59 protein-coding genes (2 of these 59 only partly in view) are annotated in these 54,201 nt (G+C 63.8%); 27 read left to right on the top strand and 32 right to left on the bottom strand.

Translation table 11 applies throughout. The features are described 5' to 3' along the window. The 5 genes from BM059_RS10045 to BM059_RS10025 form a co-directional block, all read right to left on the bottom strand. Nucleotides 1-200: the beginning of a DUF1569 domain-containing protein gene (locus tag BM059_RS10045; protein WP_037003262.1), read on the bottom strand. The gene continues 331 nt to the left of window position 1, outside the view; 200 of the gene's 531 nt are visible here — the first part of the coding sequence; its start codon is at nt 198-200; its stop codon lies off the left edge, out of view. Continuing rightward, on the bottom strand, nt 193-1,086 hold the full coding sequence (locus BM059_RS10040) for an alpha/beta fold hydrolase (RefSeq protein WP_074938351.1): 894 nt from the start codon (nt 1,084-1,086) through the stop codon (nt 193-195). The genes BM059_RS10045 and BM059_RS10040 overlap by 8 nt, the downstream gene beginning before the upstream one ends. Further along, entirely contained in the window at nt 1,083-1,859 is a 777-nt protein-coding gene (locus tag BM059_RS10035; RefSeq protein WP_394327998.1) for a class II aldolase/adducin family protein, read from the bottom strand. The genes BM059_RS10040 and BM059_RS10035 overlap by 4 nt, the downstream gene beginning before the upstream one ends. Before the next feature lie 160 nt (nt 1,860-2,019). Further along, on the bottom strand, nt 2,020-2,487 hold the full coding sequence (locus BM059_RS10030; RefSeq protein ID WP_037003259.1) for a cupin domain-containing protein: 468 nt from the start codon (nt 2,485-2,487) through the stop codon (nt 2,020-2,022). Between the two features lies 1 nt (nt 2,488). Further along, a complete protein-coding gene (locus tag BM059_RS10025) occupies nt 2,489-2,938 on the bottom strand; it encodes a flavodoxin (protein WP_037003257.1) in 450 nt (149 codons plus the stop codon). Between the two features lie 102 nt (nt 2,939-3,040). On the opposite strand from BM059_RS10025, the gene BM059_RS10020 reads away from it, so the two are divergent. Then, complete coding sequence (locus BM059_RS10020) at nt 3,041-3,487, top strand: PAS domain-containing protein (protein WP_074938350.1); 447 nt, start codon at nt 3,041-3,043, stop codon at nt 3,485-3,487. A gap of 65 nt (nt 3,488-3,552) precedes the next feature. Then, nucleotides 3,553-4,161 (top strand): PilZ domain-containing protein, encoded by a 609-nt coding sequence (locus BM059_RS10015; protein WP_074938348.1) that lies wholly within the window; start codon nt 3,553-3,555, stop codon nt 4,159-4,161. A 19-nt stretch (nt 4,162-4,180) separates the two neighbouring features. On the opposite strand, the gene BM059_RS10010 is transcribed toward BM059_RS10015, so the two are convergent. Then, nucleotides 4,181-5,134, bottom strand: coding sequence for a MerR family transcriptional regulator (locus BM059_RS10010; protein WP_037003370.1), 954 nt, complete (start codon nt 5,132-5,134; stop codon nt 4,181-4,183). An 89-nt stretch (nt 5,135-5,223) separates the two neighbouring features. On the opposite strand from BM059_RS10010, the gene BM059_RS10005 reads away from it, so the two are divergent. From BM059_RS10005 to BM059_RS09970, 8 genes are all read left to right on the top strand, one after another. Then, nucleotides 5,224-5,661 (top strand): thiol-disulfide oxidoreductase DCC family protein, encoded by a 438-nt coding sequence (locus tag BM059_RS10005; protein WP_074938346.1) that lies wholly within the window; start codon nt 5,224-5,226, stop codon nt 5,659-5,661. A 113-nt stretch (nt 5,662-5,774) separates the two neighbouring features. Continuing rightward, nucleotides 5,775-6,341: an antibiotic biosynthesis monooxygenase gene (locus BM059_RS10000; protein WP_074938344.1), complete on the top strand. Its 567-nt coding sequence runs from the start codon at nt 5,775-5,777 to the stop codon at nt 6,339-6,341. A gap of 315 nt (nt 6,342-6,656) precedes the next feature. Further along, nucleotides 6,657-7,367: a dihydromonapterin reductase gene (gene folM / locus BM059_RS09995; RefSeq protein ID WP_074938342.1), complete on the top strand. Its 711-nt coding sequence runs from the start codon at nt 6,657-6,659 to the stop codon at nt 7,365-7,367. A gap of 22 nt (nt 7,368-7,389) precedes the next feature. Next, nucleotides 7,390-7,950 (top strand): GTP cyclohydrolase I FolE, encoded by a 561-nt coding sequence (gene folE / locus BM059_RS09990; protein WP_037003251.1) that lies wholly within the window; start codon nt 7,390-7,392, stop codon nt 7,948-7,950. Further along, nucleotides 7,950-8,321 carry a dihydroneopterin triphosphate 2'-epimerase gene (gene folX / locus BM059_RS09985; protein ID WP_037003250.1) on the top strand — a complete coding sequence of 124 codons (372 nt, stop codon included), beginning with the start codon at nt 7,950-7,952 and terminating at the stop codon, nt 8,319-8,321. Before folE ends, folX begins: the two co-directional genes overlap by 1 nt. A gap of 73 nt (nt 8,322-8,394) precedes the next feature. Continuing rightward, complete coding sequence (locus BM059_RS09980) at nt 8,395-8,688, top strand: DUF1244 domain-containing protein (protein ID WP_074938340.1); 294 nt, start codon at nt 8,395-8,397, stop codon at nt 8,686-8,688. Then, the gene (locus BM059_RS09975; protein WP_074938338.1) at nt 8,685-9,026 is read left to right on the top strand and encodes a HopJ type III effector protein; all 342 of its coding nucleotides are present in this window, start codon (nt 8,685-8,687) and stop codon (nt 9,024-9,026) included. The genes BM059_RS09980 and BM059_RS09975 overlap by 4 nt, the downstream gene beginning before the upstream one ends. A gap of 161 nt (nt 9,027-9,187) precedes the next feature. Further along, nucleotides 9,188-9,775 carry a putative glycolipid-binding domain-containing protein gene (locus tag BM059_RS09970; RefSeq protein ID WP_037003247.1) on the top strand — a complete coding sequence of 196 codons (588 nt, stop codon included), beginning with the start codon at nt 9,188-9,190 and terminating at the stop codon, nt 9,773-9,775. A 109-nt stretch (nt 9,776-9,884) separates the two neighbouring features. On the opposite strand, the gene BM059_RS09965 is transcribed toward BM059_RS09970, so the two are convergent. From BM059_RS09965 to BM059_RS09945, 5 genes are all read right to left on the bottom strand, one after another. After that, nucleotides 9,885-10,214 carry an AzlD domain-containing protein gene (locus BM059_RS09965; RefSeq protein WP_074938336.1) on the bottom strand — a complete coding sequence of 110 codons (330 nt, stop codon included), beginning with the start codon at nt 10,212-10,214 and terminating at the stop codon, nt 9,885-9,887. After that, nucleotides 10,214-10,924, bottom strand: a complete 711-nt coding sequence (locus BM059_RS09960) for an AzlC family ABC transporter permease (RefSeq protein ID WP_074938335.1) — start codon at nt 10,922-10,924, stop codon at nt 10,214-10,216. The genes BM059_RS09965 and BM059_RS09960 overlap by 1 nt, the downstream gene beginning before the upstream one ends. A gap of 148 nt (nt 10,925-11,072) precedes the next feature. Next, nucleotides 11,073-11,867, bottom strand: a complete 795-nt coding sequence (locus BM059_RS09955; protein WP_074938332.1) for a PAS domain-containing protein — start codon at nt 11,865-11,867, stop codon at nt 11,073-11,075. Then, the gene (locus tag BM059_RS09950) at nt 11,864-12,529 is read right to left on the bottom strand and encodes a response regulator (RefSeq protein WP_074938331.1); all 666 of its coding nucleotides are present in this window, start codon (nt 12,527-12,529) and stop codon (nt 11,864-11,866) included. Before BM059_RS09950 ends, BM059_RS09955 begins: the two co-directional genes overlap by 4 nt. Continuing rightward, nucleotides 12,526-13,623 carry an ATP-binding protein gene (locus tag BM059_RS09945; protein ID WP_074938329.1) on the bottom strand — a complete coding sequence of 366 codons (1,098 nt, stop codon included), beginning with the start codon at nt 13,621-13,623 and terminating at the stop codon, nt 12,526-12,528. The genes BM059_RS09950 and BM059_RS09945 overlap by 4 nt, the downstream gene beginning before the upstream one ends. Nucleotides 13,624-13,922: 299 nt before the next feature. On the opposite strand from BM059_RS09945, the gene BM059_RS09940 reads away from it, so the two are divergent. The 7 genes from BM059_RS09940 to BM059_RS09910 all read left to right on the top strand — a co-directional run bounded on the left by BM059_RS09940 (nt 13,923) and on the right by BM059_RS09910 (nt 24,351). Continuing rightward, entirely contained in the window at nt 13,923-15,293 is a 1,371-nt protein-coding gene (locus tag BM059_RS09940; RefSeq protein ID WP_074938328.1) for an NAD(P)-binding domain-containing protein, read from the top strand. A 101-nt stretch (nt 15,294-15,394) separates the two neighbouring features. Beyond that, nucleotides 15,395-17,740 carry a trimethylamine N-oxide demethylase gene (locus BM059_RS09935; RefSeq protein WP_074938326.1) on the top strand — a complete coding sequence of 782 codons (2,346 nt, stop codon included), beginning with the start codon at nt 15,395-15,397 and terminating at the stop codon, nt 17,738-17,740. A gap of 194 nt (nt 17,741-17,934) precedes the next feature. After that, nucleotides 17,935-18,921, top strand: a complete 987-nt coding sequence (locus BM059_RS25790; protein WP_074938325.1) for a methyl-accepting chemotaxis protein — start codon at nt 17,935-17,937, stop codon at nt 18,919-18,921. A gap of 243 nt (nt 18,922-19,164) precedes the next feature. Beyond that, nucleotides 19,165-20,532: an ammonium transporter gene (locus BM059_RS09925; protein WP_074938323.1), complete on the top strand. Its 1,368-nt coding sequence runs from the start codon at nt 19,165-19,167 to the stop codon at nt 20,530-20,532. A gap of 54 nt (nt 20,533-20,586) precedes the next feature. Beyond that, entirely contained in the window at nt 20,587-20,766 is a 180-nt protein-coding gene (locus BM059_RS09920; RefSeq protein WP_024309124.1) for a hypothetical protein, read from the top strand. Nucleotides 20,767-20,870: 104 nt separating this feature from the next. Beyond that, nucleotides 20,871-22,352 (top strand): aldehyde dehydrogenase family protein, encoded by a 1,482-nt coding sequence (locus BM059_RS09915; protein WP_074938322.1) that lies wholly within the window; start codon nt 20,871-20,873, stop codon nt 22,350-22,352. Nucleotides 22,353-22,695: 343 nt separating this feature from the next. Beyond that, nucleotides 22,696-24,351: a methyl-accepting chemotaxis protein gene (locus BM059_RS09910; RefSeq protein ID WP_074938320.1), complete on the top strand. Its 1,656-nt coding sequence runs from the start codon at nt 22,696-22,698 to the stop codon at nt 24,349-24,351. Nucleotides 24,352-24,393: 42 nt separating this feature from the next. On the opposite strand, the gene BM059_RS09905 is transcribed toward BM059_RS09910, so the two are convergent. The 10 genes from BM059_RS09905 to BM059_RS09865 form a co-directional block, all read right to left on the bottom strand. Next, nucleotides 24,394-25,080 carry a type 1 glutamine amidotransferase gene (locus BM059_RS09905; RefSeq protein ID WP_074938319.1) on the bottom strand — a complete coding sequence of 229 codons (687 nt, stop codon included), beginning with the start codon at nt 25,078-25,080 and terminating at the stop codon, nt 24,394-24,396. A 21-nt stretch (nt 25,081-25,101) separates the two neighbouring features. Beyond that, a complete protein-coding gene (locus tag BM059_RS09900) occupies nt 25,102-25,440 on the bottom strand; it encodes a DMT family transporter (protein ID WP_037003235.1) in 339 nt (112 codons plus the stop codon). 106 nt (nt 25,441-25,546) lie between these two features. Continuing rightward, nucleotides 25,547-26,677: an aminomethyl transferase family protein gene (locus BM059_RS09895; RefSeq protein WP_074938317.1), complete on the bottom strand. Its 1,131-nt coding sequence runs from the start codon at nt 26,675-26,677 to the stop codon at nt 25,547-25,549. A 93-nt stretch (nt 26,678-26,770) separates the two neighbouring features. Continuing rightward, entirely contained in the window at nt 26,771-27,799 is a 1,029-nt protein-coding gene (locus BM059_RS09890; protein WP_074938315.1) for a heme-dependent oxidative N-demethylase family protein, read from the bottom strand. A gap of 10 nt (nt 27,800-27,809) precedes the next feature. Continuing rightward, nucleotides 27,810-28,754, bottom strand: coding sequence for a PDR/VanB family oxidoreductase (locus BM059_RS09885; RefSeq protein ID WP_074938314.1), 945 nt, complete (start codon nt 28,752-28,754; stop codon nt 27,810-27,812). Further along, nucleotides 28,751-29,296, bottom strand: coding sequence for a dimethylamine monooxygenase subunit DmmA family protein (locus tag BM059_RS09880; protein ID WP_074938312.1), 546 nt, complete (start codon nt 29,294-29,296; stop codon nt 28,751-28,753). Before BM059_RS09880 ends, BM059_RS09885 begins: the two co-directional genes overlap by 4 nt. A gap of 33 nt (nt 29,297-29,329) precedes the next feature. After that, nucleotides 29,330-29,611 carry a hypothetical protein gene (locus BM059_RS25200; RefSeq protein ID WP_131658084.1) on the bottom strand — a complete coding sequence of 94 codons (282 nt, stop codon included), beginning with the start codon at nt 29,609-29,611 and terminating at the stop codon, nt 29,330-29,332. Between the two features lie 166 nt (nt 29,612-29,777). After that, nucleotides 29,778-30,584 carry a shikimate dehydrogenase family protein gene (locus BM059_RS09875; RefSeq protein ID WP_037003229.1) on the bottom strand — a complete coding sequence of 269 codons (807 nt, stop codon included), beginning with the start codon at nt 30,582-30,584 and terminating at the stop codon, nt 29,778-29,780. A gap of 9 nt (nt 30,585-30,593) precedes the next feature. After that, the gene (locus BM059_RS09870; RefSeq protein WP_074938311.1) at nt 30,594-31,466 is read right to left on the bottom strand and encodes a sugar phosphate isomerase/epimerase family protein; all 873 of its coding nucleotides are present in this window, start codon (nt 31,464-31,466) and stop codon (nt 30,594-30,596) included. A gap of 63 nt (nt 31,467-31,529) precedes the next feature. After that, a complete protein-coding gene (locus BM059_RS09865; protein WP_074938309.1) occupies nt 31,530-32,891 on the bottom strand; it encodes an MFS transporter in 1,362 nt (453 codons plus the stop codon). Between the two features lie 246 nt (nt 32,892-33,137). Between BM059_RS09865 and BM059_RS09860 the strand changes: the two genes are divergently transcribed. Next, complete coding sequence (locus BM059_RS09860; RefSeq protein WP_074938308.1) at nt 33,138-33,923, top strand: IclR family transcriptional regulator; 786 nt, start codon at nt 33,138-33,140, stop codon at nt 33,921-33,923. Between the two features lie 60 nt (nt 33,924-33,983). Here the strand turns inward: BM059_RS09860 and BM059_RS09855 are convergent, their stop codons facing one another. From BM059_RS09855 to glnT, 4 genes are all read right to left on the bottom strand, one after another. Continuing rightward, nucleotides 33,984-35,309, bottom strand: coding sequence for an FMN-binding glutamate synthase family protein (locus tag BM059_RS09855; RefSeq protein ID WP_074938306.1), 1,326 nt, complete (start codon nt 35,307-35,309; stop codon nt 33,984-33,986). 30 nt (nt 35,310-35,339) lie between these two features. Beyond that, nucleotides 35,340-36,023, bottom strand: a complete 684-nt coding sequence (locus tag BM059_RS09850) for a GltB/FmdC/FwdC-like GXGXG domain-containing protein (RefSeq protein WP_074938305.1) — start codon at nt 36,021-36,023, stop codon at nt 35,340-35,342. Nucleotides 36,024-36,183: 160 nt separating this feature from the next. Next, entirely contained in the window at nt 36,184-37,086 is a 903-nt protein-coding gene (locus BM059_RS09845) for a class II glutamine amidotransferase (protein ID WP_074938303.1), read from the bottom strand. 74 nt (nt 37,087-37,160) lie between these two features. After that, entirely contained in the window at nt 37,161-38,495 is a 1,335-nt protein-coding gene (gene glnT, locus BM059_RS09840; RefSeq protein WP_074938302.1) for a type III glutamate--ammonia ligase, read from the bottom strand. A 245-nt stretch (nt 38,496-38,740) separates the two neighbouring features. Here glnT and BM059_RS09835 point away from each other — a divergent pair, with 245 nt between their 5' ends. Continuing rightward, complete coding sequence (locus BM059_RS09835) at nt 38,741-39,340, top strand: helix-turn-helix domain-containing protein (protein ID WP_037003219.1); 600 nt, start codon at nt 38,741-38,743, stop codon at nt 39,338-39,340. Between the two features lie 17 nt (nt 39,341-39,357). Here BM059_RS09835 and BM059_RS09830 read toward each other — a convergent pair whose 3' ends face one another. Next, nucleotides 39,358-39,900, bottom strand: coding sequence for a thioesterase family protein (locus tag BM059_RS09830; protein ID WP_074938300.1), 543 nt, complete (start codon nt 39,898-39,900; stop codon nt 39,358-39,360). Nucleotides 39,901-40,008: 108 nt separating this feature from the next. Here BM059_RS09830 and BM059_RS09825 point away from each other — a divergent pair, with 108 nt between their 5' ends. Then, the gene (locus tag BM059_RS09825) at nt 40,009-40,980 is read left to right on the top strand and encodes a GlxA family transcriptional regulator (protein WP_074938299.1); all 972 of its coding nucleotides are present in this window, start codon (nt 40,009-40,011) and stop codon (nt 40,978-40,980) included. Here BM059_RS09825 and BM059_RS09820 read toward each other — a convergent pair. Genes BM059_RS09820 through BM059_RS09800 form a run of 5 tightly spaced genes read right to left on the bottom strand, consistent with a single transcriptional unit; the run spans nt 40,964 to nt 47,427 of the window. Continuing rightward, nucleotides 40,964-42,091, bottom strand: a complete 1,128-nt coding sequence (locus tag BM059_RS09820) for a YheT family hydrolase (RefSeq protein ID WP_074938297.1) — start codon at nt 42,089-42,091, stop codon at nt 40,964-40,966. The genes BM059_RS09825 and BM059_RS09820 overlap by 17 nt on opposite strands. A 55-nt stretch (nt 42,092-42,146) precedes the next feature. Continuing rightward, nucleotides 42,147-43,817 (bottom strand): AMP-binding protein, encoded by a 1,671-nt coding sequence (locus BM059_RS09815; protein WP_074938296.1) that lies wholly within the window; start codon nt 43,815-43,817, stop codon nt 42,147-42,149. 49 nt (nt 43,818-43,866) lie between these two features. Continuing rightward, nucleotides 43,867-45,030 (bottom strand): FAD-binding oxidoreductase, encoded by a 1,164-nt coding sequence (locus BM059_RS09810; RefSeq protein WP_074938294.1) that lies wholly within the window; start codon nt 45,028-45,030, stop codon nt 43,867-43,869. Continuing rightward, nucleotides 45,023-46,543 carry a phytoene desaturase family protein gene (locus BM059_RS09805; RefSeq protein WP_074938293.1) on the bottom strand — a complete coding sequence of 507 codons (1,521 nt, stop codon included), beginning with the start codon at nt 46,541-46,543 and terminating at the stop codon, nt 45,023-45,025. The genes BM059_RS09810 and BM059_RS09805 overlap by 8 nt, the downstream gene beginning before the upstream one ends. Before the next feature lie 47 nt (nt 46,544-46,590). After that, nucleotides 46,591-47,427: an enoyl-CoA hydratase-related protein gene (locus BM059_RS09800; protein ID WP_074938291.1), complete on the bottom strand. Its 837-nt coding sequence runs from the start codon at nt 47,425-47,427 to the stop codon at nt 46,591-46,593. Nucleotides 47,428-47,546: 119 nt separating this feature from the next. On the opposite strand from BM059_RS09800, the gene BM059_RS09795 reads away from it, so the two are divergent. After that, nucleotides 47,547-48,179: a TetR/AcrR family transcriptional regulator gene (locus BM059_RS09795; protein ID WP_074938290.1), complete on the top strand. Its 633-nt coding sequence runs from the start codon at nt 47,547-47,549 to the stop codon at nt 48,177-48,179. Nucleotides 48,180-48,191: 12 nt separating this feature from the next. Here BM059_RS09795 and BM059_RS25195 read toward each other — a convergent pair whose 3' ends face one another. Further along, nucleotides 48,192-48,956, bottom strand: a complete 765-nt coding sequence (locus BM059_RS25195; protein ID WP_074938288.1) for an IclR family transcriptional regulator — start codon at nt 48,954-48,956, stop codon at nt 48,192-48,194. Nucleotides 48,957-49,083: 127 nt separating this feature from the next. Here BM059_RS25195 and BM059_RS09785 point away from each other — a divergent pair, with 127 nt between their 5' ends. The 6 genes from BM059_RS09785 to BM059_RS09760 all read left to right on the top strand — a co-directional run. Then, a complete protein-coding gene (locus BM059_RS09785; RefSeq protein ID WP_074938287.1) occupies nt 49,084-50,376 on the top strand; it encodes an NAD(P)/FAD-dependent oxidoreductase in 1,293 nt (430 codons plus the stop codon). A gap of 335 nt (nt 50,377-50,711) precedes the next feature. Next, on the top strand, nt 50,712-51,578 hold the full coding sequence (gene purU / locus BM059_RS09780; protein ID WP_074938285.1) for a formyltetrahydrofolate deformylase: 867 nt from the start codon (nt 50,712-50,714) through the stop codon (nt 51,576-51,578). Continuing rightward, nucleotides 51,575-52,450, top strand: coding sequence for a bifunctional methylenetetrahydrofolate dehydrogenase/methenyltetrahydrofolate cyclohydrolase FolD (gene folD, locus BM059_RS09775; RefSeq protein ID WP_074938283.1), 876 nt, complete (start codon nt 51,575-51,577; stop codon nt 52,448-52,450). The genes purU and folD overlap by 4 nt, the downstream gene beginning before the upstream one ends. Before the next feature lie 5 nt (nt 52,451-52,455). Beyond that, nucleotides 52,456-53,694 carry an FAD-dependent oxidoreductase gene (locus BM059_RS09770; RefSeq protein ID WP_074938282.1) on the top strand — a complete coding sequence of 413 codons (1,239 nt, stop codon included), beginning with the start codon at nt 52,456-52,458 and terminating at the stop codon, nt 53,692-53,694. 118 nt (nt 53,695-53,812) lie between these two features. Further along, entirely contained in the window at nt 53,813-54,121 is a 309-nt protein-coding gene (locus tag BM059_RS09765; RefSeq protein ID WP_074938280.1) for a sarcosine oxidase subunit delta, read from the top strand. Beyond that, nucleotides 54,118-54,201, top strand: the start of a protein-coding gene (locus tag BM059_RS09760; RefSeq protein ID WP_074938279.1) for a 2Fe-2S iron-sulfur cluster-binding protein. Its footprint extends 2,814 nt past the window's final position; only the first 84 of its 2,898 coding nucleotides appear in the window; it begins with the start codon at nt 54,118-54,120; its stop codon lies beyond the right edge, outside the window. Before BM059_RS09765 ends, BM059_RS09760 begins: the two co-directional genes overlap by 4 nt.

Raw genomic sequence — 54,201 nt, 5'->3', positions numbered from 1 at the left:
GCGCAGTGATTGAACACCTCGCTCGGGCTCCAGCCACGCATGCTCTGCAGCGTCTTGCCGTGCAGGTCCGCCAACACCTGACGCGCCCCCGCCAGGCTGACAGCCGCCGGGCGCGGCCCGGCAGGCAAGGCCCAGTAGCCGACGCCGAGCGCGGCGACTCCGCCAAGCACCGCGCCTTTCAACAGGGTACGTCTACGCATGCGAGCTCCTTGCGTCGCGAAATTGCAGGTAATGATCGAGCACCGCAGCCGGTGCCTCCAGCTGCGGATAGTGGCCAATGCCGTCGAGTAGCACCGTGTCGGCGTGCGCGATCAGCTCACGATAACGCGCCACCATGTGTGCACCTGAAATCGGATCGAAAGCGCCATCGATCACCCGCATCGGCAGCGTCGTCGCCTGCATCGCGGTGACCCAGCGTTGCCGCTGCTGACGGCGCTCGGGCATGTAGCGAATCAGACGGTGCATCACTGCCGGGCCATTGTTGTAGGCCACCAGTTGCCACAGGGCATCCAGCTCGGCTTCGCTGGCCTGGGTGTGCGGACCGAAGATACGAGCAAAACTCTGCGCCAGCTTGCGCCGCGAAAACAGGCGCCCGATCAGCGGACCCAGCGGCCCGAGCAATAGCTTCTGCACTCGCACCGGATGATGCGTCTCGGGGAACAGACCGCCATTGAGGAACACGCAGCTCGCCAACTGCAGCTGCCCGTCCTGATGCCGCGCGATCAGCTCCTGCGCGACGCTGTCACCGTAATCGTGGGCCAGCACATGCAACGGGCGGCGCTCACCGACATGGGCCAGCAGCGCCTGCTGCAGGTCGGCCTGTTCCAGCAGGCTGTAGGCATGCCCGCGCGGCTTGGCCGAATAACCGAAGCCGAGCATGTCGCAGGCGATCAGTCGGTAACGGTTGGCCAGCGGCGCCCACAGCCGGTGCCAATCCCAACTGGCACTGGGAAAGCCGTGAATGAGCAGCAACGGCTCGGCGTCAGCATCACCGGCTAGCCAGTAGCGAATCTGCTGACCCGCGAAGTTCAGCGTCAGCGCCCTGGCCTTCCAGTCCTCCAGTTCGATCCCTGGCAAATCAGTCACTTGTCATAACCCGGCATCTGCTGATCCAGCTTGCGCAGTAGCGCCGGCCAGGGCAGCGCGCCGCCCATGCCCTGCTGCGTCTTCATCACGCCCGCAATCATTGCCCGTGCGCCGTCGAGAATCTGCTGCGGAATATGGATCAGCTCGGCACCGCCACTCTGCGCCATGACCTGGATCTCGCAGGCACGCTGCAGGATGAACATGCCGAGGAAGGCGTCGGCGATGCCACCGAAGGCGGTGAGCAAGCCGTGGTTGGGCAGGATCATGAAGTTCTTGTCGCCGAGGTCCGCTTGCAGCCGCGCCTTCTCGTCATGATTCAGCGCCACCCCTTCATAGCCGTGGTAGGCCAGGCTGGCGAGGACGAACAACGACTGCTGCGACAGCGGCAGCAAGCCCTGCTTCTGCGCTGACACGGCAATACCGGCAGAGGTATGGATGTGCAGCACGCAGCCGACGTCGTGTCGCACCTCGTGCACGGCGCTGTGGATGGTGTAACCGGCCGGATTGATGTCGAACGGGCTGTCCATCAGCTTGTTGCCCGCCAGGTCGACCTTGACCAGGCTCGACGCGGTGATTTCATGGAACATCAGGCCATAGGGATTGATGAGGAAGTCCTCGGTGCCCGGAATCTTGGCGGAGATGTGAGTGAAGATCAGGTCGTCCCAGCCATAGAGGGCGATCAGCCGGTAGCAGGCGGCAAGATCGACGCGCGCGCGCCATTCGGCCTCGGACACCTGATTTTTCACGGCAGGGAATTTCAGTGGAGCATTCACGGCGGTCACCTCGATATTCTTGTTGATCGGTGGTGTCCGCAGTCTAGCCAGACGCATCGCTGGCGATAGTTGCTCTGGCAGCCATCTTGATGGCTTTGCGGGTCACGGCGCTGGCACGCCGCGGTGCGATAGACAGGTATTCGCCGCCTTTATCGAGCTCTCAAACCAGCTCAGGGTATTCGCTCAACAGCAGCGGCCACTGCCTCTGGGCCTCGACGTCATCGGCCAGCAGGCAAAAACCCTCGAACTGAAACTCCGGTGCCACGCTGCAGCCCACGAGCGTATAGGCGCCAGTCGAGCGCGCCGCCTGCCAGGCATGGGCCGCGACCGCACGTTGCGGCAACTGCCCCTCGCCTGCCGGCCCGAGCCGCTCGCAACGCACTGCGTCAGACGTGTCAGCCACCAACAGTTGCAGCGGGTCGCCTTCGTGAAAGTGCCACAGCTCATCGGCGTCGACCCGGTGCCAGCGGCTGATCGTACCGCCTGGCAACAGGAACAGAATGGCGCTGGAGGCTGCTCGGCCCTCGGCATCGCGCTGCGCCGAAACGAACAGCCGTCGGTAGTAGCCGCCCTCGGGATGGGCGACCAAGCCGAGACTGTCGATCAACTGGCGAACGCGAGGGTGCATGTCAGGCTTTCAGCGCGGCAGCCAAGGCTTGCAGCCATGGCTCGGCGTCGGTTTCCGGAGTCACCGTCTCACTGGAGTCCAGGCGCAGCATCTCCACCACCTCACGCAGCCCCAGCTCGGCATACAGCTCACGGATCAGTTCACCGCCACCGCAGAAGGTGTCGTAACTGGAGTCGCCCAGCGCCAGCACCGCAGCCGGGCGGCCGCTCCAGGCCGGCAGGCGATCGCGGATTTCGCTGTACAGCGGCAGCAGGTTGTCCGGCAGTTCGCCCATGCCAGTGGTGGACGTCACGGTGAGGAAGGCGTCCGGCGCAAAGGCCAGCAGCTCCTCGAGGCTCATGTTCGACTTGTGCCAGGCCTCCAGCCCGGCGGTCTTGAGCTGGCGCTCGGCATGGCGAGCGACTTCCTCGGCCGTACCGTAGACCGAGCCCGAGAGAATGGCGACTTTCATGACAACTCCGGAAACAGGAAAAACGCCGCGCATTATGCCGCAAGTGGACAGCCCGACCCGATGTTTTAGAATGCAGCGCACAGCCATCGCGGAACCGGACCCATGATCAATGCCAAACTGCTGCAACTGGTAGTCGACGCCTCCAACGATGGGATCGTGGTGGCCGAGCAGGAGGGCGAAGACAATATTCTGATCTACGCCAACGCGGCGTTCGAACGCCTGACGGGTTATTCCTGCGATGACATCCTCTATCAGGACTGCCGCTTTCTGCAGGGCGACGATCGCGCTCAGTTCGGCCTGCAGGCCATTCGCGAGGCGGTCAAGACCGGCAAGCCCTGCCGGCAGGTAATCCGAAACTACCGCAAGGATGGCAGCGCCTTCTGGAACGAGCTTTCGATCACTCCGGTACTCAACGAAAGCGATCAGTTGACCTATTACATCGGCATCCAGAAGGACGTCACCGAGCAGGTCGAGGCCAAACAGCGCGTGCGTGAGCTGGAAGCCGAATTGGCCGAACTGAAGGCCGAGATGGCACGCCTGAAAAGCTGACGAACGGGCAAAACTATCCCTCGGCGGCACAGTCTGATGGGTTTGATCCCACGCAGTCTCATGCCATGCAAAGCGACCCGCTGCTGACTCAGGACGAGCTGGATTTCATCCAGAAGATCCTCTTCAAACCTCCGCAAACGCGGCAGCCCAATGCTGCGCCACAGCTGGCCCTGGGCGAACAGCTTCGTGAGCTGCTGGGCCGCCTGGGCAACGAAGAACATCTGAGCCTCGACACCCACAGCGACAATCAGCACCTTAGCTTTCCCCTGCGCCTGGTTCAGGATGACCACAGCCAGTCGCGCCTGGAGCTGGGCGCACCGCTGATATTCGAACAGGGGGTGAGCGAGCGCCCCTGGCGCCTGGTTCTGCCCACAACACTGCATTTGCTCGACAGCAATGATCGCCCCAGTGGTTTCCAGGCGCTGGAGCTATCGAACAGCGGCATGCTGGTGAAATACGGCAAGAGCGGTACGCCGGCCAAGGATCAGTTGCTACAGCTGCTTCTGCCGCAGGAACGCCGCGTTCAACTGCGCGCCCAATTGGTCAGACGCGTCAGCCAGACGCGCTATGCCTACAGCCTGCAGACGCTACATGCAGAGGACGAACAGACCCTGCGTCAGTACCTGTTCGAACAGCACAGCGAACAACAGCCGCAAGCGGCGGCTGTCGGCTGATTTATCGTGACTGGCAGCCTCAAGTGTCGAGGTGGCCAGCCAGGAACTGCTGCAGACGACGCTGCATCAGACGCCCCTCGTTACCCAGACACGCGATGGCTGTGCCAGCCAGACTCTCCTCAGCCAGATCGGCACTGTCACCCGCCAACAACACCGGGCATTCCAGGCCAAGCGCCAGGCGCGTCAGTTGCCGAGCAAATTCCTCGCCCGGCGGCTGATTGCTGAAGACCACCAGCGCCTGCGGTTGCATGCGTTCGCAAACCAGGGCCAGATCAGTCAAAGGCACGCCTGGCCCCATCACTGCCACCTCGATGTCCTGATTGCCCAACAGCAATGCCGCGACCAGCAGTTCCAGTTCACGGCAATGGTTGGGTAAAGCCACCAGCAGGATGCGCTCGCGCGAACCATCGCGCCCCAGTTGCAGACGCTGCCAGCAGCGCCCACGCAGGAAGCCATCGAGCATCAGCCATTCACCGCGCTGGCCCACGTCGTCCTGACGCAGCAGCAGCTCCTGCCAAACCGGCATGAAGATGTCCTGAAATACCACTGGCAGCGGATAGCAGGAGAAAATCTGCCCGTAGAGGCGCTCGAGGCGAGGCTCGTCGAAGTTCTGCAGCGCGCTGCGCAGTTGATCCTGCCACTGACTCCAGTCGTCACTGCTGACTTCGTTGTAGGCAGGTGTAGCGACACTGCGACTGTTGGCACTCTTGGCCAGGATCGAGCCGACCTTGCTGACCGCGACACCGCGCTCGATCCAGGCGAGGATGCTACGCACCGCCTCGATATCGGCCTGCGAATAGAGGCGATGGCCACTGTCAGTGCGCGTCGGCTGGATCAGGCCGTAACGCCGTTCCCAGGCACGCAGGGTGACCGGGTTGACGCCGGTAAGGCGGGAAACCTCACGGATGGGGAACAGCTCTTCCTGCTTCAAAGCGCTGGACGTAAGCGATGTGACGGAGGCGAGTTCGGGCATGGCTTCGGGCATCATGGCAACGAATGTAGAAGGATTGTAACCCAGCTTCACCAGGCTTACATTGTGCAAGAATTATACAAGGCAACGTCATGCACAACCTCGCCTGGCCATTGACCCTTTACTACGACGGAGACTGCCCGCTCTGCGCGCGTGAAATCCGCATGCTCAGCCGGCATGCGTCGCCCCAGCGGCTGCTTCTCGTGGACATTTCTGCCCCAGACTTCGATCCACTGCCATTGGGACTATCCCTGACGACGATGCAGAATTGTCTGCACGCACGCTGGGCCGACGGCACGTGGTTGCTGGGCCTTGATGCCAGCCTCTGGAGCTGGGAAGCCGCAGGCCTGGGAAGTTGGGTGGCGCCGTTGCGCTGGCGACCGCTGCGCCCATTGCTGGAATGGGGCTATCGACTGTTCTGCCGCCTGCGCCCTCATCTGGCGCGGCTACCGCACCCTGACGGTGCGGCGCGCTGCCGAAAAGGCGACAGTTGCTCGGCCCAGCGCCCACCATCAGCTGGCGCTGGCTAATTTTTACAAACCGGGAATAATCCTTGCTGCATTGTTCGTCGAGCACACCACCCCGTGTTCGACCATGCCCAACGCCATACCCCGGCTGAAGGCAACACTCGAGGAGATACACAATGTCCCCCGTAACCCTGATGGTGGCGCGCCGCGTCGCCAATGGCCGTTATCACGACTTCATTGCCTGGCTGCGTGAAGGCGAACACCTGGCCACCGACTTTCCCGGCTATCTCGGCTCCGGCGTACTGGCACCACCAGCCGGTGACGATGAGTTCCAGATCGTTTTCCGTTTCAGCGACGAACAGACCATGGCCTCCTGGGAGCATTCCGCCTCACGCCAGGCCTGGCTGCAGCGTGGCGCAGGTCTTTTTGCGCAACCACAGGAAAAGCGCGCAGTCGGCCTCGACGCCTGGTTCGGCAGTGCCCATCGCCAAGCGCCGCGCTGGAAGCAGAGCGTGGCGATATGGCTGGCGTTCTTTCCGGTGTCGCTGGCCTTCAATCTGCTGCTCGGTCCCTGGCTCGCCGACCTGTCGCTGGTGACCCGTGTGCTGTTGTCGACGCTGGCCCTGACGCCCCTGATGACCTACTTGTTCATCCCGCTGTCCACCCGTCTGCTGGAACCCTGGTTGCAGGGCAACTACCCGCAGCGCCTGAACCGGCGAGCTGCCAGCGTCGGCAAATCCTGATCGCCCCTACCTCCGCCATCGGCCAGCCTCGTGCTGGCCGATTTCGTTGTACAAGCCGCTAACACCTGTACAAAAATGACAATACGTACAGGTAAAGTACAAAAAAACCCTCTCCAGACACCCGGCAAAAAGCCTTGAAACTCAATAAAATAGGCCTAATCGCCGACCGCAACACCAAAGCCACATGGCGCGCATGGTTGTACAACTTGCAGCTCTGGTATAGCTTTATCCAAGGTCTGGTGAGTACCGCCTGCCGCGGGTCCACTAAACCGAGGCGTAGACGCCTGGCCCCTCCACCTCTTACACGAGTTGCACATGAGCGCTGCCAGCTTCCCCATCCTGATCACCGGCGCCGGCCAGCGGGTCGGCCTCTACTGCGCCGAGCGCCTGCTCGACGCGGGCCAGCCGGTGATCATCAGCTATCGCCAGGAGCGCGATAGCATCGCGCGGCTGCGTGAGCACGGCGCCATCGCCTTGCAGGCCGATTTCAGTGACGAGGCTGGCATTCTGGCATTTATCGAACAGGTCAAGGCGCAATGCAGCGGCCTGCGCGCGATCGTGCACAATGCCTCGCAGTGGCTGGCCGAAACACCCGGCGAAGAAGCCGATGTCTTTCGCCAGCTGTTCAGCGTGCACATGCTCGCGCCCTACCTGATCAACCTGCATTGCAGCGACCTGCTGCTGCAATCGGAACAGGCCGATATCGTTCACGTCAGCGATGACGTGGTACGCAAGGGCAGTGCCAATCGTCCGGCCTACTGCGCCAGCAAGGCAGGCCTGGAAAGCCTGACGCTGTCGTTCGCGGCACGCCTGGCGCCACACATCAAGGTCAACACCATCGCTCCGGCATTGCTGATGTTCAACGCTGGCGACGACGACGCCTACCGCACCAAGACACTGGCCAAATCGGCACTGGGCATAGAACCCGGCCCGCCGGCCTTCTATCAGACTTTGCGCTACCTGCTGGACAACGCCTACGTAACCGGAACCACCATTACCCTCAACGGCGGCCGCCACCTCAAGTGAAGCGACTGCTCAGGACACTGCCATGAGCCAACCCCTTTCCCAGCAATACCTCGAGATTATCAAAGGCCTCGGTGAAAACCCGGAGCGCGAAGGTCTGCTCGATACACCCAAACGTGCCGCCAAGGCCATGCAGTATCTGTGTCATGGCTACCAGCAGTCGCTGGACGAGATCGTCAACGGTGCGCTGTTCGAGTCCGACAATGACGAGATGGTGATCGTCAAGGACATCGAGCTGTACTCGCTGTGCGAACACCACCTGCTGCCCTTCATTGGCAAGGCGCATGTCGCCTACATCCCCACCGGCAAGGTGCTCGGGCTGTCCAAGGTGGCGCGCATCGTCGACATGTACGCGCGGCGCCTGCAGATTCAGGAGAACCTCACCAAGCAGATCGCCGACGCCATTGCGCGCGTGACCAACGCTGCCGGCGTCGCGGTGGTGATCGAAGCCAAGCACATGTGCATGATGATGCGTGGCGTGGAGAAGCAGAACTCGGTGATGAGCAGCTCGGTGATGCTTGGCGCCTTCCGCGAGTCCTGCAACACTCGCCACGAATTTCTGCAATTGATCGGACGGAACAACTAATGCCGCGACTGGAACCTGGAATGGCGCGCATCCGCGTCAAAGACCTGCGCCTGCGCACCTACATCGGCATCAAGGAAGAAGAGATCAACAACAAGCAGGACGTGTTGATCAACCTGACCATCCTCTACCCCGCCGTCGATGCCGTGCAGGTCAACGACATCGAGCATGCGCTCAACTACCGCACCATCACCAAGGCGATCATCGCCCACGTCGAGGGCAATCGTTTCGCCCTGCTCGAGCGCCTGACCCAGGAAATTCTCGATCTGGTGATGACCCATCAGGCCGTGCGTTACGCCGAAGTGGAAGTGGACAAACCCCACGCCCTGCGTTTCGCCGAGTCGGTATCCATTACCCTGGCCGGCCATCGCTGACAGCCTCCCTTGGCGGCTTGTCGCTCCCTGGCGAGGCTCTTATCATCGCGCCCCCATTCCCGGAGAGCCCACCATGACCGAGCAAGAACGTCTCGAACTGGAAGCTGCAGCCTTTCGCGCACTAGTGCAGCACCTGCGCAGTCGTCCTGACGTGCAGAACATCGACCTGATGAACCTGTCCGGTTTCTGCCGCAACTGCCTGTCCAAGTGGTACAAGGCCGCTGCCGACGATCTCGGTGTCGACGTCAGCGCCGACCAGGCCCGTGAGACCGTGTATGGCATGCCCTATGCCGACTGGAAGGCCAAGTATCAGAAAGAAGCTTCGGCCGAGCAGAAAGTCGCCTTTGCCAAAGGAAAACACGAATGACCGCTCTCAACGCGCTGCGTAGCCGTCTGCAGCAGGATGACTACACCTTCAGTGAAACCCTGGCCTTCGTCGCCGCGCACTACGACTATCAGCCCAGTGCCTTCCGCAACGGTGACGTGGAGAACGCGGCCGGACAGAACGAAGGCTCCTGCAAGACCCTGGGCCTGGCCCTGCTGGAAGGGTTCAGCAAGGACGAAGCGCTGCGTGCCTTCGGCGAACACTACCGCAGCGTGCTGGCCACGCCGCAGGGCAGCGACCACGGCAACATCCGTGCGTTGATGGCTCACGGCCTGGACGGCGTGACGTTCGAGCAGCAACCGCTCAAGTCTAAGTTTTGAAGCTGTAGCGCAAAAACTTGCGCAACTGTCGGCAAAGGCTGACAGACATCACATTGCTATCGCTTTATGCTGCGCGCCATAACAAACATGGAACACGAGGGAACGTGTTCTGCGCAGTGGCGCCCTTCCCTCCTGTTTCGCGCTCGGCATGGAGTCGACCGATGCAGCAAACCCTGGTATGGAAACCCTGGTACACCCCTGGCGTGGAAACCCTGCGCCTGAGCCAGGATGCCAATGGCATCCACGCGACCAGCCACCTCATGCAAGTCATCAAGGGCAACAGCATCGTTGCCAACTACCTGATCGATTGCGACCCACGCTGGCGTTTCCGCCGTCTCTGGCTGAAGGTCGACAACCATGGCCAGCGCCACCTGTGCTTGCAGCGCGACCTGCGCGGCAACTGGCTGCTCAATGGCGTACCGCGTCCCGATCTGCAGCAATGCCAGCACGTCATGCTCTCGGCCTCGCCCTTCACCCACACCCCAGCCCTGCAGCGCAGCGCCCTGGAGACCGGGCAGAGCGACGACATGCAGGTCGCCTACATCGACATGCTCAGCCTCAAGGTGGAACCGCGCCAGCAGCGCTATCACTGCCTGCGGCGGCGCCCAGGTGAAAGCCTCTACCGCAGCCAGGCCGAAGGACGCGCGCACGAAGAACTGAGCGTCGACGACCAGGCGCTACTGCTCAAGGCAGACGAACAGTACCTGCGCCTGAGCCAGCGTGATCTGAAGGTCAGCGCGCTGGTGTGATGGGTTTCCAGCGATCCGCCTTGGGAGGGTGCGCCACGCGCACCACGAATACCCTAGAGCTGGCCTGGTGCGCACGGCGCACCCTACGCAAAGCCAACGCATGCGCCACTCAGATCGGCAACTGCCCGAACGCCCAGCGCAGCACAAAGAACACCAGAAAACCACCACCGATGGTCGCCAGCAGATGCCGCGTGAACGCCGCGATGGCGATGGCAGCCAGCCCCGCCAGCAGGTAGGCGTTATTCCAGCTCAGCGCCCAGTGCTGCCCATCGGGCATGAGCATGCCGGGTACAACGATGGCCGTCAGCACTGCAGTCGGCACGTAATGCAGCCCCTGCCTGATCAACGGCGGAAAACGCAGGTCAGGGAAGGCAAACAGGCTGTAGCGGGTGACGAAGGTGATCGCCAGCATGCCCAGAATCAGCAACCAGATATCCATCAGATCAACTCCTCCTGCAGCGTCGGGTTACGCTGCTCCAACCACACGCCGACGACAATGCCACTGGCCGCCGCGGCCATCAGGCCGAGCTTGTAGGGCAACACATGACACGCCAGCGCCACGGCTCCGGCCACCAGGGCGGCAGCCACTTGCGGCTGGTTGCGCAGCATCGGCACGACGATGCCGATGAAGGTCGCCAGCATGGCGAAATCCAGCCCCCAGTCTCCGATGTTCGGCACTGCCTGACCGAACAGCACGCCAACCAGCGTGCACAGCTGCCAGTTGCAGTACATGGCCAGGGCCGCACCGAGAAAGTACCAATGCCGATAGGTGCCCTTGTCGCCGCGCGCATAGCGCTGCACCACGACCGCGTAAGCCTCGTCGGTGAGCCAGAAGGCCAACGGAATGCGCCAGCGCTTGGGCAGGTGGCGCACGTAGGGTTGCAGGCTGGCGCTATACAGCGCATGGCGCAGGTTAACCACCAAGGTGGTCAGCAGCACCACGGCGATACCGGCACCACCAGCCAGCAGACTGATGGCAATGAACTGCGCCGAACCGGCGAATACCAGTATCGACATACCCTGGGTCTGCCAGGGATCGAGCCCGGCAGCGCCGGCCAGGCTGCCGAAGATGATGCCGAAGGGCATGGCGCCGAGCAGCATCGGCAGCATATCGCGGGCGCCCTGGGTGAACTCTTGATGACGTGACATGGAACCTCCTTGGGCAGCCGAGAGTAACGGCAGCGAATCAAGAAGGTCTTGAACGATCTTGCTCAGAATCTGTTTACGACCTCGCGAGCCAGGACGTAGGGCGGGTAAAACCCGCCAGCCAGGCGACGGCGACGGGTTGCACCCGTGCTCAGAATCCCGCGGCAACCTCCTGCAACAGCGCAGGCGCGGTACCACGCTCCATCACCACGCCTTCGAGCCCCAGCAGGTCGCCCAGATCAGAATAGATACCCCGGCCACGCTCGCTGACCTGCTTTTCGCTAGCGTCGGCGCACAGCAGACGATAATCGAAAGCGAACGGCCGTGACTCGCGCAAGGCCTCCTGAACCCCGCGCCAGACGCGCTCACGATCAGCAGGATGGATCAGCCCGTTGAACGTCAGACTCTGGCTGTCGATCAAGCGCTGAGCAGCATAGCCGGTCAGCTCCAGGCACCCCGCGCTGACATACTCCATGCTCCAGTTACGGTTGTTGCGACAGCGATAGACCATCAGCGGCAACCCGTCGAGCAGGTTGCTCAGGCTGCGATGGCGCGCCTGCAACTGCTGATGCTCAGGCATCTGCGCGCTGATATCCGCCAGGCTGGCGACGAAGCCGGTTCCATGTCGCACCACACGCACCTCGACCCAACGCAGCTCGCCCGTGCGGTTCATGTAGCGCAGGCTAGCCACCCATGGCGCGCTGCCTTCGCGCAGGTTGTGCAGGCCAAGCTGCCACAAGGGTCGATCCTCGATATGCAGAAACTGGCTGTGCTCGGCCTGCAGGCAATCACCCAGCCGGTAACCGCTGAGTTGCTCCCAACCGCGATTGGCCTGGCGCATCACCCCGACCCCATCCAGATGGATCAGCGCAATCGGCAGTGCATCGAAATCCACCGACCTGCTGCTGCCACTCAGCGCATTGCGCAAACGTCGCAACCAACTCATCGACACCCTCCGTTGCTCTCGGGCAGGCCAGTACGATGCGCCCAGGCCGCCAGTTCCAGACGCGAACGCAGGTTGAGCTTGCTCAGCAGATGCTTCACATAGACCTTCACCGTGCCGTCACTGATGCCCAGCTGGCGGGCGATCAGCTTGTTGCTGAAGCCCTCGGCGATCAGTGCCAAGGTCTGCCGCTCACGTTCGGTCAGTTCCACACGCTCGGCCTCCATGGCCGTTTCCCGCTCGCGCAGGCCACTGGCGAGCAACAGCGAAAGCGCCGGGTCGAGGCGTGCCTGGCCATGGGCGCAGGCACTCACCGCAGCCAGCAGCGCCTCAGGCTCGCTGTCCTTGAGCAGGTAGCCATCGGCGCCAGCACGCAGGGCGGCGAGCACGTCGTCGCGCGCAGCCGAAGCGGTCAGCACCACCACGTTCACGGCGGGCAGATCACGCTTGAACCATTCCAGCGTGGCCAGGCCATCGAACCCCGGCATATGCAGGTCGAGTACCACCATCGCGGGGTTCAACTCACGCGCCAGACCGATGCCTTCACTGCCGCTGGAAACGCTACCGATCACGCGGAACTCGCCACTGGACTCGAACAGTTCAGCCAAGCCACGGCGGAGCAACGGATGATCATCGATCAGCAACAGGTCGAACGGTGCATTCATGGCCGACTCCAGCGCAGATGCACCCGTGTGCCACTGCGGTTCTGCAATGCCTCGACACTCAACTCAGCGTCGATGGCGGCAGCACGCTCGCGCATGATGCTCAGCCCGAAGTGACCGCTATCAGGCAGATCCCCAGGCAAACCGATGCCGTCGTCGCAGACTTCGACTTCCCATCCGCTGGCGGTGGGCCACAGGCGGATGTGCACCTGCCGCGCATGGGAGTGGCGCACCACATTGGCCAGCGCCTCACGCACGATCTGCAACACCTGCAACTCGCTGTCGACGGGCAGGCAGTTGCCAGGCAAACGATTGTCCAGGCTGAACACGCAGCGGCTGCTGCGGGCGAACTCTTCCACCGAGGCTTCCAGGGCCTGGCGCAGGGTGCGGCCGTCCATGGTCAGCCGCGAGCTGCTGATCAGCTCGCGCACCTGGCGATGCACCCCGCGCAGGGTGTCGCGCAGATCATCGAGCATCACCTCGGCCTGTATGGGATCGCTCAGGACGCTGTGCAATCGCGCACTGCGAATCTGCAAGTAGCCAAGCTGCTGCGCCACCGAGTCGTGCAGCTCACGCGCCAGCACACCACGTTCGGCGCTCAGTTCGCGGCGGCGCAAGCGGCGCTCCTCGGCGAAGGCTTGCAGCACCTCGCCCAGGCGCCGGGCGATATCACGGAGCTGGTTGCGCTGGCCGATGCCGGGGCGACAGTTGAAGCTCACCAACAACAGCGCGCTGCGCCCCTCCTCCTGCTGCAGGCCGCACAAGGCCCGAAAGCGCCCCTGCTCCAGACAGCCACGACAGAGCTGCACCACGCCCGGCATCGGCAGCTCCCCGGCATGCTCGGGACAGTCCACGCAGGCAGACATCTCACCCAAGGCCCGCCAACCCGGCCCGGTGCGTTGCGGTAGCAACAGGCAGGCGCTATCGGCCTGCAGCGCCTGTTGCAGCTGCGGTAGCAACTCCAGCAACGGTCCATCGCCGCCGCCCTGCTGCAACAGACGCAGCGGCAGCTCCAGCAGGGTCTGCCGATAAGCCGGCGGCACGGCGGACCGAGGCTGTCGCTCGAGCAGCAGGGTGCGCAGTAGCAACTGGATCATCCGGCCTCCATGGACAAGGAATCGCTCTCGATTCAGCAAGTTCCATGCCCTGACAGAGCCAGGGCAAAACCCACTGAAAAGAAACAATATTTCCCACCAGGAAACATTACCCATGCCCGCCTGCGCACCATCAGAGGGCTGATCCGCCCTTGCGCAGAGCATGCCGAGCGATGCGATTACCTCCAAGGAGGTATCCCCAACGAGCGAGTTGCGGCTGGGCGTCGAGCCAGTAAGGTAATTCCCACAAGGAAATTTAAATTCCTGAAATTACACGCACTGTTTCACACGGGAGATCCAGCATGACCACGCGCATCGCCATCATCGGCGCCGGCCCCTGCGGCCTGGCCCAGCTCCGCGCCTTCCAGTCCGCTGCCGCCAAGGGCGCGGAGATTCCCGAGCTGGTCTGCTTCGAAAAGCAGAACGACTGGGGCGGCATGTGGAACTACACCTGGCGCACCGGCCTCGACGAGCACGGTGAGCCGGTACACGGCAGCATGTACCGCTATTTGTGGTCGAACGGGCCGAAGGAGTGCCTGGAGTTCGCCGACTACACCTTCGACGAGCACTTCGGCCGCCCCATCGGCTCCTATCCGCCACGCGAAGTGCTGTGGGACTACATCAAGGGCCGCGTCGAAAAGGCCGGCGTGCGCCAGTACATTCAGTTCAACACCACCGTGCGCGGGGTGGTCTTCGATGAAGCCAGCGGCCAGTTCGAGGTCACCGTGCACAGCTACGACCACGACCTGACCCGCACCGAGCGCTTCGACTACGTGGTGGTCGCCAGCGGCCATTTCTCCACCCCCAACGTGCCCTGCTTCGAGGGTTTCGAGAGCTTCGCCGGGCGCGTGCTGCATGCTCATGATTTTCGCGATGCACTGGAATTCAAGGGCAAGGATGTGCTCATCGTCGGCGCCAGCTACTCGGCCGAGGACATCGGCTCGCAGTGCTACAAGTACGGCGCGCGCTCGATCACCAGTTGCTACCGCAGCGCACCGATGGGCTACAAGTGGCCGGAGAACTGGGAGGAGAAACCGCTGTTAACGCACGTATCGGGCAGCACCGCGTTCTTCGCCGACGGCACCAGCAAGCACGTCGATGCCATCGTCCTGTGCACCGGCTACAAGCACCACTTCCCCTTCCTGGCCGAAAACCTACGACTGAAGACCGACAACCGCCTGTGGCCGTTGAACCTGTACAAGGGCGTGCTCTGGGAGAGCAACCCTAAGCTGATCTACCTCGGCATGCAGGATCAGTGGTACAGCTTCAACATGTTCGACGCCCAGGCCTGGTACGCCCGCGACGTGATCCTCGGGCGCATCGCCCTGCCTGACCAGGCCACCATGCACGCCGAAGACCTGGCCTGGCGCGAGGAAGAACTGACCCTGAAGAACGCTCAGGAAATGTTCGAATTCCAGGGCAAGTACATCCAGACCCTGATCGACGCCACCGACTACCCCAACTTCGACATCGCCGCGGTGAACCAGACCTTCCTCGACTGGAAGCACGACAAGTACGACGACATCATGGGCTACCGCAACAAGTGCCACCGCTCGCTGATGACCGGCACCCTGGCCACGCCGCACCACACCAGTTGGCTGGAGGCGCTGGACGATTCGCTCGCCGCCTACCTTTCCGATTCGTCGCAGACAGCCATCAAAGCTGTGGGCTGAAGGGAAACGGTGCGCACAGCACACCCTACGCCACAGTGTGCACGCCCCCGTAGGGTGCGCCGTGCGCACCGGCAGCACTCACAAGAACCCAGGTGCCTTGCATGCAGATGCCCGTGATTTCCCGGCCTCACGAGCCGGCGCTGTTCGCTCGTACACCCGGCGTGGAACGCCACCGCGTCGCCCCGGGCGGCCTGACGGTGATTGCCCTGGAGCCGGGCGACCGCATCGAGGTGATAGACATCGAAGGCGACCAGCGTGCCGAGCTGCTGGCCTTCGACATAGCGGGCCGCGAGGCGCTCGCCGCCCTCGGCCTGCTGTCCAGCCCCGGCGCCGACTCCATCGACCGTCTGCTCAGCGATGGCAGCCGCGAATCGCAGCACGTCGCCAGTGGCCTGCTCAAACGCCATATCGACTGCCGCCACCTGCCCACGTCCGCACGCCTGTGGCCAGACGGCACGCCCGCAGGCTTCGGCCGTACATTGACCGCCAGCACGGCGCTGCTGGTGATCGTCGCAGCACCCGGCGGCCCGGTCGCCGTGGACAGCCAGCAGCGCGCCAGCGAACTGCGCCTGATCATCCAGCGCGCCAACCCGTCGAGCCTGCTGATTCCCACCCTGCCAGCGCCGCTTGGCGAGGTGGTCGACGAGTTCACCATCGCCCCCGGCACGGCGCGCGACTATGTCGTCGCGCCTGGCCAGACCATTCAGGTGATCGACGTCGCCGGTCGGCAGTGCTCGGACTTCGTCGCCTTCGACCGCCGTGGACTCGATGCCGGCCGCGAGATCGACCTCGACCCCACCGTCACCCGCACCCTGAACGGCAATGCCTACCCCGGCCCCGGCCTGTTCAGCCGCTTCTTCGACCGTGACCTGCAGCCAATGCTGGAGGTGCTGCGCGATACCGTCGGACGCCACGACACCTTCGCCCTGGCCTGCACGGCGCGCTACTACGAGACGCAAGGCTACTTCGGCCACGCCAACTGCAGCGACAACATCAGCCGCGCCCTGCAAAACCATGGTGTGCAGGCGCGGCGCGGCTGGCCGGCGATCAATTTCTTCTTCAACACCGGGGTCGATGCCCACCAGCAACTGACGTTGGATGAACCCTGGTCGCGCCCCGGCGACTACGTGCTGCTGCGCGCCCAGCGCGAGCTGGTGTGCGCCAGCAGCTCCTGCCCGGACGACATCGACCCGGCCAACGGCTGGCAGCCGACCGACATCCATATCCGCGTGTATGCCGACAAGGAGCGCTTCAGTATCGCCATGGCCAACCGCAAAACGCCCGACGCCGACCCGGTGCTGACCCGCGAAAGCGGCTTCCACCCGGGCACTTCCGCTCTCACCCGCCAGTTCATCGATTATCGCGGCTGGTGGACGCCCACCCAGTTCGACGGTTACGGCACGCTTGCCGAATACCACGCCTGCCGCGAGCGGGTGGCGGTGATGGATCTGTCCGCCCTGCGCAAGTTCGAGGTGCTCGGCCCGGACGCCGAAGCCCTGCTCAACCACTGCCTGACCCGCGACGTGCGCAAACTGGCGGTCGGCCAGGTGGTCTACAGCGCCATGTGCTATGAGCACGGCGGCATGCTCGACGACGGCACTTTGCTGCGCCTGGGGCCCGATGCCTTCCGCTGGATCGGCGGCGAGGACTTTGGCGGCGACTGGCTGCGCCAGCAGGCCGAGAAACTGGGTATGAAGGTATGGATCAAGTCCGCCTCCGAGCAAATCCACAACATCGCCGTGCAGGGTCCGCTCGCTCGCGAACTGCTCAAGCAGATGATCTGGACACCAGGCACACAGCCGAAGCTGGAGGAGCTGGGCTGGTTCCGCTTCCTCATCGGTCGCCTCGACGATTACGACGGCGCACCGCTGATGGTCTCGCGCACCGGCTACACCGGCGAGCTGGGCTACGAGATCTGGTGCCACCCGAACGATGCGATGCAGGTCTGGCAGCGCCTCTGGCAGCTCGGCGAACCGCTGGGTCTGGCGCCACTCGGCCTGCACGCGCTGGACATGCTGCGCATCGAAGCCGGGCTGATCTTCGCCGGCTACGAGTTCAGCGACCAGACCGACCCGTTCGAGGCCGGTATCGGCTTCTGTGTGCCACTGAAGGGCAAACAGGACGACTTCATCGGTCGCGACGCCCTGCTGCGGCGCAAGGAACACCCGATGCACAATCTGGTAGGCCTGGAGCTGGACGGCAACGAGCCAGCCGCCCACGGCGATTGCGTGCATGTCGGCCGCGCTCAGGTCGGCGTGATCACCAGCGCCACGCGCTCGCCAGCGCTGGGCAAGAACATCGCCCTGTGTCGCCTGGCAGTGGATTACTGCACGCCCGGCACGCGGGTGGAAGTCGGCAAGCTGGATGGTCAGCAGAAACGCATCGGCGCCACGGTTGCAACCGGCACCGTCGCATATGACCCGGACAAGAGCCGGGTCAGGGCCTGACGCTGGCATGGCTCCGTAGGGTGCGTCGTGCGCACCACCGAGCTCGCCGCAGCCTGGTTCGGTGCGCACGGCGCACCCTACGGATTGGCTCGCCCAAATGCAGGCGCAGCTCTTGGAAAGAGAATTGCTAGGGAACCGGGTAGTGGCTGCCAGTCAGGAGGGCAGCCCTCAACGACCCCGAGGAGGATCGGCCGATGTGGTTCAGCAATACGACTCGAAGCCTGGCCAGTGAACTCAATCAATGGCTCGAACACCTGCTCAGCCAACGCCAGCCGGCCGGCGAGCGCCCGCATCTGCAACAGCAGCCGCAATTGCTTGGCAGCCTGGAGCGCCTGCAACGCGACTGGGAGGAACTGCAGCGCATCCGCCAGCACAGCGAAAAGCAGCCTCCCGCACCCTGCACGGCAGAAGAATATGCATCGCTCAATAAGCGTCTGGCTCAAGCCGAACAGCAATGCGCCCTGCTCGAAGATGAACTGCGCGCCAGCCACGCACAGAACCAGGACGTCGCCGCCGAGCGCACGCAATGGGAAGAGGAACGCCAGGTCTGGGAACTGACCAAACGCACACTGACCGAAGGCTGCTGGGCAATGAACGTGGTAGGTGGCGACCCCGATCACCCGCAGAACCTGATTCGCTGGTCCGATCAGTTCCGCGAATTGATCGGCTACAGCCGTGCCGAATTCCCCGATGGCTGGGACAGCTATTTCAAGGTGGTCAACGCGGATGACCTCAAGGCAGTGATGCAAGCCTTCAACGCCTCCATGGTGGACAAGAGCGGCGATGGTTTCTACGCCGTGGAGTACCGCATGCGCCACAAGACCCGTGGCGAAGTCTGGTACCGCGAGCGTGGCCGCTGCCTGCGCGACGCCCAGGGCAAGCTGACCTACGTCACCGGCGCGGTACGCGAAATCAGCGACGAGAAGGCCGCCGCCAGCCTGCAGGAACGCGAGCAGGCGAGCATCCAGGCCACCTACGGGCAGATCGCCCAGGTCGCCGGGGTGATCAAGGGCATCGCCGAACAGACCAACCTGCTGGCCCTCAATGCCGCCATCGAGGCTGCCCGCGCCGGGGAGCAAGGACGTGGTTTCGCGGTGGTCGCCGACGAGGTGCGCAACCTGGCGCGACGCACTCAGGAGTCGGTGCAACAGATCCAGGGGATGTTGCAGAAGAACACCTGAGGCGCGACCCATTTTCAGGCGCAACCGCAGGCCAATGAGCACAAACAGGGCACTTTGCAACCAGAGGTTTCAGCCCCGCCGCGGCCTGCGGCCCTTGCAGGCAGGGGACTTCTGGCACAGCCATTGCTTATTCATGAAAAGAACTTTTTATAACCACAGATAAATTAAAACCTAGGGCGCCACACCTTCAGTTCCACTGCCAATACCGACGAACCTTCTAAGAACAGCATCGAGGATTGATTGATGGAAGAGCAAAAGACACCCACTCTGGAAGAGCTGCAGGCTCTGATAGAGATGACCAACACCCTGAATATGGAAATATTCTACTGGTGGTGTATCGCGCTGATGATCTGCATTCACGCAGGCTTCCTGTCCTACGAGATCGGTGCGTCACGCCTGAAGAACGCCCTGGCCGCCGGGGTGAAGAACATCCTCGCCTTCGGCTTCATCGTCCCCAGCGTGTTCCTGCTCGGCTGGGCCGTGTACAACGCCTTCCCGGACGGCCTGGTGCCGCGCATGGACGCCTTCCTCGCCGGCATGCCGTGGAGCGATGCCATGGGCCCGAACATTCAGGACAATGCCACCGGCATCTTCTGGGCCGCCTTCGCCATGTTCGCTGCCACCACCGGCTCGATCATGTCAGGAGCGATCATCGAACGAGCGCGCATGAGCGCCTTCATCATCCTCACCATCGTCCTCGGTGGCTTCCTCTGGTTGCTCGCGGCGTCCTGGGGCTGGCACCCGGAAGGCTGGCTGACCGTCAAGTGGGGCTACCATGACGTCGGCGCCGCAGGTGTGGTGCATATGATTGCCGGCTTCTTCGCCCTGGCCGTGGTCATGAACCTGGGAGCACGCATCGGCCGCTTCAACGAAGACGGCAGTGCCAACGCCATCGTCGGCCACAGCATGCCGATGAGCGTGGTCGGCCTGATGCTGATCATCGTCGGTTTCTTCGGCTTCCTTGGCGGCTGCATCATCTACAACTCCGGCGCCCAGTGGATCAACATCTACGGTCAGCCGACCAACCTCTCGGCCTTCGCCTTCAACACCCTGATGGGCTTCGCCGGCGGCCTGATCGGTGCCTACCTGACCACTCGCGAACCGTTCTGGATGATGTCCGGCGGCCTGGTCGGGATCATTTCCGTGGCACCCGGCCTGGACCTCTACCACCCCGGACTGGCCTACCTGATCGGCATGGGCGTCGCAGCCACCGCACCGCTGGTCAACAACCTGCTGCTCAAGTTCAAGCTCGACGACGCCGTCGGCGCCTTCGCCGTGCACGGCTTCGGTGGTTTCGCCGGCCTGGTGATCAGCGGCATCTTCCTCGCTGGCTACCCGAACATGAACGGCATGGCGCCGATCAGCTTCTTCGGCCAGTTGGGCGGCGCCGTGGTCATGGCAGCGCTGGGCTTCATTCCCGGCTACATCATCTCCTACGCGCTGAACAAAGCCGGCCTGCTGCGTGTTCCGCTACACGCCGAAGAGCGCGGCCTGGACCTGACCGAAGTACCGGCGCAAGCCTACCCGGAATGGAGCTCGATGTACGGCAACAGCACCAGCGTCGGCGGCTCCGAGCCCACCCCGCTGGTGGGTGAAAGCAAACCGGCCTAATGAGCAAACGGCCCGCACCACGGGGTAACGGGCCAACCTTAAAGGAGCATCGCCATGAGCATTACCACCTACGACGGCGCCAGCGCCGTGTTCACCTTCGCTGACAAGCCTGCCATCCTGATCTTCATCAGCCTGTTGGTGGCCGGCGTCAGTCTCTACGCATTGATCGCCACCATGATCCACGAGAAGCACAGCTACGCCCTGCCAGACGACAAGCTGCCCAAGCTGAAGTAAGGCCCTGGCCGGCGGCGCTCGCCGCCGGCCCCTCTACGCACCTGGGCGGATGCGCTAACCTCCCCGCAACATCCCACTCCCTCTACTCGCAGCAAGGAGCCGCCATGCTCGATCGCCCGCACCTGTTCATCGACGGCCAGTGGCTTGCCCCGCAGAATCGTGGCAGCTTCGATGTTTTCGATCCCAGCGACGCAAGCCTGCTAGCGACGGTTGCCGCAGCCGGCGCGGCGGATGTTGACCTCGCCGTCACTGCTGCCCGCCGTGCATTCGATGAGGGGCCCTGGCCACGCTTGTCCGGCGCTATGCGTGCCGCGGTGCTGAGGCGCATCGCCGAAGGTATTCGCGCTCGCCAGGACGACCTGGCCGTGCTGGAGGTGCGTGATAACGGCAAGCCACTGCCCGAAGCGCAATGGGATATTGGCGACGCAGCCGCCTGCTTTGATTTCTACGCCGCTCTCGCCGAAGGCCTGGACGGCGAAGAACGCCAGGTCGCACTGGCCGACGCACGTTTTCGCGCCAGCGTCGTGCGCACACCAGTGGGCGTGGCCGCCGCGATCATCCCCTGGAACTATCCCTTGCTGATGGCCGCCTGGAAAGTCGCCCCGGCGCTGGCCGCCGGCTGCACCATGGTCCTCAAGCCTTCCGAGCTGACGCCACTGACCGCCCTGGAACTGGCCAACATCGCCGCTGATGCGGGTCTGCCGGCCGGCGTGCTCAACGTGCTACCCGGTCTGGGTAACGAGACCGGCGCGGCGCTAGTGGAACACCCCGGCGTGGACAAGATCGCCTTCACCGGCAGCGTGCCCACCGGCAGCCGGATCATGCAGGCCGCCGCCCGTGACGTGAAGAACATCAGCCTGGAGCTGGGTGGCAAGTCGCCCTTCATCGTCTTCGCCGACAGTGACATCGAAGCGGCAGTGGAATGGATCATGTTCGGCATCTTCTGGAACCAGGGCCAGGTCTGCTCCGCCACCTCGCGCGTGCTGGTGGAACGCTCGCTGTACCCCGCCCTGCTGCAGCGCCTGAGCGATGAGGCACAGAAGATTCGTATCGGCAACGGCCTGGAAGCAGGCGTGCTGCTCGGCCCGCTGGTCAGTGCCGGCCAGCACGCCAAGGTCAGTGCTGCCATTGCCCAGGGCATCGCCGACGGCGCCCGCCTGATCTGCGGCGGCAAAAGGCCTGCCGAACAGGACAAGGGCTGGTTCATGCAACCCACGGTATTTGCCGACGTACCGCTGGATTGCGCCCTGTGGCGCGAGGAAATTTTCGGCCCGGTGGTCTGCGTCAACCCGTTCGATACCGAGGTCGAGGCCGTACAGCTGGCCAACGACAGCGAGTTCGGCCTGGCAGCCGCGGTGATGTCCGCCGACCTCGAACGCTGCGAGCGGCTTGCCCGAAAACTGCAGGCCGGCATCGTCTGGATCAACTGTTCGCAACCCACCTTCAGCGAACTGCCCTGGGGTGGCGTCAAACGCAGCGGCATCGGCCGCGAACTGGGCGAGTGGGGCCTGGACAACTACCTGGAAACCAAGCAGATCACCCGCTACCAAAGCAGCGAGGCATGGTGCTGGTACCTCAAGCCTTAGCAGGTGGTTCGCCAGAGACCCGACAACGCAGGACGATAACCGACAGGGCTCGCGGCGCACCGGTTCCAGCGGCATGCACATACCGGTCATCGGCAGTCGTATTCGGAGGGCTATCCACGAGCCCCAGAACTGTGACTATCATCCTGCCATCATCGCGCAATCGAGCGGTGATCGGCGGTGGCCATCGATGCCTCCCTCGGCTCTACCACGCCATGGATTGCTCCATGGAGGTCGGCAATACCTTTAGCGGACGACGCAGGATGCGGCCCTCAGCGCCTGGCGCTGCGGTGTGCGTCCCCCCAAAGCCCATGCCCTGTGTCCACATGCTTGCCGAAGGTGCCTTATGTCGTCGCAATCTGCCCGTTTCTCCACCCGTACCCTGATCTACTCCAGTTACGCCATCATCCTCGCGCTGATGCTGTTGCTCACCGTCGTGTCGCTGCTCAGCCTGGCTGACGTCAACGACGACTTCACCGGCTACATCAACGGCATCGACCAACGCAGCCGCCTGGCCAACCAGTTGAACGATGCCGCCAAGGAACGCGCCATCGCCCTGCGCAACATGGCCCTGACGCCAGACGTGGCAGCACGCGCGCAACGCCGCACGGCCATCGACAATTACGACAAAGCCGTAGGCACAAAGCTGGCGGAATTGCGCAAGGCCATCGACACGCACGCAGGCGTTTCGTCCCAGGCGCGCGAGTTGTTCAAGCGTCTCGAGCAGGTCGAAACGCGCTATGCACCGGTCGCCCGCACCATCGCCGACCACCTGTACAAGGGTGAGGATGCCACCGCCCTGAAACTGGTCGCCGAGCAATGCACACCCCTGCTCGAAGAACTCACCCAGGCCATTGAAGCGTACCTGGACTACTCCACCCAGGTTGCACAGAACCGGGTTATCGAGGAGGAAGCCGAATACGCGAACCAGCGTCTTGCCCTGCTGGTGATTGGCGGCATCGCGCTGATCACGGCCATCGTGCTCGGTCATTGGATCAGCCGCTACCTGCTCGGCGCCCTGGGTGCCGAACCCAGCGACCTCAACCGTATTGCGCAACGTGTAGCCGAGGGCGACCTGCGCATCATGGAGAAGGCGGTGAACAGCGCCGAGAACAGTGTGCTCGCCGCGCTGCTGCGCATGCAGCAGAACCTGCGCCAGGTGACCCAGGGCATCGACAGCTCCTCGCGCACCGTGGCTCACTCCAGCCAGGAGCTGAGCGAGTCGAGCCTGCGCAATGCCGAGGGCGTGGCCCACGCGCAACGTGAGGTAGAGCAGATCGTCACCGCCGTGCACGAGATGGCAGCGACCGTGCAGGACGTGGCACGCAACGCCGAATTCGCCGCGCAAGCCGCCAGCGAGGCCGACGAAGCCGCCGTGCACAGCCAGCGCAAGGCCAGCCAGGCGGTCAGCCTGATCGGCGAACTGGCCCAGGTGATCGACAGCTCCAGCGAAGCCATGGGCCGCCTGAAAACTGAGAGTAGCAACATCGGCAGCGTACTCGACGTGATCAAGGCCGTGGCCGACCAAACCAACCTACTGGCGCTCAATGCCGCCATCGAGGCAGCCCGTGCCGGCGAGGCCGGGCGCGGTTTCGCCGTGGTCGCCGACGAGGTGCGCAACCTGGCGCGGCGCACCCAGGAGGCCACTACCGAGATTGAGGGCCTGATCGCCAGCCTGCAGAAAATCGCTGACGAAACCTCGCGCTACATGGAGCGCTGCCAGAACTCCAGCTCGCAATCGGTTTCCGGCGTATCCGAGGCTGGCGAAGCCGTGGCACGGATCGTCGCCATGATCGAGCGCATCAACGGCATGAACCAGCAGATCGCCACGGCCGCCGAGCAGCAAAGCACGGTAGCCGAGCAGATCAGCCAGGGCATCGTCTCGGTACGCGACAGCGCCGAACAGTCGGCCACGGCTTTCCGCAACGTCCAGCAGGAAAGCGAAAGCCTGGCCCGTACCAGCGAGGCCTTGCGCGAGAACATTTCGCGCTTCCAGCTCTGAGACAGACGCAAACGCGCGGCCCGCAGCAGGCCGCGCCGATGGCTAGTCGAGCAGGTAGTCCAGCACCCGCTCCATCAGCACGTTGCCCGGCAGGTAGGTGCGCGGTTCGGCAGCGAGTTGTGCGGGTGTCTGCACCCAGGGGCCGGGCCGGAGTTCGTTGGCGCACTCCGCCAGCAGGTCAGTGACAATCACAGGCGTCATCTCCGGGTGGCACTGCAGGCCGATCACCCGCTGCCCGAGCTGGAACGCCTGGTGCCGGCACGCCTCGCTGGAGGCCAGCAGCCTGGCACCTTCGGGTAAATCGAAGGTTTCGCCGTGCCAGTGCAACAACTCGACACGGTCGGGAAAGACGAAGTAGCCCTCGCCGACCGATTCCGCCCGCCAGACCGGGAACCAACCAATCTCTGCCTGCGCGTTGGGCTGCACGCGAGCGCCCAGTGCACTGGCGATCAATTGCGCGCCCAAGCAGATGCCTAGCACGGGAATACCCTGCTCGATGGCCTGGCGCAGAAAGGCCTTTTCCTCGATCAGCCAGGGCAACTCGGCCTCGTCATTGACGCTCATCGGCCCGCCCATGGCGACGATCAGGTCGCAGCTAGCCGGGTCGGGCAAGCGCGCATCCGCCTCGAAAAAACGGGTGTAGTGCACAGCGGCGCCGCGCGCCTGGAACCACTCGGCCATGCTGCCGACACCCTCGAAGGGCACGTGCTGCAATACCTGTACGTGCATGTTCAACTCCTTAACAGGTTCTTACGCCGTCTCATGGCTGGCCAGTTTCAGGCCGACGATGCCAGCGACGATCATCACCAGGCACAAGCTGCGCAGCAGGTTCAGGCTCTCGCCGAGAAACATCGCACCGTAGGCCACGGTACCGAGCGTGCCGATGCCGACCCATACCGCATAAGCCAGGCCCAGCGGTAACTCGCGCACTGACAGGCTCAGCAGGTAGATGCTCAGCGCCAGGAAGAAGCCGCAGTACAGGCTCGGCCACAAGCGCGTGAAACCATCGGTACGCGGAATGATCGAGGCATAGAACACCTCGCAGATACCGGCCAGCAGCAGAAAACCCCAACCGTTCAACCAGGCCATCGCCCTCTCCTTGAAGTGGAGGCAAATCGGGCCACATCCCTATGGCCCTGTTCCCTTGCCCCAGGAACCCCTGCCCGCGACGACTCCCAGTCGCGGTAACGATCAGTCAGCCCTTGGCCGTACGTTTCTTCTTCTCCGGGTCATCGAACGGCAGGGTATGGGCAATGGCGCTCACTGCCAGGCTGCCTTTGACGTCCAGCGGCGCGCCCTGCTCGGCATAGGGCACGTCCATACGGGCGATGGCCATGGATTTGCCGGATAGCCGCGAGTACATGGCGCAGGTGATCACGCCCACCTGCTTGCCGTCGGCCCACAGGGTGTCGCCGGCCTCGGCAGCCTTGTCGCCATCGAGCAGCACACCGAAGATCTTGAAGCGCTCCTTGCCCTGCAGGCGGCGATGCTCGTTGGCCCCACGAAAATCGCTCTTGGTCGGTGACACGGTGAAGTCCAGCCCCAGCTCCCACAGCGTGTCGCCGGCCGGCTGATCGGCGAAGGGGTACATCTCGGAGTTGTCGTAGGGGAAGAACAGCAGGTAGCTCTCCACCCGCAGCCAGTCCAGCGCGGTGAAGGCGCAGGGGATGATGCCCAGGCCCTTGCCCTTATCCAGGATGCCGTCCCAGATCGCCGGCGCATCGGCGGCCTTGCAGAAGATCTCGTAGCCGCGTTCGCCGGTGTAGCCGGTGCGCGAAATCATCACCGGACGCTCGAACAGCTTGGTCTGCAGGTGATGGAAATACGGCAGTTCGCGAATGCCCGGCACGTGCTCGGCGAGAAAATCTACCGCCAGTGGGCCTTGCAGCGACAGGTCGTGCAGGTCGTCATCGAACAACACCGCCACCTGCCGGCCCTGGGCGGAGCGCACCAGCATCTCGTGGCCGTTGCCGGAACCGTGCACCACCATGAAGGCATTAGGGCCGGTGCGGTAGATCACGCAGTCGTCGACGAACTTGCCGGCCTCGTTGAGCATGGTCGCGTACACGCTCTTGCCCGGATAGACCTTGGAAATGTCGCGACTGGTGGCGTACTCCAGCAGGCTTTCGGCATGCGGGCCGACGTAGTGCACCTTCTTCAGCCCGGACACATCCATCAGGCCGGCACGGGTGCGGATCGCCTCGTGCTCGTCGGCCAGGTCGCTGGCGTAGGTCCAGGCGGTGCCCATGCCACTCCAGTCTTCGAGCGTGGAACCCAGTGCGCGGTGACGCGCGGCAAGGGCGGAAATGCGCCAGGAATTGGCCATGTCAGTGTCTCCTGTTGTTCGTCGTTGAGCCTGCGCACGCAGGCGGGGTTCTGTCTCCCCTCTCCCACGTGTGGGAGAGGGGCCGGGGGAGATTCAGGCGGCCTTGGCCTGTGGATCGAACTGGCGCAGCCAATCCACCACGGTCTGGCGGTAGCGGGTCAGGCCCTTGTAGTCGGCGATTTCGTCCGGCAGGTCGCGCAGCACGCGGTGCAGGCGACAGGCCCAGGCCGGGTTAGTGGCCAGTTCCTCGAGACTGATCAGGTAGGTGCGGATGCCGAACAGCAGCGCATTGCTGCGTGGCAGACGCGGCATGAACTGCAGCTCAACGCGCAGGTGCACCAGGCGCGCGACGTTCTCTGGCGTCACCAGGCCGCGCTCATGGCCCCATTCGTGGAAGGTCTCCGAGGAGGTGTCCATGCGCGGATTGATGGTCATGGTCCAGTTCAGCCGGCGCACCGGATGGCCGACCTGGATGTTCAGCAGGTACTTCAGCGCGCGGTCGAACACGCCGAGCTGGTGCGCCACACCTGGCACCGGCGCATGCCACTGCTTGAAGCTCATGCCAGCGTCGAACTTGATCGACCAGTCCGCCGGACAGGTGACCATGCCGGCGTCCATGAACAGGTCGCCATCACGCTGGTCGAGCACGGCGAAGTCGCCTTGCGCCTGACGGGTGATGTACTCCAGCGGCTCGAACGGCAGCGTGCTGGCATCGCCGAAGGTGAAGCGCTGCTCGATGCCCAGCGGGCGGTTGCTCCACAGCCACTGGTCACCGTCGCGTTGCAGGGCGAAATGTTCGGGATAGTCGGTGCTCAAATGTTCCATGAGCATTTCCAGGGTGTCCCAGGCGGCCTGGGCCATGTGCGGCATCACCACGCAGCGCTGCGGGTCCTTTTCCAGCACGCAGGCTCGCTCGGCCATCTCCGAGACGTAGTGCTCGTCGATATCGAACCAGTGCTCGAACACCGAGCCTGGCTCGCGCGGCGTGGCTGGCTCGATGTTGACCGAGTACATGTAGCTGTCCTCGGGAAACGGGAAGGGAAAGCGGGCGATGGCCTGCGGGCTGTTGCTGAAGGTGAAATCGTCCCGGTAGGTTTCCAGGGGCTTCATCACGACGGGCATGGCGGATTCCTCAAAGGTCGAGCAGCAGCGTGCCGGAGCAGCCGCCACGGGAAACACAGGGCATCAGCGCTTCACCACGCTGCTGCTCATCCAGGTAGTGGTCACGGTGCTCCACCTCGCCGCTCAGGTAGCGCGTGGCGCATTGCCCGCACACCCCGCCCCGGCACAGGTTGGGCACCTCGACACCGACTGCCTCCAGTGCTTCGAGCAGGCTGTGGTCGCCCGGCACCTGCAAACGCTGGCCACTGCGCGCCAACTCGACGGTGAAGGGCTGACCAGGCTCTGGCGCAGCGAAGGCCTCCCAGTGCAGACGCCCGGCCGACCAACCCTGGGCCTCGGCAAGCAGCTTGAGTTCATCGAGCAGGCGCTGTGGGCCACACACGTAGAGATGGCTGCCGAGCGGCTTGGCGTTGAACAGCTCGGCGCAATCCAGGCGCTGGCCGGCAGCGGCGTCGTAGCCATGGAAGCGCTCACCCAGACGCTCGCGCAGCTCGCTGGCATAGGCGTCGGTCAGACCACTGCGGTAGGCGTAGTGCAATTCGAACGAAGCGCCTTGCGCCTCAAGCTCAGCCAGGTAGGCCATGAACGGCGTGATACCGATACCGCCGGCCACCAGAATGTGGTGACGGGCCTGCGAATGCAGGGCGAACAGGTTGCTCGGCACGCCGATCTGCAGGCGGTCGCCGACCCGGACCCGCTCGTGCAGGTAGCGCGAACCACCACGCGAAGCCTCCTGCAGGCGCACGGCGATGCGGTACACGCCGCTCTCGCACGGATCGCTCAGCAGCGAATAGGCATTGCGCAGCGTGCGCCCCTCGATGGGCAACACCACCTGCACATGGCTACCGCAGGAGAAACCCGGCAGCGCGCCGTCGAGGGCGGTGAGGCTGAACTCGCGCACCACCGGCGTCAGCTGGCGCACGTCGGTGACCTGTACCTCGATCATCGCGCTCATGCCAGCACCTCCGGCGCATAAGGGCTGTCCGGGTCGATGCAGACGCCCATGTAGGCGCCCAGGCGGCGGGAGAAATGTTCGCGCACCAGCAGCTTCACCCGGCACTGGCCACAGCTGCTCTCCCCTTCGCTGCCGATGTCCTGAAAATGCCCGCAATGCACGCAGTACAGGCGCCGCCGCTCGCCCTGCCGGAACAGCTCGATCTCATCAGCGAGCAGACCGGCATGCCGCGCCAGACGATAGACGTGCCAGAGAAAGCTCTCATCTCCGCAAACGTACAGCCGGGTACCAGCCTGGGCCTGTTCCAGCAACATCTGTAGACGCAGGTAAAGCGCCTCGATGCTGGGCAGGCCTTCCTGGTCGACACTCGTCGTCAGCGTCTCGCCCAGGCACAGCATCAGGGTCGGTGCCGGAGCATCGAGCAGCGCGACGGCCGCCCTCGCCTGCTGAGTGACCACGATACGGCGACTGGCCGCATGCCCGGACGCCTCGGTGGCATAACGCGGGGTACTGAACAGGGGTTCGGCACTGGATGCTGTCATCGGAAAACCTCCCGGGTGAGCGCAAGGTGATGGTCAGTTGGCCTCCAGAGAAAATTCCCTTGGAGAACTTTTTGTTCTCACAGAGAAAGCATGGAATGTGCCACTTTCGCCGACAGCAACAGCACTGGGGATCAGCCGCAAAACCGTCATCCGGCAGCGGCAATCCTGCACAGGTGCAGGGCAACACGCGCCGATACGGCGCATGAAGAGAAAATCTGAAGAGCGGGTTTGCTCGGTGAAATCCTCACCACGCATGAATTGGCACAAGTGCTTGATCGCAACGGCCAAGCGCCATGCTGGCGCGAACAAGCCCATGGGCTTACCGCCAGACTCGCGCTCGAGATGAGTCTCAGATGACAGAGTGAGTGATATGGCCCCCATATCACCCCCCTCGGCGCCCACCTCTACTCACCCGACTCGGTGATGAGCACCACGGTATTTATGCTGCTTGCTACTAGTGAGAACGCAGATGCACAGGGCGTCAGAGCGAAAAGAACTCTCGGTAGCAATCAATCTGTTCGTTGAGCATGCTGATCCCTGGCTGCACCGGCAGCCCGCGTTCGGCTGCAAGCCTGAGCAGACGCGTTTCAGCCGGCTTCATGATGATGTCAGCGACCCAGGTGCCGGCGGCCAGCACGGCCGGGTCGAACGGCAGCGGATCATCCGGCTGCAGTCCCAAAGGCGTGGCATTGATCACGATGGCGACATCGGTGACAGATTTGCTCTGATCCTTTCTCACGCGTCCAGGCCAGTGCAATTCAAGGCGGCGCAATAACTCATTCGCCTTGGGTTCGTCAGGCTCGCGCAGATACAAACGCTCCACACCTGATTCGAGCAACGCCACGGCGATGGCACTGCCCGCCCCGCCGCCGCCGAGCAACAACACGTCTTTGCCCTTCGGCTCGAAACCGGCATGGCGCAGGCCCAGGACGAAGCCGATGCCGTCGAAGTTTTCCGCGCGCCAGACGCCATCGGGGTCGCGCCGCAGTGCGTTGGTCGCCCCGGACAGCTCTACGCAGAGACTGTGCCGCTCGGCAAACCGGCAGCAGGAGAACTTGTGCGGGATGGTCACCAGCATGCCGTGAAAGTTATCCGTCGCCTGCAAACCGCGGATGACCGTCTCCAGGTTCTCGGCACGAGCATGGACGGCGATCATGACCATGTCGATTCCTTCGTCACGAAAGAGCCGATTGAGCAACATCGGAGCTTTGACCTGGCGTACCGGGTCGCCCACGACTGCCAGAAAGCGGGTGGTGCCAGAGGGGCTAGGAATCATCGAATCGTTCATCGGATCATCTCAGGCGATAGCGCCGGCCTGCTGTTGCGCCAGGGTTGCGCGCATGAACGCGAGACTCTTGGCGATTGCCTCTTCCTCGCTGCCATACGCGGGATGCAGATAATCGATTTCCAGCGCCAGCAAGCCGTCGAAACCATGTTGACGCAACAGTTGCAGGGTTCGTGGAATGTCGATCAGGCCCTCGCCCAGCGGCACGCTCGGCCAGAAGCTGAACTCCCGCGGGCTGCCACGGAAGGCGCAGATGTCCTTGATGTGCGTGGCCTTGGCGTGCGGCGCGAGCAGCTCGATCACCTGCATCGGGTCTTCGAACATGCGCAGGTTGTTAGCCGTATCCAGGCATACACCAAGGGCCGGGTTGTCGACGGCCTCGAGCAATTCCAGCGCTTCGGCGGCCAGCAGGTCGACATGGTTCTCCATGGCCAGTACCACGCCTTGTCCCGCCGCATAGTCGGCCGCACGCTGCAACAATGGCAGCAACTGGGTCTTGTGCTCGTGCCAGGATTCCGGCCGCGTACGGCGACCGCCGGCACAGATGCGCATCACGCCAGCACCTAGCGTCTTGGCGATGTCGACATGGCGCTGCAGATCGAGCAGTTCTTCGGCGCGCGCCCCGGAGCCCAGCCCATGGGGATGGCCCCAGGCCCAGACGAGTTCGAGGCCGGCGTCATCCAGCAGACCACGCAGGCGCTCCAGGTAGGCTGGCGAGCTGTCGTCGAGCATGAACGACTCGATGGAAACACCCTGCACCTCGTGGGCACGCGCCCTGTCGATGAAGTCCTCGAGGGTCATGCGGTAGGCAGGAGGCTGTTCCAGGTTCGGGTACACCTCGCCGAAATAACGGTGGTAGCAGTAGGAGTCGATGGCGATTTTCATGATGGGCGTCCTGTAGGGCCTGAGGGCCGGGGCATGCCCCGGCCGAAAATGGAAAGCGAATGCTCAGGAATGGGAAGCTTTGCTCAGCGTGTTGGCGCTGACCTGCGGTTTGCGGTCATACAGCCCTTTCACGTAGGCAGCGACCACGGCGATGCCGATGGGCAGGGTGAGGAACATGAACAGGTGGCTGAAATCCCACTTCAGGCCCAGCAGCACGGCACCGACGGACGCACCGAGGATGGCGCCGAAGCGGCCGATGCCGGTCATCCAGCTGGTGCCGGTGGCGCGCATCGCGGTCGGGTAGTAGGTCGCGGCCATGGCTGTCCAGCCTGTATTGGTCGCGTTGATGCAGAACCCCAGCATGAAGACCAGCGCCATCAGGCCATACAGACCAGGCGACAGGTTGCCCAGCGAAAGCGTCAGCACGGCGCCACCGATGAGTGTGCCGATCATCACCTTGTGCGGGTTGAAGCGATCCATCTCCCAGCCGATGACGATGTTCCCGAGGGTGCCACCAACCTGCATCATCGCGCCCACCAGCGCTGCGTCTGCCAGGCTGAAGCCGTCGTCCTTGACGATGATCGGCAACCAGCTGTTGAGGAAGTAGACCGTCAGCAGGTTCATGAACAGCCCGACCCACAGCGCCAGGGTGATCAGCCGGTGCGACGGCGAGAGGATCAGCTTGATCGTGCCCTTGCCGGCACGTTGCGGCTCCGGACTGATGAACTGGGTGGCCTGATTGGCAGTACCCGGTTCGATGGCGTTGACCACCTGCTGCAGCTCTTCACGATGCTGGTGCTTCATCGCCATGTACTTGGCTGACTCCGGCAGCACGAAGCACAGCAGCACGGCGAACAGGATCGGCACCACGCCGCCGACCACCAGGATCGACTCCCAGCCATGGCTTGGGATCAGCCCGTTGGCCAGGAAACCACCACCAGCGGCGCCGAGAGTGAAGCCGCAGTAGACCACCGTGACCATCAGCGAGCGGTATTTCTTCGGCGCATATTCCGACGCCAGCGTCGCCGCGTTGGGCTGAGATGCGCCCAGGCCAAGGCCGGTGAGGAAGCGCAGCAGGGAAAGGATCTCGACATTCGGCGACCAGGCCGAAATCAGGCTCATGAAGCCGAAGAAGAAGATCGAGACGATGATCACCTTGCGCCGACCGAAGCGGTCAGCCAGCGGCCCGCCCATCAGTGCGCCGATGGCCAGGCCGAACAGGCCCATGCTCATCACGATGCCCAGCTCTTCGCGTGGGATGTTCCAGTCGGCGATCAGCGAGGGCGCGATGAAGCCCATCGCCACCACGTCGAAGCCATCGAGGATCAGTACGGTCAGGCACAGCAGGAGGATCTTCCACTGGAAGTGGCCGAAAGGCCGTGAGTCCAGGAACGTCTGGATGTCCAGTTGACTGGAGGGTTTCATGGAGTGGCTCCGATTGTTGTTGTGTTTATGTCTCAGGCCCTTTCCGGCAAGGCCAAGGCAGTGGCGCCGAATCCAGGGAGCCATGGCCCCGATTTGTCGGCGGCCACTCAATATTACATTTTTGGAATAGCATTCCAAGTGGAAAATAAAACCAGAATAGATCCATCTATCTGGCCGCATTCAATTGGATTGCCATTCCATAGCGTCCTAGAATGAGGGCTTTCCTGCTTCTGGAGCCGCCCCCTGATGTCCACATCCGTTCGTGACCGCGCCCTGTCCATTCTCGAGCTGCTGGTGAAACACGTCGGTGGGCTGCCCATGTCCGAAATCGCCGACCGCCTGGACATCCCGCGCACCGCGACGCATCGCCTGCTCAATGAACTCAAGGACATGGGCTACGTGAAGCAGAACGCGGCGACCACGCACTACCTGCTGACGGTGAAGCTCGCATCGCTCGGCCTCACCTACCTCGCCGCGAGCGGCATTACCGATGCCACGCAGCCTCTGCTGGACGAGCTGGCCCAGGAAACCGGGGAGCTGATCCGCATGGCCGTGATCGAGGGTAACCACCTGATCTGGGTGGCCAAGGCCCAGGGTGCGCGCACCGGATTGCGCTACGACCCCGATGCCGGCTCCGATGTCTACCTGCCGGCGACCGCCAACGGCCTGGCCTGGATGGCCGCCGAAAGCGAAGAGCGCGCGCTGGAACTGATCGCCGAGCAAGGCATGGACCGCGCGCAGCACATGGGCCCCAATGCCCCGAAGAGCTTGCGCGAGCTACTGGATCGCATCGACCAGACGCACAAGCGCGGCTACGGCGTGGTGCACGATGTCTACGAGCCCGGCACCAGCGCCGTGGCCGTGGTCATTCGCCACGTGGACGACGGCCGGCCCATCGGCACCGTCAGCGCAGCCGGCCCGTCGGCCAGGATGACCGCCGAGAAGATCGAGGCGATCACCCCGCGGCTGCAGGATTGCGCCAAACGCCTGGCTGCTCTGAGCCTGGTCTCGCCCGCGTTCAATACCCGCTGAGGCAAATGAAAAAGGGCCACAACACTTAGCGTTGCGGCCCTTTCATTTGCGCTGCTGGGCTCAGTATTGCAGCTGTCCCGGTACCCAGTTGGTGCCGGCCAGCGGTACGCGGGCCATGGCGGCGGCTTCCACGGTCAGCGCGACCAGATCCTCGGGGTCGAGGTTGTGCAGGTGCGACTTGCCGCAAGCACGGGCCATGGTCTGCGCCTCCAGCACCAGCACGCGCAGGTAGTTGGCCAGGCGGCGGCCGGCGGCGACCGGGTCGAGGCGCTTGGACAACTCCGGATCCTGGGTGGTGATGCCGGCCGGGTCGCGGCCGTTCTGCCAGTCGTCGTAGTAGCCAGCAGCCGAGTCGATCTTCTTCAGCTCCTCGTCCAGACGCGGGTGGTTGTCACCGAGGGCGATCAGCGCAGCGGTGCCGATGGCCACCGCATCGGCGCCCATGGCCATAGCCTTGGCCACGTCGGCGCCGGTACGAATGCCGCCAGAGACGATCAGTTGCACCTTGCGGTGCATATCCATCTCCTGCAGGGCCTGCACGGCTTGCGGGATGGCCGAGAGAATCGGGATGCCTACGTGCTCGATGAACACTTCCTGGGTCGCGGCGGTGCCGCCCTGCATACCGTCGAGGACGATCACGTCGGCACCGGCCTTCACCGCCAGCTTGACGTCGTAGTACGGACGGCTGGCACCGATCTTGACGTAGATGGGTTTTTCCCAGTCGGTGATCTCACGAATCTCGGCAATCTTGATCGCCAGGTCGTCCGGGCCCGTCCAGTCCGGGTGACGGCAGGCGCTGCGCTGGTCGACGCCAATCGGCAGGGTACGCATGCCGGCGACGCGCTCGGTGACCTTCATGCCCAGCAGCATGCCGCCGCCGCCCGGCTTGGCGCCCTGGCCGAGGACGATCTCGATGGCGTCGGCCTTGCGCAGGTCGTCCGGGTTCATGCCGTAGCGTGATGGCAGGTACTGGTAGACCAGGTGCTGCGACTGGCCGCGCTCTTCCGGAGTCATGCCGCCGTCACCCGTGGTGGTGCTGGTGCCGGCGATGGTGGCGCCACGCCCGAGGGCTTCCTTGGCCTGGGCCGACAGTGCGCCGAAACTCATGCCGGCGATGGTTACCGGGATCTTCAGGTGGATCGGTTTCTTGGCGAAGCGGTTGCCCAGCACCACGTCGGTGCCGCATTTCTCGCGGTAGCCTTCCAGCGGGTAGCGCGACATGGAGGCGCCGAGCAGCAGCAGGTCGTCGAAGTGCGGCAGCTTGCGTTTGGTGCCGCCGCCACGGATGTCATAGATGCCGGTCTCGGCGGCACGCTGGATTTCCTGGATGGACAGGCGGTCGAAGGTGGCGGACTCGCGCAGCACCGGGGTGATTTTTTCGCTCATTGCAAATTCCTCTTCGGGCAGGGTGCGCGATCAGTACGCCGAGGCGTTGTCGACCTTGAAGTTGTACAGCTGGCGAGCCGAGCCGTAACGCTTGAAGCTGGCCGGATCTTCGTCGAAACCGGCGCGGTTGAGCAGTTCGGCCAGTTCTTCCAGGTGCTCGGGGCGCATGTCCTTCTCGATGCAATCCGAGCCCAGCGACTTGACCGTGCCCTTGATGTAGATGCGCGTCTCGTAGAGCGAATCGCCCAGCGCGTCGCCGGCATCGCCGCACACCACCAGGCGCCCGGCCTGGCCCATAAAGCAGCTCATGTGGCCAATGCTGCCGCCGACTACGATGTCGACACCCTTCATCGAGATGCCGCAACGCGCGCCGGCGTCGCCTTCGATCACCAGCAGGCCGCCATGGGCGGTCGCGCCGGCCGCCTGCGAGGCGCTGCCCTTGATGCGCACCATGCCGCTCATCATGTTCTCGGCGACGCCGACGCCGACGTTGCCGTGGATGGTGACGCTGGCTTTCTGGTTCATGCCGGCGCAGTAGTAGCCGGCGTGGCCGTCGATCTCCACGCTCAGCGCTTCGTTCAGGCCCACGGCGAGGTTGTGCTTGCCGCCCGGATTGCTCACCATCCACTCGCGCTCGGTGAGGGTCTTGGTCTGGTCATGCAGAGCCTGGTTCAGGTCGCGCACGGTGGCGCTGGAAAGGTCGATGGTTTTCATGTTCGTGTCTCCAAAAAGTAGAGAGTCGAATTCAGGCCGTCGCGAGCGCGCCGAGGGCAAGGAAGAACCGCAGCGAGCCGCGAGACAGTACGAGTAGTACGGCGAGCGGATCGCGAGGATCTGACGCAGCAATCGGTGTGCGCAGTAGGCCTGGAGCGACTCAAGCGCTGCGTTCCCAGATGTACATGGTCGCCGGCTCCGGCTCCCACACCTTGGCCTTGTCGATGCCCGGCAGGGTCGACAGCGCCTGGTATTCCGAGGCCATGGCCACGTAGTCGTCGGTCTCGGCGAGGATCGCCGGCTTGCAGGCAATCGGGTCGCGGATCACCGCGAAGCCGTCGCGAGTGCCGATGGCGAAGGTGAAGAAGCCATCGAGATCCTCCAGCGAATGGTCGAGCGCTTCCTTGAGCGAATCGCCCTGGCGCAGGCGCCAGGTCAGGTAGCCGGCGGCGACCTCGGTGTCGTTCTCGGTTTCGAACTCGATGCCGTGACGGCGCAGTTCCTGGCGCAGACGGAAGTGGTTGGACAGCGAGCCGTTGTGCACCAGGCACAGGTCCTGGCCGGTGGAGAATGGGTGGCTGCCTTCCATGGTCACCGCGCTCTCGGTGGCCATGCGGGTGTGGCCGATGATGTGGCTACCCTTCATCTTGGCCAGCGAGAAGCGCTCGGAGATTTCCTTCGGCAGGCCCATGCCCTTGAGGATCTCGATGCTCTGGCCGACGCTCATCACGCGCACGGCTGGCGCCAGTTCGGCGATCACGGCACGCACCGCCGCCTCATCGGCATTGGTCTTGAGTACGGCGGCACTGGCGTTCTGGAACCAGTCCAGCGAGCAGCCCAGGCGCCCTTCCAGCTCGCCCATCAGGGCCTTGAAGTCATAGCCGGCTGCAGTGCTCTGCAGGGTCAGCTTGATCCAGCCGTCCTTCACTTCGTCGCCGTAGATGGCGAAGCCGGCGCTGTCCGGGCCACGGTCGGTCATGGCCAGCAACATGGGTTCGAAGAGCGCGCCGAGCTGGTTCTCCAGCGCTGGGTTCTTCAGGTACAGACCTACGATTCCACACATAAAAAGTCCTCATCACCTCCCTTTGGGAGGCTTGTTCGGGGCGTTGGCGTGTGCCCGCGCGGGCGGGCGTTCGGCTAGAAGAATTCGGTGTAACGCTCGATTTCCCAGTCGGAGACGTGGCGGCTGTACTCGACCCACTCCATGCGCTTGAGCTTGAGGAATTCGTCGACGATCTCGGCGCCGAGCACCTCGCGGAACAGCGGGTCGGCCTCCAGCGCATCACAGGCTTCCTTGAGCGATTGCGGCAGGGTGTCGATGCCGCGTGCGGCGATTTCCTCCAGGCTGAGCTTGTAGAGGTTCTCGTTGCAGGCCTTGCCCGGATCGAGCTGGCGGTCGATGCCGTCGAGACCGGCGGCGATGATCGCGGCAGTGACCAAGTACGGGTTGCAGCCGGCGTCCGGTAGGCGGAACTCAATGCGCCCGTAGGGAATGCGCAGCATCGCCGAGCGATTGTTGTCGCCGTAGGCGATGAAGGCCGGCGCCCAGGTCGCGCCGGACAGCGAACGACCAACGACCAGGCGCTTGTAGGAGTTCACCGTCGGCGCGGCGAAGGCGCACAGTGCCGGGCCGTGAGCCAGCAGGCCGCCGAGGAAGTGATAAGCCAGCTTGGACAGGCCCATGCCGCTCGGGTCACTGGCGTCATGGAACAGGTTTTTGCTGGTGCCATTGCCGATCGACAGGTGGAAGTGCATGCCGTTGCCAGCGCGGCGCGGGTCCGGCTTGGGCATGAACGAGCAGATCATGCCCAGATCGTTGGCGATCTCGCCGGCGGCCATGCGGAAGAAGGTGAAGCGATCCGCCGATTCCATGGCATCGCTGTAGGTGTAGTTGATCTCGAACTGGCCGCAGGCGTCCTCGTGATCGATCTGGTAGATGTCGAAGCCGACCGGCTGCAGCGCCTCGGTGAGTTTTTCCAGGAATGCGCGCGAGCGCGACAGCCCCTTGTAGTCGTAGCAAGGCTTCTCCAGCTTGTCGCTGGCATCCACCGGCACCAGCTTGCCCTCGGCGTCACGGCGGAACAGGCTGAACTCTGGCTCCAGACCGGTGTTCAGGGTCCAGCCCCGATCCGTCAGGCGCTGCACCTGCTGCTGCAACACATAGCGGGTGTCGTAAGGGTGCGGCTCGCCATTGACGTGGCCGACGCAGACCACGCGGCCATAGCCTGGCTGCCAGGGTACCGGGATCAGCGTTGCAAGATCGCCACGCGCCATGAAGTCTGGGCCGTGCGGCTCCATGCCCATGCCCCAGATGGCGAACCCGGCGAAGCCGGCGCCCTCCTCGGCCACGGCCTTGAGGCCCGAAACCGGCACCGACTTGGTCTTGGCCGCACCGTGGATGTCGACGAACTGGGCCAACACATACTTGATGCCGTGCTGGTCGATGATTTTCTGGGTTTCGCTGGGCAACATGGTTGGGGGCCTCCGGTGGCGTCGCCATTATTCCGCTGGGGAATTTTAATTTCCCCAAAAGAAATGCAAGCAGCTTGCCAACCTCCCCCTACCTGTTCGAAATCCCCTGAAAGCCCGTCATTCTTCTATCCGTGAAGGAAAGATGCTTTCATAGGAGGAAATTAAAACCGTGAAAATGCACCGAAGAAAGGCAGCCTGCACATTCTCAGTGCGAATTTTTTATTCACAAGAAGATAAAAGCACGCATGACGACTTCCACGGAAATCCCGCCCCGCCTCAAGCTCGAGCAATACCTGGGCATGCAGATTCGCCGCCAGCGCCAGGCGCAGGAGCTGAAGATCGCCGATGTGGCGCGCATCGCCGGCATCAGCCAGGGCATGCTGAGCAAGATCGAGAACGCCCAGGTGTCCACCAGCCTCGACACCCTGAGCCGTCTCTGCGATGTACTGGGCATGCCCATGTCCAAGCTGTTCAGCCAGTACGACCAGCAAGGTGGCAGCGCCCTGCTGGTAAAAGAGGGTGAAGGATTGGAGGTGGTGCGTCGCGGCACCGACAAGGGCCACACCTACCGCCTGCTCAACCACACCCGTGGGCCGAAGAAGAGCTTCGAGGCCTATATGGTGAGCATGGACGACGCCAGCGAGGAGTTCCCCACCTTCGCCCACCCCGGCACCGAGTTCCTCCACCTGCTCGAAGGCGAGCTGATCTATCGCCACGGCAACCAGCTATACCCGATGCAGGCAGGCGACAGCCTGACCTTCGACGGCGAAGTACCGCATGGCCCGGAAAAACTGGTGAAGGTGCCGATCAAGCTGCTGTCGATCATGAACTACGGCGCGGATTGATCGCCAAGCGCCAGCGCTTACGCTCGCTCTATATCCCGCAGTTGCAGGCTAAGGCCGTCGCAACTGGCCGACCACTGCTGCAGCCAGTCGGACAACGCCGGTGACTGCTCGTCCAGGCCCAGCTCACGGGCGAATTCGGCGGGCGCCACATTGCCCTTCGGGCCACGGAACAGCCCGCGCATGACCACCACGGCGATGACCCGCTGATCCTTGACGAAACAGTGCTCGACGAAGCTCCACTTGTCGTCCCAGCCGAGCATGCGCGTGTGAATCTCGAAGCGCTCGAACAGCTTTAGCTCACGGCGGAACTTGCCACACACATCACCGACGATGGGCAACGCGCGGTGGCGCAGGGCGACGCGAAAGGCGCCGGTGCGCAGCACGTAATCCATGCGCCCGACATCGGCCAGGGTGAAATAACGACCATTGGTGACGTGCCGGTTGAAGTCCAGATCCAGCGGCCAGACCCGCATGCGCACCACGGTGGTGGCTAGTCCTGGCACCGACTTGCGCCAGGGTCTGCGCAGCAACATCAGCAGAAGACGAAACCATAGGTTCATACGACGAACACCTGTTTGAATGACGAGGGCCGCACTCTAAGCAGCGAGCTTGCGCTAAGGTAGGTGCAGAAATGACCAATACCATGCCGATTACGCAATGGAGTCCCCATGCACATCACCCTGCTGCTGGCCGAACACAGCTCACTGGCCAGCGCCGCCATGGCCCTGGAAGTGCTGGACGCAGCCAATCGCTTCGCCCTTCCAGCCGCGCCGCCCTTCCGCCTCAGTGTGGCGTCGCTGGACGGGCAACCGGTGACCAGCGCCCTGGGCCGCAGCATGCCGGTGGACATGCCGCTGGACGCGGTGGAAAAAACCGACCTGGTACTGATCCCCGGCTTTCTGTTCAGCCTGCGCGAGGCGCTGCCAGGGTTCGAGCGTCATGCCGGCTGGCTGCGCCATCAGCATGCACAGGGGGCGGTCGTGGCCTCGATGTGCACCGCCACCTTCATGCTGGCCGAGGCAGGCCTGCTCGACGATATCGAGGCGACCACCCACTGGGCCTTCGCCGACCTGTTGCGGCGCCGCTACCCCAGGGTTCGTGTGGACGAGCGGCGCATCCTCTGCGAAGACGGCCGGCTGATTACCAGCGCCGGTGCAAGTGCGGCGATGGATCTGCTGCTGCACCTGATTCGTCGCTTCGCCTCGCGCGAACTGGCGCAGCAATGCAGCCGCTACCTGCTGATCGACAACGTGCGCAGCGAGCAGTCCGTCTACATCAGTTGGTCGATGCCCCGTGGCCATGGCGACGAAGCGATCCTGCGCGTGCAGGACTGGATGGAAGCGCACTTCACCGAGCCCTGCGGCATCGACGAGTTGGCCACGCGCTTCGGCTTCGGCGAGCGCAACTTCAAGCGCCGCTTCAAGGATGCAACCGGCCAGGCACCGCTGGCCTACCTGCAGGCCTTGCGCCTGGAGAAGGCCAAGGAATTGCTGGAAACCACCCGCCTGAGCATCGAGACGATCACCAGCCGGGTGGGCTACGAGGACAGCAACTCCTTCCGCCGCTTGTTCTGCCAGCGGGTCGGTATCTCGCCGGCCGCCTTCCGCAAGCGCTTCCCGCGCGTCACACCGGGGACGTGAGCGAGCGCCCTGCCCGTTCCGCGTGCAGAGCCTGGAGAAACTCGGCCGCCAGGTGATGCGCCCAGGGGCGCGCGGTGAAGCCTGCCAGGTAGGCGCAATGGCTGCCACGCGCGGTGACCGCCAATATCGTGCGCGGCATGCTTGCCATGGCCTGTTGGTGATCCTGCACGTTGTCCAGCACGCATACCGGGTCGTCCTCGGCGTTGAGCACCAGCAGTGGAATGCTCACCTTCTTCATCACCGATATCGGGTTGCAGTTTTCAAGAAAAGCCTGGTGGCTGGAGTAACCCGCGCATTCGTACAGATGCTGGTGGAATTCATCGAGGCTTTGCGCACCTTCCAGCGCCGCGAAGCTCGGTAGATGAGCCAGGGTTTCACGGTTTGGGGTGACGAACTGGCGCACCAGCTTGCGCGCCATCAACCGGGTGAAGGGCGCGCGCGAGCGGGCGAAGGCGACACTGATGTCGTAGCCCGGGCAATAGGCGAACGCGCCGCGCAGCGGCGTATCCTCACCCTGCTCGCCGAGGTAGCGGATCAGCAGGCCGGTGCCGGCCGAAATACCTGCGGCGTACAGGGGCGACTGTGGATAGCGCTCGGTGATCAGGCGCAGTTGCTCGCGAAGATCCTCGGTGTCGCCCATGGTGTTGAAGCGTGCGCTGGTCAGCGCCAGTTCGCCATGGCCGCGCCGCTGGCACAAGACTACGCGCCACCCGGTAAGCCGCTGCAGGTCACGCATGAAGGCGCGCATGCTGCGTGGCGAGCCGGTGATGGTGTGCAGCACCACCAGCGTCGGCACCTCGCCGGGCTGATCGGCGCCCAGCCAGTGCAGCGCCGTGGTGCCGCCATCGGCCATGCGCAGGGTGTCCACGCGGTCGTAGCGCAGGCGTCTGCAGAAAGCCTTCGTCAGCCCCAGGCCGAGCAACTGCAGGTGGCTATTGAACAGCCAGGGGGTCACCCAGAAGCGCCGACTCAGGCGCGACACCTGAGCGAGCAGTTGCCGGTTCTCCGGATTGTCCTGATAGCTCAATTGCGGCCTGAGCGCTGCAGTGCGCAGGTAGTGGCAAGCGAGCCCGATGGCGAGCACGGCAACGATGATGATCCAGAGCGACATAGGCGTCCTTGAACAGGTGAAAAGCCGGCTGCGTAGGGTAGCCGGCTGGCAAGGGTCAGGTGCGCAAGTGCGCCCTGAGTATCTTGCCGATGGGCGACTTGGGCAGCTGCTCGCGGAACTCGATGCGCTTGGGCACCTTGTAGGCGGTCAGCCGCTGGCGGCAGTGATGAATGATGGTCTCGCTATCCAGACCGGGGCGATGCAACGCAACGAAGGCACATACCGCTTCGCCCGTGATTTCGTCCGGCATGCCGATCACGGCCACCTCCATAACATCCGGATGCTCGGCGATCACCGCCTCGACCTCGTTGGGGTACACGTTGAAACCGGAGACCAGCACCATGTCCTTCTTGCGGTCGACGATGCGGATGTAGCCGTCTTCGTCCATCACCGCGATGTCGCCGGTGCGGAACCAGCCGTCGACGAAGGCCTCGCGGGTTTCATCAGGGCGGTTCAGATAGTGCTCGATGATGTTCGGCCCGCGCACCAGCAGTTCGCCTGGCGTGCCGCTGGCCAGGGCCTGTCCATCGGCATCGGCGATGCGCACGTCGAGGCCGGGCAGCGGCAGGCCGACGGTGCCATGCCGTTCCTTGGGACCAGGCGGGTTGAAGGCCACGAAGCAGGAACTCTCGGTCAGGCCGTAGCCTTCGAGAATCTGGCCAACCAGCGCGCGCCAGCGTTCGCCGGTCACCGGGCGCAACGCGGTGCCTCCGGAAACCGCGAGCTTCAGCGCAGGTGGGTTGGCCTGGAACCAGGGCTCGGCCAGCAGGCCGGCATACAGGGTGTCCACTCCGGTCATCCAGCGCACCGGGAATTTCTCGAATGCCGGTCGGGTGTTGGCCAGCGGGCGCGGGTTGGGCACCAGCAGGTTGTGTCCACCGCGGCCGAAGAACAGCAGGAAGTTAAAGTTGAAGGCGAAGATGTGATAGAGCGGCGGGATGGTGAGGATGATGTCGCCCGGCTCGATCTGCGCGCCGAAGGCACTGAGGTAATCCTCGGCCATGCGCAGCACGGCCTTGAGATTGGCATGGGTCAGCACCGCGCCCTTGCTCCGCCCCGTGGTGCCGCCGGTGTACTGGTACAGGGCGACCGGGTGATCGCGCCGCGACAGTGGCAGCTCTGCGCCGATGCTCAGCGCCTCGCTGAAACGCTGGAAGGCGATCTGTGGCGTCAGGTCGTCGCCGGTCTGTTCCTCCAGGCTCTGCTGGATCGCCTGTCCCACCGGCGCGGGAAAGAAATCGCCGAGGCTGGTCAACAGCAGCGACACACCGCGCTGCTCGATCACTTGCTGCGCGCGTTTGACGAACAGGTCGCAGGCCACCAGCAGTTTGGCACCGCTATCGAGCAGTTGTCCGTCGAGCTCACGCTCGGTGTAAAGCGGGTTGACGTTGGTGACGATCAACCCGGCCTTCCACGCCCCCAGCACCGCAATGGGGTAATGCAGGCTGTTGGGCAATTGCAGGGCCACCACCGCGCCTGCCGGCAAACCCTGTTCATGCATCAGGTAGGCGGCGAAAGCGTTGGACAGCCGTTCGATTTCGGCGAAGGAAAGCTCGGCCTGCAAGCCGTTGGGCAGCACCTGGGTAAAGGCCGGTGCATCGCCGAAGCGCCGGGCATTTGCCCCGGCGCAATCGGCCAGGTTGCCGGCCAATGATTCGGCGTCGATGCGGTAACCATGCAGGTGCGTTGGATAGTGTTTTTCCCAGCGGCGGGATTGGGCGGTCATCGTCATTCTCCTGGTTCTTGTTATTGAGGCTGGAGCGTCGCGTGCCCGCTCAGAGCAGCACTTCTATATTCCCAATGGGGAAGGCCACGCAGGAATAGATCCAGCCGAAATCACGGTCGGATTTGCGCAGGTGTGCCTCCTGCGGGTTGAAAACCTCGCCGGACGTCAACTTGACCCGGCACAGGCTGCATTCGCCGGAACGGCAGGCGTTCTCGACGAAGTAGCCGTTGCGTTCCAGGGCATTGAGCAGCGGCTCGCCGACCGTGCTGCGGAAGCTGCCGCGCCCCTGCACGGTGATGGTCACCTCATCTTCCATGCTCACGCCTGCCGGCCAACCGGCCTGCTGGTGCGGCGTCTTCGGCGCGCCGTTGGCCTCGACGCGGATGCGCCGGCGGGCAACGCCCAGCTCGCCGAGCAGCGCCACGCAGCTGTCGTTGAACGGCGTCGGGCCGCAGATGTAGAACATCTTGTCGCCGATCTCGCCCAGCAGCTCCTGCAGCATCGCGCGGCTCAGGCGACCACTGCGCCCGGTGTAGCCCGCAGGCGGCCGCGAGATGACTTCGCTCAGGGTGAAGTTCTCGTGCTGCGCAGCCAGCTCGCGCAGCTCATTGGCATAGATCACGTCGTCGACATGGCTGTTCACGTAGATCATGTGAAAGCGCTGCGGCAGCTCGCGTTCGAGGATATTGAGCAGGATGCTGCGCGCCGGTGCCGAACCCGAGCCACCAGCGAGGAACACCAGGTCGTCGCCATGGAACAGCGGGTTGTGATGGAAGGTGCCCATCGGCCCCGAGCTGCTCAGGTGCTGGCCGACGCTCACGCGGTCGAGCAGGTAGTTGGAGACGAAACCGCCCTGGGCGCGTTTGACCGTCAGGTCGTAGTGCATGCGTTGCAGAGGTGAAGACGACATGGCGTAGGGCCGCGCTGTTCTCACCCCGTCGATTTCGACGAACAGGTTGATGTACTGGCCGGCCTGGAACGGCGGCAGCGCCTGGCCGTCGACCGCCACCAGGCGCAGGGTCTTGGTGCTCGGCGTGTCTTCGATGATCTCGGCGACCTGCAGCGCCAGGCGCTTGGGGTGCAGTTGCACCACGCTGCTGGCCACCTCGCCGCGCACTTCCTGGAAGTCGCTGCCGCTTTGCTCCAGCGCCAGCTTGGCGGCGAACGCCTCGCTGTAGCCGGCAATCAGGTTCAATGCATTGTGCTCAGACATTGGCCACCTCCTTCACCTTGATTTGCTTGAGCACGGCGCGGGCGGTGGATTCGCCGGCCATGTAGGTCGGCTGGAAGCCGCCCATGGACGTCCAGGAACCGGCCATGTACAGGCCCGGCACGGCATCCAGGCGCTCGCGCAGCAGCGCCGAATCCTGCGCGCTCTGCTGGAAGCCGTAGATGGCGCCGCCGGGCGTGTTGAGGTAGCGCATCATGGTCAGCGGCGTGGCCACCTCCACTTCTTCGATGTACTGGCGCACCTTGGGGTAGACCTGCTCGATCAGCGCGATGAGCTTCTCGGCGAAGGCGTACTTGGTTTGCGCGTAATCCTCGGGTTTCACCGATTTCCACACATCGCCGTATTGCAGGCAGACCAGAACCACCTGGCTCTTGCCGGCCGGTGCGGCGCTCGGGTCTTCCAGGTTGTAGCAGGTGAGCATGCCGCCGAGCGGCGCTTCCAGGCTGCCCATGCTCGCGTGGATCGCCTCCTCGTCGAGGGTCTCATAGATGAAGCTCGACGCCGTGGTCACGCCCAGTTCCTGCGGCGTGCAGTCCAGGCCCAGGTAGATGACGAAGGCCGAGGTGCCCATGCGCCGCGACTTGAAGTCCTGCTGGATCTTCAAGGGCGGGCGGTCGAGGTCGAGCAGCTCGTTGAAGGTGATCAGCGGGCTGGCGTTGGACACCACAGCGTCGCAGGCGACCCGCTCGCCGCCTTCCAGGCTGACGCCACTGACGCGCCCGCCTTCGGTGTGGATGGTCTCCACGCCGCAGTTGAAGCGCACCTCGCCACCGGCTTCGAGGAACGATTCCACCAGCGCGGTCGACATGGCCTGCGAGCCGCCCTTGATGTGCCAGGGTTTGAACACCGCATAGGCGTAGAGCATGGTGGCCAGGTCGGCGAACGGCAGCATGTTCGGCGACACGCCGAGGTAGAGCCAGTAGGTGGCGAGGATGTTCTTCAACTTGGCGTCACTGAAGAACTCGTCGAGCACCTCGCGTGCCGGGCGGAAGCCGTACTGCACGTAGTACGGGCACATCGACCTGAGCATCGCCTCGCTATTGGCGCGGGCGGCCTGCGGCAAGGTCATGAAGCTTTCCAGGGTGACCTTCTCGCAAACCAGCATGAAGCGCTCGATGGCCTCGCTTTCAGTCGGATACATCGCCTGCAGCAGGCGGCGGATGCCCGACCAACTGGCCGGCAGCGTGACGTCCAGTTCACCGGGCACGACCAGGCGATACAGCGCGTGCTCCTGAATGAACTCGACCTTGTCCATCACCCCCAGCTTGTCGAAGAACTTGCGCATCACGAAGGGCTTGTCCTCGGTGCCCAGGCCGCTGAGCTGATGCAGCGCCACCTCGAACTCGAAGTTGCCGCGCACGAACGAGGTCGCGCAGCCACCCGGAATATTGTGCCGCTCCACCAGCAGGGTGCGACTGCCGCCCCGTTGCAGTGCAGTGGCTGCGGTCAGCCCGGCGTTGCCGGCACCGATCACCACGGCGTCGTAATGCTTCATCGTTCACCTCAAACTTATCAACGATAAGATTTGGTTAAAAAAAGGTCTCAGAAAGTGTCCTGCAGCTCGATCAGGTCGGCGAATTCCGCTGGCGTGCCGCTCTTGCGCGCACCGACCGAGCGCAGGATGTCCTGGCCGCTGAGGATGGAACTCTGTAGCAGCACGGTGTGTTGCAGGGATTCGTAAACGCCGTGGTCACGGCTATAGAGCATGGCGCGCTTGATGCCATTGATGGCGATCGGCGGGCGCTCGGCAATTTCATGCGCGGCGGCAAAGGCGCCGGCCAGCAATTCCTCGGGCGTGACGAAGACCTTGGCCAGCAGCCCCAGACGATGGGCTTCGTCGACCTGCAGGGTGTCTCCAGTCAGCGCCAGGTAGCGAGCGACACCGGCTGGAATCAGGCGCGGCAGACGCTGCAGGATGCCTAGATCAGCCATCATGCCGACGTTGGTTTCCTCGATGCGGAAGCTCGCCGCCTGCGAGGCAAAAACCAGATCACAGGCGGCGATCAGATCGAAGCCACCACCGATGCAGGCACCCTGCACTGCCGCGATCACCGGAAAGCGCGCCCGCTCCAGCGCGTTCAGCGCGTCCTGCATGCGCTCCAGGTTGACCTGCAGCACCTCGCGCTCCTGCGGCGAGGTCGCGTGGAATTCCTTGGCAGTGGAGAACATCTGCATGTCCAGGCCGCCACAGAACACCTTGCCCTGCGCCGAAATCACCAGTGCTCGTACTTGGCCCGAATGACTCAGGCGGCTGACGGCCTCCGGCAACTCGCTCCAGAAGGCCCGCGTGAGGCTGTTGGCCTTGTCCGGGCGATTGAGTTGCAGGTGGGCAACGCCGTTCTCGATGCTGAGGGCAAAACATTCGTAGTGGTGAGTCATGGGCAGGCCTCATGCAGGGAATGTTAGCGATGCTAAGATCGAATCTTATCACCGTCAAGATACTACTCAATGATAAGATCCGAGAGCCTCACACTCACTGCAGCCAAGGCCCATCGCACATGAGCAACACACCACGAGCCCGCGACACCTACCATGTCGGCAACCTTGCCCCCCAACTGCTCAGCGCCGCGCGGGAAATGCTCGAGGAAGTGGGGCCGACCAAGCTGTCACTGCGCGCGGTGTCTGAACGTGTTGGCGTCAGCTCCACGGCTGCCTATCACCACTACGCCAGCCGCGCAGAACTGATCGGCCACCTGGCAGCTCAGGGTTTCCGCGAGCTGGGCACGGCACTGCGCCTCGAGGATCAGGAAGGCGCTGGTTTGCAGAAACTACGCGATGCTTGCCTCGCCTACTTCAGCTTCGCCCGCAATAACCCGGCACTCTATCAACTGATGTTCGGCCCGGAGTCGGCCAGCGACGACATGCCGCTGCAGTACCGCGAGGCCCGCGACGAGGCCTTTGATGAGCTGAAACGCATCATGGCCGACATCCTCGGCCAGGACGCTGCGAGCGCCGAAGGCCGCCGCGCTGCGCTGGCGGCCTGGTCTTACACCCATGGCCTGGCGTCGCTCGTCATCCACGGCGTGCTGCACTTTCCCGCCTCGACCACCGATGCCCGTTTCGTCGACACCACCCTGCAAGGCTTCGAGCACCTGTTCAAGGCATGCGGCACGGGTGCTGCCGAGCGCTGATTGGTGTAACGCTCATTCTGGTTTGTTCAATGCGCTCAGCAGCCGCTGCACCTCTTCCTTCATGGCCTGCGCCAGTGCCTCACGCCGAGCGTCGCTCATGCGCGGCCGCGCCAGTGCGCAACTGAGAGCACCGAGCGGCTGACCATCGCCATCGAGAATCGGCACCGCCAGGCCGGTGTAGCCCGGCAAGCGTTTGTCGACTAGGCCGCTGGCGTAGCCTAGGCGTTTGACGCTAGGCAGGCTGGCGGTGATGCGCTGCACCTCCAGGCCGTAGTCCAGGCGTAGGGTCGCGGCGTTGTGGGCGAGGATTCCATTGCGTTCGCTACGTCCGAGCCAGGCCAGCAGCACCTGCGAGGCCTGGCCGACACCCATGGGGATGCGCCCACCCACCGCGCCGCTGTAGCTCTGCACCGGCAGTGTGCCGGCCAGCATGTCCAGGCACAGCACCTGGTGTCCGTCCGCCACCAGCAGAAAGAAGCTGTCACCGAAACGCTGCGCCAGACGCAGCAGCACCGGCCGCGCCCGTTCGCGCAGAGCGCTGGCGTTGCCGGCCTGGGCGCCAAGAGCGAACAGTTCGTAGCCGAGCACATAGCGCCCGCGCTGCAGCGCGCCGCGCACGAAACCCTGACGGCGCAGGTACTGCAGCAGGCGGTAGGCGGTGGCCTGCGAACAACCGGCCGCCAGGCGCAACTCGTCCAGGCTGGCACCTCGCTGACTGGCAGTGGCGATGACGCGCAACAGCAGGAACGCCCGCTCCAGGCTCTGGGTGCCACTCATGAAATTTCTCACATGCTGATAAAGGAAGGTCGGCCAGCGCGATGCAAATTGCACGCCCTGTCGGCCAGGGCATGCTCGCTGCACCTTCCTTCGGTGCGCATGACGCACCCTACCCCGGAGAGAATGCATGTACCCGCAGATCGAACAGGTGGCCAGCGACAAGCTGCCCGAGAGCACCGAGGTGGCGATCATTGGCGGCGGCATCATCGGTGTCAGCACGGCTTATTGGCTGGCCCGTCGAGGCATCGCCGTGACTCTGCTGGAAAAGGGCCTGGTGGGTGCAGAGCAATCTTCGCGCAACTGGGGCTGGTGCCGCAGCATGGGCCGCGACCTGGCCGAAATCCCCCTAGCCATGGCCAGCCTGCATCTGTGGGACGCCTGGCAGACGCACCTTGGCGAAGACCTGGGGTTTCGCCGTAGCGGCGTGCTTTATGCCTGCGAAAACCCACGCCAGTTGCAACAGCAGGCCGATTGGCTGCAGGCGGCCAACGCCCATGGCGTACACGCGCGGCTGCTGGAAGGCAAAGAGTTGCTGCGGGTGATGCCCGAAGGCGCCGCTGCAAGCTGGAGCGGCGCACTGCATACACCCAGCGATGGCCGCGCCGAGCCGCACCGCGCCAATGCCGTGATCGCCCGCGCTGCACAACGCCTGGGCGCGCGCATCGTCACGGGCTGTGCGGTGCGCGGCCTGGATATCGCGGCGGGCAAGGTCACCGGTCTGTACAGCGAACGTGGCCGTCTGCGCTGTAGCAGCGTGGTGCTGGCGGGCGGCGCCTGGTCGACGCTGTTCTGCGCCAATCTCGGCCTGCGCCTGCCGCAACTGAAGGTAGTGGCCTCGGTGCTGCGCACCGCACCGATGGCCGGTGGCCCGGAGCTGGCCGTGGGTGCCAGCCGCTATGCCTTCCGCAAACGCGCAGACGGCGGCTACACCATCGCCCAGCGCAGCGGCAACCTGGCACCGATCACGCCGGACAGTTTCCGTTACCTGAGTGATTTCCTGCCGGCGCTGAGCCAGCAGTTTCGCGAAGTGCGCCTGCGTCTGGACGGTCGTTTTCTCGACGAATTACGCCAGCCACGCCACTGGGAGATGGATGCTGAAAGCCCCTTCGAACGCTGCCGGGTGCTCGACCCGCAGCCCTCCCCAGCCATCCTCGCCGAGGCGCGCCAGGCCCTGGCGGCAGCCTTCCCCTTCTTCCGCCAACTCCGCGTCGAGCAGAGCTGGGCCGGGGTGATGGATGTCACCCCGGATGCCATTCCAGTGATCAGCCCGGTCGAGACGCTACCCGGGTTGTTCCTTTCCACCGGTTACTCCGGCCACGGCTTCGGCATCGCGCCTGGCGCCGGCCACCTGCTGGCGGACCTGATAGATGGCAGCACGCCGCTGGTCAATCCCGCCCCGTTCGCCTACTCACGTTTGTAATCAGGCGCATGCAGCACCTGCATACGGCTGCGCGCACCGCCTAACTACAGCGTTCTCCCCCGGTGCGCACGGCGCACCCTACGGGCTCGTGCCTCCACGTCATTTGCATGCAGGCCGCTCTGGATTCCGTCGCGAATAGGAGCATCACTGCCATCTGTCTTTTATTTCCCCTCAGGATAAAAAAATTCCTTACAAGCATGGACATGCCTACTTCATTCACTTATAAAAATCACCAACACGAAAAATAGATTCGTCACAGTAATTTTTCTTCACAGACGAACACCACTTTTATCCATGAAGATTTTCCTGCCGCCGACCCCAGCAGAGGATTCGCCATGCAGCACGCCAAGCACCCGTTCGTGATCAAGATCAGTTGCCCGGCCACATCCGGCATCGTCGCCGCCGTAACGTCCTTCCTTGCCGACCATGGTTGCTACATCAGCGAAATGGCGCAGTTCGATGACGAGGTCAGCGGCTCTTTCTTCATGCGCGCGGTTTTCCGTTTCAACGCTGGTTTCGCCGGTGAAATCCAGCAGATCCAGGACGGTTTCGTCGATGTCGCCGAACGCTTCGAGATGACCTGGGAACTGCACGACACCACCGAGCCGATGCGCGTGCTGCTGATGGTCAGCAAGTATGACCATTGCCTGGCCGACCTGCTCTATCGCCACCAGAAGGGCGAGCTGCAGATGAAGATCACCGCCATCGTCTCCAACCACCTCGACCTGCGGCCGATGGCCGAGCGCGAGGGCATCCGCTTCATCTACCTGCCGGTGACCAAGGACAGCAAGGCCCAGCAGGAAGCCGAACTGTTGAAGATCGTCGACGAGACCAAGACCGACCTGGTGGTGCTGGCGCGCTACATGCAGATCCTCTCCGACGACCTGTGCAAGCAACTGTCCGGCCGCGCCATCAACATCCACCACTCGTTCCTGCCCGGCTTCAAGGGCGCCAAGCCCTATCACCAGGCCTATGAGCGCGGCGTGAAGCTGATCGGCGCCACCGCCCACTACGTCACCTCGGATCTCGACGAAGGCCCGATCATCGAGCAGGAAGTGCAGCGCGTGGATCACAACTACACCCCCGACGCGCTGGTTGCAGTGGGTCGCGATACCGAAACGGTGGCCCTGTCCAAGGCGGTCAAGTACCACCTCGAACACCGCGTGTTCCTCAACCACGACAAGACGGTGATCTTCCGATGAGCGCCACGTTGATCGACGGCAAGGCCGCCGCTGCGCGCGTACTCGCCGAGGTTGCCGCCGACGTGGCCGTGCTCAAGACCAAAGGCATCGAGCCGGCGCTGGCTGTGGTGCTGGTCGGCGATGACCCGGCCAGCCAGGTCTACGTGCGCAACAAGGTGCTGCGCGCGGGCGAAGTGGGCATCCGCTCGCTGGAATATCGCCTGAGTGCCGACGCCAGCGCCGAAGCCGTGCTGGAAGTGGTGGCCGCGCTCAATGCCGACGCATCGGTCAACGGCATCCTGGTGCAACTGCCGCTGCCGGCGCATATCGATGAAACCCGCGTGCTGCAGGCCATCGACCCGGCCAAGGACGTCGACGGTTTTCACAGCGAGAACGTCGGCGGCCTCAGCCAGGGCCGCCCGGTGCTCACGCCCTGCACCCCGGCCGGCTGCATGCGCCTGCTGCGCGACACCCTCGGCGACCTGTCCGGCAAACACTCCGTGGTGGTCGGCCGCTCGAACATCGTCGGCAAGCCGATGGCGGCGCTGCTGCTGGCCGCCAACTGCAGCGTCACCGTGCTGCATTCGCGCAGCGTCAAGCCGGAGAAGCTCTGCGGCCAGGCCGACATCGTGGTCGCCGCCGTTGGTCGCCCACAGATGATCGGCGCCAACTGGATCAAACCCGGCGCGGTGGTGATCGACGTCGGTATCAACCGCATCGACGAGGACGGCCGCTCGCGCCTGGTCGGCGATGTCGACTTCGACGCCGTGCTGCCGGTGGCCTCGGCCATCACCCCGGTGCCCGGTGGCGTCGGCCCGATGACCATCGCCCTGCTGATGCAAAACACTGTCACCGCCGCCCGCCAGCAACATGGCCTGACGGCCCAGGAGTAACCGCAATGCCCCTTGCCCTGCTCAAGTACGGCCTGTCCTCGGAATACCCCGTGGAGGTCGACCTGCCTGCGCCGAAGGAACTCAAACCGGCGTATGACGTGGTCATCATCGGTGGTGGCGGCCATGGCCTGGCCACCGCCTATTACCTGGCCAAGTACCACGGCGTGACCAACGTCGCGGTGCTGGAGAAATCCTACCTCGGCGGTGGCAACACCGCGCGCAACACGGCGGTGATCCGCTCCAACTACCTCACCAGCGAAGGCGTGCGCTTCTATGCCGAGTCGGTGCGGATGTTCAAGGATCTGTCCAACGAGTTCGACTTCAACATCATGTATTCCGAGCGTGGCCAGCTCACCCTGGCGCACACCGACGCCACGGTGCGCGCCTTCCGCCAGCGCGCCGAGGTCAACAAGCATTTTGGTGGCCGCACCGAAATGATCGACCGCCAGCAGATCCGCGAGCTGGTGCCGAGCCTCAACCTCGACCCTGGCCATATCCCGGTGCTCGCCGGCCTCTGGCACATCGACGGCGCCACCGCGCGCCACGACGCCGTGGCCTGGGGCTACGCCAAGCAGGCGGCCAAGCGCGGCGTGGAAATCCATCAGCTCACCGAGGTACAGGATTTCGTCGTCGAGAACGGCAAGGTCACGGCAGTGAAGACCAACCGTGGCACCGTGCGCTGCGGTTGCGTGGTGCAGGCGGTGGCCGGCGCCAGCTCGCTGCTGATGAACAAGCTGAACATCAAGGCGCCGATCCACACCTACCCGCTGCAGGCCATGGTCACCCAGCCGTTCAAGCCATTCCTCGACCCGCTGGTGAGCTCCTCGGCGCTGCACTGCTACGTGCAGCAGACCAGCCGTGGCGAGATCGTCTTCGGCGGCGGCTCCGATCCCTACCCGCTGTACAACACGCGCTCGACCCTGGACCTGAAGGAAAGCCTGCTGTCAGCAGCCATCGAGATGTTCCCCTTCATGGCCGGCGCCAAGTTGATGCGCCAGTGGGCCGGCAGCACCGACATGACCCCGGACTACAGCCCGATCATGGGTCACTCGCCGCTGGACAACTACTACCTCGACGCCGGCTGGGGCACCTGGGGCTTCAAGGCCACGCCGATCTGCGGCTGGACGATGGCCGAGCTGGTCGCCACCGGCAAGACCCCGGCACTGATCAAACCCTTCGCCCTCGAGCGCTTCTCGACCTTCCGCCAGGTCAACGAGATGGGCGCCACGGCGGCGAGCCACTGATGCATTCCTATGTAGGAGCGAGCTCTGCTCGCGAAACTTTCATCTCGGTTGGATTCGCGAGCAGAGCTCGCTCCTACGATCCCATTACCTCGGCCTTGCTCGTCAAGGAGTTGAACCCATGAAGATCATGCCCTGCCCGCTCAACGGGCCTCGCAACATCAACGAATTCACCTACGGCGGCGAACTCAAGCGCATGCCCGACCCGAACACCTGCTCGGACGCCGAATGGGCCGACTACGTGTTCAACAGCGAGAACATCGCCGGCGTCGTCACCGAGTGGTGGATGCACAACGCCTCCAGCTACTGGTTCCTGGCCGAACGCCACACCGTCAGCGACGAGATCCTGCGCACCTTCGACCCGAAGGAACTGTTCGACCGCCGCGTCGACTTCGCCGCGCCCGCCAAACCCCAGGAGGTGAGCGCATGAGCGCCGCTACCCGCCTGCCGGCCCCGCTGGGCCTGCTGATCGACCGCAACCGCCCCGTCAGCTTCGACTTCGAGGGCACC

The sequence above is a fragment of the Ectopseudomonas composti genome (genome assembly GCF_900115475.1).
In the GTDB taxonomy this organism is placed as follows: domain Bacteria; phylum Pseudomonadota; class Gammaproteobacteria; order Pseudomonadales; family Pseudomonadaceae; genus Aquipseudomonas; species Aquipseudomonas composti.
The sequence above is the reverse complement of the archived record's forward strand: the minus strand, read 5'-3'. Positions and strand labels throughout refer to the sequence as shown.

Excerpts from the sequence above, each read along its gene's own strand:
- BM059_RS10030 (WP_037003259.1), bottom strand. The coding sequence starts at position 2,487 with ATGCACCCTCGCGTTCGCCAGTTGATCGACAGTCTCGGCTTGGTCGCC.
- BM059_RS10025 (WP_037003257.1), bottom strand. The coding sequence starts at position 2,938 with ATGAAAGTCGCCATTCTCTCGGGCTCGGTCTACGGTACGGCCGAGGAA.
- BM059_RS10020 (WP_074938350.1), top strand. The coding sequence starts at position 3,041 with ATGATCAATGCCAAACTGCTGCAACTGGTAGTCGACGCCTCCAACGAT.
- BM059_RS10015 (WP_074938348.1), top strand. The coding sequence starts at position 3,553 with ATGCAAAGCGACCCGCTGCTGACTCAGGACGAGCTGGATTTCATCCAG.
- BM059_RS10010 (WP_037003370.1), bottom strand. The coding sequence starts at position 5,134 with ATGCCCGAACTCGCCTCCGTCACATCGCTTACGTCCAGCGCTTTGAAG.
- BM059_RS10005 (WP_074938346.1), top strand. The coding sequence starts at position 5,224 with ATGCACAACCTCGCCTGGCCATTGACCCTTTACTACGACGGAGACTGC.
- BM059_RS10000 (WP_074938344.1), top strand. The coding sequence starts at position 5,775 with ATGTCCCCCGTAACCCTGATGGTGGCGCGCCGCGTCGCCAATGGCCGT.
- folM (WP_074938342.1), top strand. The coding sequence starts at position 6,657 with ATGAGCGCTGCCAGCTTCCCCATCCTGATCACCGGCGCCGGCCAGCGG.
- folE (WP_037003251.1), top strand. The coding sequence starts at position 7,390 with ATGAGCCAACCCCTTTCCCAGCAATACCTCGAGATTATCAAAGGCCTC.
- folX (WP_037003250.1), top strand. The coding sequence starts at position 7,950 with ATGCCGCGACTGGAACCTGGAATGGCGCGCATCCGCGTCAAAGACCTG.
- BM059_RS09980 (WP_074938340.1), top strand. The coding sequence starts at position 8,395 with ATGACCGAGCAAGAACGTCTCGAACTGGAAGCTGCAGCCTTTCGCGCA.
- BM059_RS09975 (WP_074938338.1), top strand. The coding sequence starts at position 8,685 with ATGACCGCTCTCAACGCGCTGCGTAGCCGTCTGCAGCAGGATGACTAC.
- BM059_RS09970 (WP_037003247.1), top strand. The coding sequence starts at position 9,188 with ATGCAGCAAACCCTGGTATGGAAACCCTGGTACACCCCTGGCGTGGAA.
- BM059_RS09965 (WP_074938336.1), bottom strand. The coding sequence starts at position 10,214 with ATGGATATCTGGTTGCTGATTCTGGGCATGCTGGCGATCACCTTCGTC.
- BM059_RS09960 (WP_074938335.1), bottom strand. The coding sequence starts at position 10,924 with ATGTCACGTCATCAAGAGTTCACCCAGGGCGCCCGCGATATGCTGCCG.
- BM059_RS09955 (WP_074938332.1), bottom strand. The coding sequence starts at position 11,867 with ATGAGTTGGTTGCGACGTTTGCGCAATGCGCTGAGTGGCAGCAGCAGG.
- BM059_RS09950 (WP_074938331.1), bottom strand. The coding sequence starts at position 12,529 with ATGAATGCACCGTTCGACCTGTTGCTGATCGATGATCATCCGTTGCTC.
- BM059_RS09945 (WP_074938329.1), bottom strand. The coding sequence starts at position 13,623 with ATGATCCAGTTGCTACTGCGCACCCTGCTGCTCGAGCGACAGCCTCGG.
- BM059_RS09940 (WP_074938328.1), top strand. The coding sequence starts at position 13,923 with ATGACCACGCGCATCGCCATCATCGGCGCCGGCCCCTGCGGCCTGGCC.
- BM059_RS09935 (WP_074938326.1), top strand. The coding sequence starts at position 15,395 with ATGCAGATGCCCGTGATTTCCCGGCCTCACGAGCCGGCGCTGTTCGCT.
- BM059_RS25790 (WP_074938325.1), top strand. The coding sequence starts at position 17,935 with ATGTGGTTCAGCAATACGACTCGAAGCCTGGCCAGTGAACTCAATCAA.
- BM059_RS09925 (WP_074938323.1), top strand. The coding sequence starts at position 19,165 with ATGGAAGAGCAAAAGACACCCACTCTGGAAGAGCTGCAGGCTCTGATA.
- BM059_RS09920 (WP_024309124.1), top strand. The coding sequence starts at position 20,587 with ATGAGCATTACCACCTACGACGGCGCCAGCGCCGTGTTCACCTTCGCT.
- BM059_RS09915 (WP_074938322.1), top strand. The coding sequence starts at position 20,871 with ATGCTCGATCGCCCGCACCTGTTCATCGACGGCCAGTGGCTTGCCCCG.
- BM059_RS09910 (WP_074938320.1), top strand. The coding sequence starts at position 22,696 with ATGTCGTCGCAATCTGCCCGTTTCTCCACCCGTACCCTGATCTACTCC.
- BM059_RS09905 (WP_074938319.1), bottom strand. The coding sequence starts at position 25,080 with ATGCACGTACAGGTATTGCAGCACGTGCCCTTCGAGGGTGTCGGCAGC.
- BM059_RS09900 (WP_037003235.1), bottom strand. The coding sequence starts at position 25,440 with ATGGCCTGGTTGAACGGTTGGGGTTTTCTGCTGCTGGCCGGTATCTGC.
- BM059_RS09895 (WP_074938317.1), bottom strand. The coding sequence starts at position 26,677 with ATGGCCAATTCCTGGCGCATTTCCGCCCTTGCCGCGCGTCACCGCGCA.
- BM059_RS09890 (WP_074938315.1), bottom strand. The coding sequence starts at position 27,799 with ATGCCCGTCGTGATGAAGCCCCTGGAAACCTACCGGGACGATTTCACC.
- BM059_RS09885 (WP_074938314.1), bottom strand. The coding sequence starts at position 28,754 with ATGAGCGCGATGATCGAGGTACAGGTCACCGACGTGCGCCAGCTGACG.
- BM059_RS09880 (WP_074938312.1), bottom strand. The coding sequence starts at position 29,296 with ATGACAGCATCCAGTGCCGAACCCCTGTTCAGTACCCCGCGTTATGCC.
- BM059_RS25200 (WP_131658084.1), bottom strand. The coding sequence starts at position 29,611 with ATGGGCTTGTTCGCGCCAGCATGGCGCTTGGCCGTTGCGATCAAGCAC.
- BM059_RS09875 (WP_037003229.1), bottom strand. The coding sequence starts at position 30,584 with ATGAACGATTCGATGATTCCTAGCCCCTCTGGCACCACCCGCTTTCTG.
- BM059_RS09870 (WP_074938311.1), bottom strand. The coding sequence starts at position 31,466 with ATGAAAATCGCCATCGACTCCTACTGCTACCACCGTTATTTCGGCGAG.
- BM059_RS09865 (WP_074938309.1), bottom strand. The coding sequence starts at position 32,891 with ATGAAACCCTCCAGTCAACTGGACATCCAGACGTTCCTGGACTCACGG.
- BM059_RS09860 (WP_074938308.1), top strand. The coding sequence starts at position 33,138 with ATGTCCACATCCGTTCGTGACCGCGCCCTGTCCATTCTCGAGCTGCTG.
- BM059_RS09855 (WP_074938306.1), bottom strand. The coding sequence starts at position 35,309 with ATGAGCGAAAAAATCACCCCGGTGCTGCGCGAGTCCGCCACCTTCGAC.
- BM059_RS09850 (WP_074938305.1), bottom strand. The coding sequence starts at position 36,023 with ATGAAAACCATCGACCTTTCCAGCGCCACCGTGCGCGACCTGAACCAG.
- BM059_RS09845 (WP_074938303.1), bottom strand. The coding sequence starts at position 37,086 with ATGTGTGGAATCGTAGGTCTGTACCTGAAGAACCCAGCGCTGGAGAAC.
- glnT (WP_074938302.1), bottom strand. The coding sequence starts at position 38,495 with ATGTTGCCCAGCGAAACCCAGAAAATCATCGACCAGCACGGCATCAAG.
- BM059_RS09835 (WP_037003219.1), top strand. The coding sequence starts at position 38,741 with ATGACGACTTCCACGGAAATCCCGCCCCGCCTCAAGCTCGAGCAATAC.
- BM059_RS09830 (WP_074938300.1), bottom strand. The coding sequence starts at position 39,900 with ATGAACCTATGGTTTCGTCTTCTGCTGATGTTGCTGCGCAGACCCTGG.
- BM059_RS09825 (WP_074938299.1), top strand. The coding sequence starts at position 40,009 with ATGCACATCACCCTGCTGCTGGCCGAACACAGCTCACTGGCCAGCGCC.
- BM059_RS09820 (WP_074938297.1), bottom strand. The coding sequence starts at position 42,091 with ATGTCGCTCTGGATCATCATCGTTGCCGTGCTCGCCATCGGGCTCGCT.
- BM059_RS09815 (WP_074938296.1), bottom strand. The coding sequence starts at position 43,817 with ATGACCGCCCAATCCCGCCGCTGGGAAAAACACTATCCAACGCACCTG.
- BM059_RS09810 (WP_074938294.1), bottom strand. The coding sequence starts at position 45,030 with ATGTCTGAGCACAATGCATTGAACCTGATTGCCGGCTACAGCGAGGCG.
- BM059_RS09805 (WP_074938293.1), bottom strand. The coding sequence starts at position 46,543 with ATGAAGCATTACGACGCCGTGGTGATCGGTGCCGGCAACGCCGGGCTG.
- BM059_RS09800 (WP_074938291.1), bottom strand. The coding sequence starts at position 47,427 with ATGACTCACCACTACGAATGTTTTGCCCTCAGCATCGAGAACGGCGTT.
- BM059_RS09795 (WP_074938290.1), top strand. The coding sequence starts at position 47,547 with ATGAGCAACACACCACGAGCCCGCGACACCTACCATGTCGGCAACCTT.
- BM059_RS25195 (WP_074938288.1), bottom strand. The coding sequence starts at position 48,956 with ATGAGTGGCACCCAGAGCCTGGAGCGGGCGTTCCTGCTGTTGCGCGTC.
- BM059_RS09785 (WP_074938287.1), top strand. The coding sequence starts at position 49,084 with ATGTACCCGCAGATCGAACAGGTGGCCAGCGACAAGCTGCCCGAGAGC.
- purU (WP_074938285.1), top strand. The coding sequence starts at position 50,712 with ATGCAGCACGCCAAGCACCCGTTCGTGATCAAGATCAGTTGCCCGGCC.
- folD (WP_074938283.1), top strand. The coding sequence starts at position 51,575 with ATGAGCGCCACGTTGATCGACGGCAAGGCCGCCGCTGCGCGCGTACTC.
- BM059_RS09770 (WP_074938282.1), top strand. The coding sequence starts at position 52,456 with ATGCCCCTTGCCCTGCTCAAGTACGGCCTGTCCTCGGAATACCCCGTG.
- BM059_RS09765 (WP_074938280.1), top strand. The coding sequence starts at position 53,813 with ATGAAGATCATGCCCTGCCCGCTCAACGGGCCTCGCAACATCAACGAA.